The following is a 57,671-nucleotide window of genomic DNA, read 5'->3' as shown; positions in this document are numbered from 1 at the left end:
TTCGGGCGACTGATCCAGGCCGCGGTGGCGCGCTCGCGCGAATCGCTGGCAGATGCCTCGGCGGTGCAGTTCACCCGCCAGACCGACGGCATCGCCGGCGCGTTGAAGAAGATCGCGATCCTCGCCGAAGGCTCCACCCTGCAGGTGGCGAACAAGCAGGAAGTGGCGCACATGCTGTTCGGCGAGGCCGGTACGTTCAACGCGCTGTTCGCCACCCACCCGCCCTTGCTCGAGCGTATCCGGATGCTGGAGCCTGGCTTCAAGGAGGCTGACCTGGCGCGCATGGCGGCGGGGATGCAGCGCGAAGCGGCGTCGCCACCACCTGCGCCAGCGAACGGCCCCCTGGCCGCCGCCTCGAGCGTGCCGGGCATGTCGTTGCCACCGATACTGACGGGTGTGCTGGCCGGCGGCGTTGCCTCAGTCGCTCCGGCGTTCCAGCATGCCGCGGCCGTGCAGCAGGCGATACCGACGAGCCTGGGCGAAGCCGTGCAGCAGCCCGAGTCCGCGCTGACGGTGATGCTGGCGCTGGCGCTGTCATTGGAGGCGGAGTTGCAGCCGGCGCAGCGCCGGATCGTCGCCGATGCGTTTGGTGACGACGTGCAGCGCGCCGTGCAGATGCAGGTTTCCGTCTTGGCCACCTTGGCGCCGATCGCGCGCCTGCCGCTGGTCTCGCTGGCGTTTCCCGCGCTCAAGCAACTGCCTGACGGACGCCAGCAGACTTTGTTGCGCGCGCTCGACGACCTGGTCAAGGTGGATGGTCGGGTCGACATCAACGAGTACTGCCTGGCGCGGCTGCTGCGCATTCACCTGAGCGAGGCGCGCTCGCCGCGCCGCGCACCGGTCGATGGCGTGAAGAAACTCCCGGCGGCGCGCGACAGCGTGATCCTGGTCTGCACCATCGTTGCCGCGGCTGGCTGCTCGGACGAGGCCGCTGCAAGGCGCGCCTGGCTGTTGGCGATGCAGCAGGCGTTCCCCGGCGAGGCCATCGAGTGGACGCCGCCGGCGGCGGCCTGGCAGGCGCCGTTCGAGCACGCGCTGGACGATCTGGACGGGCTGAGCCCGATGGCCAAGGAGCTGGTGATCCAGGCCTTGCTGCGCGCGGTCCACGCCGACGGCCAGGTCAGCGTGGAAGAGGCCGAGTTGTTGCGGGTGATCTGCGCCAGCCTGCATTGCCCGGTGCCTTTGTAGGAGCGCACTCTGTCCACAAGGGACTTCCTTCGGTCGTGCGAGATGCTCCTCGTCACGTGACGGAAAGCATCGCGCACAAGTGCGCTCCTACAGGGTTCCTTCGCCGAGAATCAACGCGCTCGCCCGTTCGGCGATCATGATCGTGGGCGCGTTGGTGTTGCCTGTGGGCAGGCTGGGCATCACCGAAGCGTCCACCACGCGCAGCCTGTCCACGCCGCGCACGCGCAGCTCGCTGTCAACCACTGCGCGATCGTCCTTGCCCATGCGGCAGGTGCCGACTGGGTGGTAGATGGTTTCCGCCTTGCGCCGGATAAAGTCGGCGTATTCCGCGTCGGTGCCGATGCGCCGCTCGGGGAACACCGGCGCACCGCGGTGCGGTGTGAACGCCGCCTGGTCGAGGATCTCGCGCGACAGCCGCGCCGCCTCGATCATCATCTTCAGGTCGTGGCCCTCCGGGTCGCCGAGGTAATTGGCATGGATCGCGATCGGCTGCGCCGGGTCGGCCGAGTGCAGGCGCAAGCGGCCGCGGCTGCGCGGATGCAGGTAGCAGGCATGCAGCGTGTAACCGTAGCCGGGCAGGCGATGGCGACCGTGGTCGTCGAGCAGCGCCGGCACGAAGTGGAACTGCAGGTCGCAGCGTTCGTCGCCGGCGAAGCGGCTGCGCACGAAGCCACCGGCCTCGGCCACGTTGGAGCTGCCCGGCCCGTCGCGATGACGCAGCCAGCGCCAGCCGGCGGACAGTTCGTTGAGGTGATCGTAGCTGAGCTTGCCCGGGTTGCCGTCGAGCGTGCAGATGTCCAGGTGGTCCTGCAGGTTGGCGCCGACCTCGGGCAGGTCGGCGAGCACCGCGATGCCGTGCCCGCGCAGGTGGTCGGCCGGGCCGAGTCCGGACAACATCAGCAGTTGCGGCGTATTGATCGCGCCCCCGGCGAGGATCACCTCGCCCGCCTCGATCCGCTCGACGCCATGCCGGCCGCGGCGCAGCTGCACGCCGATGGCGCGGTGCTGCTCGATCAGTACGCGCTCGACCAGTGCATGCGTGCGCACATGCAGATTCTCGCGTCGGCGCGCAGGTTTCAGGAATGCGGTCGCGGTGGAGCATCGCGCGCCGTTGCGCTGGGTCACCTGGTACAGGCCGAAGCCGGCCTGTAGTTCGCCGTTGAAGTCGTCGTTGCGCGCGAAGCCGGCGCTCACGGCCGCGTCGATCAGCGCGGCGGACAGCACGTTGTGGTGACGCAGGTCGGCGACGCCGAGCGGACCGCCTGTGCCGTGCAGCGCGCTGGCGCCGCGGCTGTTGTCCTCGCTGCGCAGGAACCACGGCAGTACCTCGTGCCATGACCAGCGCGGGTCGCCGCTGGCTTCGGCCCAGCGGTCGTAGTCGGCTGCCACGCCGCGGATGTAGCACATCGCATTGATCGAACTGGAACCGCCGAGCGTCTTGCCGCGCGGCCACCACAGGCGGCGCTGGCCGAGCGCGGGCTCCGGCTCGGTGCGGTAGTTCCAGTTGAGCGCGCGGTTGTTGGCCAGGCGGGCGATGCCGGCGGGCATGTGGATCAGCGGGTTCCAGTCCGTGGGGCCGGCTTCCAGCAGCAGCACGCGCCTGCCCGGATCGGCGCTGAGCCGGTTGGCCAGCACGCAGCCGGCCGAGCCGGCGCCGACGATGACGTAGTCGTAGTGGTTCAAGGCTTCCCCACGCTTCGCTGGATGGATATGGCCGCATGCTAGGCTTGCCGCGCCCCACGCTGGATGCCCCCGTGAGTTTGCCCCGTCAAACCGTTGTGGAACAAGCCGCCGCGCCGATGCTGTCCGCGCTGGCGTTCTTTTTCGTGATGACCTCGTACTACATCATCCGGCCAGTCATGGGCCAGCTGAGCGGTGCGGTCGGTTCGCAGTCGCTGCCGCTGTTCTACGGCGCGGTGTTCGTGGTGATGCTGCTGCTGGCGCCGGTGTTCGGCATGCTGGTGGCGCGCTTCCCGCGCAGGCAATTGCTTGGCTGGAGCTACAGCTTCTTCATTTTGTGCCTGCTCGCGTTCGTGCCTGCGTTCATGGCGCAGGATCGCATCGGCGCGCGCGAGCTGGGCGTGCTGTTCTTCGTCTGGGCCAGCGTGTTCAACCTGTTCGTGGTGTCGCTGTTCTGGAGCTTCATGGCGGACATCTTCTCCAGCGGTCAGGCACGGCGGGTGTTTTCGCTGATCGCATTGGGCGGCATGGCTGGCGCGGTCTTTGGTCCGCTGGTGACCAGGCTGCTGGTGCAGCTGATCGGGGTGGCGCCGTTGCTGGTGGTTTCTGCATGCGCGCTGACGCTCTCGCTGGCGCTTTTGCTGCGGCTTTCCGCGCAACACGATCGGCAGTCGGGCAGCGCTGGCGAGGCTGCGATCGGTGGCTCGCTGTGGGCTGGCATCAGGCAGCTCTGGTCGCGCCCCTTCCTGCGTTACATGGCTTTGCTGATGCTGTTCGGCGATGGCATCGGCACGCTGGCCTATGCGCTGGTGGCGGACTATGCCAAGGCGCATTTCACCAGCACGGTCGCGCGCACGCTGTTCTACAGCAATCTCGACCTGGCCACCAATCTGCTCGGTGCGCTGCTGCAGTTGAGCGTGACGCCATGGCTGCTGGTGCGTCGCGGCGCGGGCTGGGGATTGGTGGTCCCGTCGCTGGTGAATCTGGCCTTGCTGGCCGGGGTGGCGCTGATCGGTGGCGGGAGTTTTGCGTTCTTCAGCTACAGCGTGCCGCTGCTGGCGGTGATGCAGGTGATCACGCGCGGCTTCGCCTACGGCATGACCAAGCCGGCGGTGGATGCGCTGTATACGAGGGTGCCGCGCGAGACGCGCTACAAGGGCAAGAACTTCGTGGAAACCGCAGTGTGGCGGTTCGGCGACGTGGTGGTGACCAGCGCAGTGAGCGGCCTGCGCCTGCTGGGCTGGGGCGTGGCTGGCCTGGCCTTGGCCGGTGCCGGCGTTGCCGCGCTGGCCGTCATGGTGTCCCGGCGTGCCGGCTGGTCGCCGGATCTGGCGCCGGACGAGCAGGCGCCCGAGGACAAGACGGCGAATGCATCGGCTTGAGTCGATGCTTTCCCGAATCCCGAATCCCGAATCCCGAATCTCAACTCGTGATGTAACGCTGCAGGTGCTCGATCTGCTCGGCCTGCGCGTCGATCACCGCCTTGACCAGATCGCCGATCGAGATCACCCCCACCACCTTGCCGTCCTGTACCACCGGCAGGTGGCGGATGCGGCTGTCGGTGCACAGGCGCATGCAGTCGAACACGTCGGTGTCCGGGCCGACGGTCAGCGGGGTGCTGCTCATGATGTCGGACACGGCGGTCTGCGACGAGGAGCGGCCCTGCAGGATCACCTTGCGCGCGTAGTCGCGTTCGGACATGACGCCGACCAGTTGCTCACCGCGCATCACCAGCAGTGCGCCGATCCGGTGTTCGGCCATGTGCTTGATCGCCTCGAGTACCGGCGCATCCGGTGCAATGCTGTAGATCGCGTTGCCCTTGCCCTGCAGCAGATGTTTGACCTGGCTCATGCTTGGGTCTCCCAGCGGCCCGGGCGGGCCGTCCGGGACGAGTCTAACGCCGCCATTGCGACGACGTGTAGTGAAGTTGTGAACCCGCCGCGCGGCGGTCAGCGAGTCGTGTGCGGTGGCGCGTGGCCTTCGATGTAGGCGGGTCCGCCGAGTCGGGACATCTGCCGCTGGATCCACTCGGTGCGACGCTGCACGTAGGCGCTGGGCCGGTCCGCATGCAGGCGCCGCGGGCTGGGCAGCACCGCGGCCAGGCGGGCGGCCTGGGCCGGACCGAGCTGCGCCGGCACGGTGTGGAAGTACGCCTCGCTGGCCGCGCCCACGCCATAGACGCCGTTGCCCAGCTCGGCGATGTTCATGTACACCTCGAGGATGCGCCGCTTCGGCCAGGTCAGCTCGATCAGCACGGTGAAGTACGCCTCCAGCCCCTTGCGCACGAAGCTGCGGCCGTTCCACAGGAACAGGTTCTTGGCGGTCTGCTGGCTGATCGTGCTGGCGCCGCGCAGGCGCTTGCCGTCGTCGGCCGCGTCGAGCGCGTCCTGGATGGAGTCGAGGTCGAAGCCGTGGTGGTAGGGGAACTTCTGGTCCTCGCCGGCCACCATCGCCAGCGGCACCCAGCTCGACACCTGCGTCCACGGCACCCAGTGCTGGCGCAGGTGGAAATCCTTCTCGCCATGGATCCATGCGCCGAGCTGGCGCTCCATCATCACCGCCGACGTCCACGGCGGCACGAAGCGCAGCACCAGCACCACCAGCCAGCTCAGCGCCAGCCATGCGAGCAGCAGGATCGCCAGCGAGCGCAGCAAACGGGCCAGCATGGGGCGGCGGGACAGAACGGGCATGGCGGTACGCGCAGGGAGATGCGGGCAGTATAAGGGGCGTTGTTCCGGCGCTGCGGCGTCCCCATCTGTTCCGCCTGACTTCAACGAGAACATCCGCCGTGGAAAACCTGCCTGTCGAAGACGTGCTGCACCGCTTCCTGCTGGAGCGCGCCGGGGTGCGCGGCACCCTGGTACGACTGGGGCCGGCCTGGCGCGAAGTGGCCGGCCGCGTCAGCTACCCGCCGGCGCTGCACGCCTTGCTGGGCGAGGCGCTGGCCGCCAGCGCGCTGCTGACCGGCAACATCAAGCTGGACGGCGCGCTGTCGATCGAGCTGAAAAGTGCCGGTGCGCTGCGCTTGCTGTTCGCCGAGTGCAGCGACCAGGGCCGTCTGCGCGGACTGGCGCGCTGGAACGAGCCGTTGCCCGAACCGCTGGCGCTGGATGCGCTGGCCGACGCGATCATGGCCATCACCATCGGCAACGTGGACCGCGGCCAGCGTTACCAGGGCCTGGTCGACCTGCAGCACGCTGACCTGGCTGGTTCGCTGGAAGACTATTTCGTGCAGTCCGAACAGTTGCCGGCGCGGATCCTGCTGGCCGCCGACGGCGAGCATGCGGTCGGCTTGATGCTGCAGAAGATGTCGGGCGAGGGCGGCCGCGATGCCGTGCAGGACGACGATGCGTGGAATCGCGTGGTGCACCTGACCGCCACCCTGGGCGCGCAGGAACTGCTGGCCAGCGCGCCGGAGCAACTGCTGTACCGGCTCTACCACGAGGAGTCGGTGCGCCTGTTCGAGCCGCGTCCGCTGGCCTTTGGCTGCAGCTGCAGCCGCGAGCGGGTAAGCGCGATGCTGCGTTCGCTCGGTCGCGACGAAGTCGAGGCGGCGCTGGCTGCGCGCAACGACGAGATCGAGGTGATCTGCGAGTTCTGCGCGCAGCGCTACCACTTCGACCGCATCGATGCCGAGCACCTGCTCAGCGAAAGTGCAGCGCCGGCCGCGCCGGATACGGCGCAGTGACGCAAGGCGGTTCGCTCAAGCCAACAGCAGCGGCTTGTCCGCGCCGAGCCAGGTGCTGGCCGGCTGCGCCTCGGCGAACAGGAAGCCCTGGCCGTAGCGGCAGCCGACGCGCAGCAGCGCCTGCCGCTGCGATTCTTCCTCGATGCCTTCGGCGATCACCTTCATCCGCAGTGAATCGGCCAGCACCTGGATCGCGCGCACCAGTGCCAGGCCTTGCGTCTCGGCGTCGTCCGGCGGCAGCTCGGTGATGAAGGAACGGTCGATCTTCAGCGTCTCGAACGGGTACTGGTGCAGGTAGCTGAGCGATGAATAGCCGGTGCCGAAGTCGTCCAGCGCGATGCCGACGCCGTGGCTGCGCAGGTTCTGCAGCATCTGCTTGACCTGGGTCGGGTTCTCCAGCAGCGCGTGCTCGGTGACCTCGATGCGGATGCAGCGCGTGGGCACGGCGTACTGGTCGAACAGCGCGAGCAGCCGCTGGTCCAGGTCGGCGGAGCGGAAGTGCCGGCCGGAGACGTTGATGCTGATGAAGCCCTCGGTGCCGATCAGCCGCACGGCCTGGGTGCAGACCTGCTCGAAGATCTGCCAGTCGATCGCCTCGGCACAGCCGCATTCCTCGGCGATCAGCAGGAAATCGTGCGGCGGCAGCAGGCCGCGCTCGGGGTGATGCCAGCGCAGCAGCGCCTCGTAGCCGGCGACGCGGCCGTCGGCCAGCTCCACGATCGGCTGGTAGAACGGTTCGAACTCGTTGCGACTGAGCGCGTGGCGCAGGTCGCTCTCCATGTCCAGCAGCGACAGCGCCTCGCGGCGCAGGCGGTCGTCGAACATCGCTGCACGGTGGCGGCCGCCGTCCTTCGCGTTGTACATCGCGGCATCGGCATCGCGCAGCAGTTCCTCGGGCTGGCGGTAATGCGGGCCGGACAGCGCGATGCCGATCGAGGCGGAAGTGAAGATCTCCTTGGTGCCGAGCCGGAACGGCGTCTGCAGTTCGCTGATGATGCGCTCGGCGATCAGCGTCGCCTTGTGGGTATCGACGATGCCTTCCAGCAGCACTGCGAACTCGTCGCCGCCCAGGCGCGCGACCACGTCGCGCGTCTTCAGGCAGGCGCGGATGCGGCCGCCGACCTGGAACAGCAGGTCGTCGCCGACCAGATGGCCGACCGAGTCGTTGATCACCTTGAAACGGTCCAGGTCGATGAACAGCACGGCGAACTGCTCGACCGGGTTCGCGCTGTAGCGCTGCATCGCCTGCTCCAGTCGCTGCAGCAGCAGGGTGCGGTTCGGCAGGCCGGTCAGCGAGTCGTGCAGGGTTTCGTACTTCAGCCGGCGCTCGACGCGCTCGCGCTCGGCGATCTGTTCGCGCAGGTCGCGGTTGGCCAGCGCCAGCGCGCGGGTGTGTTCGGTGACGCGGCGCTCCAGCCCGGCGTAGGCGTGTTTCAGCGACGTCGCCGCCTGCTTGCGCTGCAGCGCGTTGGCGATGTGATAGCTGACGAAGGTCAGCAGTTCCTGGTCGCGCTCGTTGTAGGTGTGCTCGGGCGAGTAGCTTTGCAGCGCCAGCACGCCCATCGCCTTGCCGCCCCAGATCAGCGGCACGCCGAGCCAGCACACCGAGGGTGCGCCGAAGCGGCTGATCTCGCCCTCTGCGCTGAGTCGGTCGATCTCCTCCGGCGTGGCCAGCAGCGGCTTGGCGTGGCGCAGCACGTATTCGGTGGCCCCGCGGCCGTGCGCGCGCGGCAGGCGCACGCTGTCCACGTCGTCCACCGAGTAGGGGAAGGTGAGGTAGCCGTTCTCGTCGTCGACCAACGCGATGTAGAAGTTGCGCGCGTACAGCAGGCCGCTGATCACCTGGTGCATCGCCGCGTAGAATTTTTCCAGGCTGTCCGAGGTGTTGGCCAGCTCGGCGATGCGGAACAGCGCCGCCTGCAGGCGTTCGCCGCGCTGGCGCTGCAGCACCTGCTGGCGCAGCACGCGATTTGCCTCGCGCAGCGCGGCGGTGCGGTCGGTCACCCGACGGCCCAGCTCGAGGTGTGCCTCGCGTCGCTCCAGCGCGGTCTGCACGTGCTGGGCCACGTAGTTCAGCAGTTCCAGGTCGTGATGCGAGTAATGGGTGTCGGCGCGATAGCTCTGCATCACGATGCCGCCGACGACGTGACCGCCGCGCAGCAGCGGTGCGCCCAGCCAGTACTCGCAAGTGGGGCCAATCGGGACGAAGTGGTCGCCGAACTGCTGCTTCAGCTCCTCGAATGAACCCATCAGCGGCCGGCCTTCCTGCAGCAGGTTCCAAGTGAGGCTGTGCAGCATGTCGTGCAACGGCAGGTTCTGCTCCGGCGGCGGCGGATCGGTATCGGCGATGTCGACGTAATAGGGAAAGCGGACCGTGTCGGTGGCCGCGTCGTACAGCACGATGTAGAAATTTTCCGCGTACATCAGGCTGCTGACGATGGCGTGCAGCGAGCGCATCATCTCTGGCATGTCATGCTCGGCGCCGGCCTGCTCGGCGATCGCGTAGAGCGCGCGCTGCAGCCGCTCGGCCTGTGCCAGCCGCGAGATCGCCTCGTACAGGCGGCTGGTCTCGGCCAGCTGGCGCAGGCGGATATCGGCCAGCCGGCCCAGCCAGTCCAGCCGGTCGCGCACAACCTCGGGCAGCGGCAGGTCGGCCCATTCGAGGATCAGGGTGCGTGGGCCTTGCGGATCTTCGGCCAGATCCATCTGCCCGGCCAGCGGAGCGGGCAGCTCGTCCATGCGCCGCCAGCGCAGGCGACCGTGGACTCCGAAATTGTCCAGCAGGAGCTCGCAGACTTCCATCACGCCGGCGGCGTCGGGTGCCTCGAACAGCCGCTCGACCGCCGTGTGCATGGCCGCAAGATCCCGAACCACCGTCGGTGGCTGGGATGAACGGATCGTCGGTGTGGCGCTCATTGGGGCTGCGACTGCTTCCGGGGCGACCAGGCTGGATCGACGTGGCGTGTCTTTATATCGTGGAAGTCTGCTCCCTCGCCAGTTTTCCGGGTGGGAACCCGCGCAGGATGGAGTGGTCCGAAGCAGGATCGGATGCTGCCATTCTGTGCGTTGAAACAGGTTCTCGGGGTGTTAGTAAAACGTAAAACGGTTTATACTGGAGGCCAAGTATCCTCCATCGAGCGAGTCATCGGTCCATCGCCATGCGCCGCCTGCCTGCCCTGCTGCTGATCCTCCTGCTGCCGCTTGCCGCGGCCGGGCAGTCTGTGGATGGCGACAACGGCATGGCGGAGCGCCTGCTGGCGCAGCCGCCGGATCAGACCGCCGAGGTCGAGCCGGGTGTGGTGGTGCCGTTGTGGCGCGGTGCCGATGGCCGCCTGCTGGCGCTCAAGGCCGATCGCAGCACCGGTGCGGAGGCCCTGCGCAAGAATGCGCCGCTGGCACTGCGCGTGGTGGATGCCTCCACGGTAATGACGACCGGCGTGGAATACGGGCTGGGGCCGCGGCTGCAGGCGCATGCGGAAGTCAGCGAGCGTGCGTGGACGAATCCGGGCCTGCGCGTGCAGGGCAGCGAAGTTGGCGCCACCTATGACACCGGTCGCTACAGCGTCGGCGTCAGCGTCGGCACCAACACCACACCGGATCGGCGCAACGTGCTGCCGCGCGTGCTGCCGGGCGCCGCGCCAGGCGTGGATGGATTGTCCAGTTTCGACAGCAGCGCCCAGCTCAATGCGCATGGCCGGCTGGCCCTGGGCAGCAAGAGCGGCATCGACCTGGGCGCCAGCGTGGGCCGCATCCACCTGCTGCCGGGCAACCTGCTTGGCGTGGACACGCTGGACCAAAAGGCGCTGAGCTTCGGCGTCGACCACGGCCCGCTGAGTGGCGTGCTGATCGGCCGCACGATGCAGCCACAGGCCGGCATACCGGGCGGTCTAAACGCCGACCGGCGCTGGAACAGCATCGACTTGGGCGTGACCTGGCGCCTGCCGTGGCGCGGCTCGCTGAGCGTCGGTGCGCAGAACCTGTGGTCGTCCGGCACCCCGGCGAATACGCCGGCAGGTCCGGAGCCGGATCAGTCGCGTACGCCGTACGTGCAGTATCACCAGGATCTCTGACCGGTTTTCCAAAAGCCGGATGCATGAAAACGCCGTCGCCTAGCGACGGCGTTTTTCGTTCCGCAGGAGAGCGTTCAATCCTGTTTGCGCACGCGCAGGTCGCCGCTGAAGGTCTCGATGCTGATCTTGCCGGCACCGTCGCCGAGGTGGACGTCCAGCGAGCTGCCGGGGCCGTGCTCGGGTTTCTTCGCGTTGCCGAAATCGCTGCGCAGGTCGCCGCTGAAGCTGCTGGCGTGCAGGCTGGCGGAGGTGTTCGCAGGCAGCTGAACCTGCACGTTGCCGCTCATGCTGTCGATGCCGATGCTGCCGGCGGGTGCCAGCGCGCCGCCGAGCTGCACGTCGCCGGATACCGTGCTGAGCGTGAGCTTCTGCCATGGCCCGCCGTGGGCCTGGATCCGGCCGGAGATGGTCTGCAGCGTGACGCTGCGGCCCAGTGCGGGAGCAAGGATGTCGCCGCTGACAGTCTGCAGCTCGGCCTGCCCGGCGTGCCCGGCCTGCTCGATGCCACCGCTGACGCTGTCCACCTTCAGCGAGGGCGTGCGGGCGTTGATGCGCGCCTTGCCGCTGACCGTATTGACCTGGATGCTGCCGCCCTCCATGCCGTCGATGACCAGCGGTGCGCTGACCACGTCGACGTCGAGCGAGGCGGCCTTGGGGACGCGCAGTTCCAGCGTGGTCGGCGCCATCCTGCTGTCGCCGCCCCAGTTGAACCAGCCGGAGCCGCCCTGTGGTTCCACCTTGATCGCCAGGTCGCCGTTGCTGCCGGTGATCACCAGCGGCTTGGCGCCGTCGCCGAGCCGGCCGCTGACCTGCACCTCGTTGCGATCCCAAGCGGTCACGGTCACCGTGCCGGCGACATTGCCGATGCTGATGCGGGCGGTCGGGGTGGCGTCGTGATGCAGCTGGATCGGCGTGTCGGCCAGGGCCTGGCCGATGCACAAGCACAGCAGCAGGGGAAGGTAGCGGGTGGTTTTCATGGTCGTTCCTGGTGGTATCAGCCGGCCCGGGTGGCCAGCTGGCGCAATTGCGCCTGTTGCTGTTCGGTGCGGTCGAGCAGGCGTTGCAGCGCGGGGGAGTCCGGTGCCTGCTGGAGCGCCAGCTGCAGCTCCATCCGGGCGGCATCCAGTTCGATCGCGGCGCCGGCAAGGCGCGGGTCGGACGGCTTCCAGCGGGTGGCGGAGGCCGTGTTGTCGGCGACCGGTATGGCCGTCGGTGCGTGCAGCAGGCGCCAGCCGATGCCGCCGGCGAGCAGCAGCGAGGCGGCGAGACCGGTGGCGACCAGCCCGCGCCGGCGGTGCACCGGTCGTGGCGCGCGCGCGGATGCCTGCGTGCGTTCGGCGGCGTCCAGTGCGGCGTCGATCGAGGCCCACAGATCGCGCTGCGGTGCGAGTGGCTGGCGCAGGTCGCGCAGCTGGCGGCGCCATTCGAATTCGTTCATGCGCTTTCTCCCAATACCTTGCGCAGCAGGCCGCGGGCGCGGTGCAGTTGCGCTTTCGAGGTGCCGACGGCCATGTCCAGTTCGGCCGCGATCTCTTCGTGCTTCCAGCCTTCGATGTCGTGCAGCACCAGCACGGCGCGCGCGCGTGGCGGCAGCTTCCCGACGGCCCGTTCCAGTTCCTCGCGCTCGGCGGCGCAGAACGGTGTTTCGCCGGAGTCCGGCAGGTGTTCGTCGTCGAGCATGCTGACCGGGTTGGCGCCGCGGGCGCGGATATCCATCAGCGCCACGTTCACCGCCAGCCGGTATAGCCAGGTGCCGAACGCGCTTTCGTGGCGGAAGTCGGGCAGTTTCTGCCAGGCGCGGACGAACGCATCCTGGGTGAGGTCCTCGGCGCGGGCGTGGTCGTAGCCGGCGAGCCGGTACACCGCGCCGTGCACGCGGCCCACGTGCAGCCGGTACAGCCGCTGGAACGCGTGGCGGTCGCCGGCAGCTGCGGCGCGCACGTCATCGCTGTCGTTGGCTCCCGCTGAGGCAGGCGACATGGAGCTTCCAGGGGCAGGACAGGCGGCGCTCATCTTGCCAGCTTGGATGCGGCGTGGCGCGAAAGGGTTTGAAGCCGTGCGGGCAGGCCGTGGCGGCCTGCCCGCAACAAGATCGCCTCAGGAGGCGGCGGCCTCGCGGCGCGGCTGGTCGCTGGCGGCATCCAGCGCGTCGGCCACGCGCTGCTGTTCCCGGCGGAGGCGTTCGGGCAGGCGTGGAGCGAAGCCGTCGAGGTATTCGCCGATGGCGGACAGCTCGGCCTGCCAGCCGGCGAGGTCCACGTCGAGCAGCTCGTCGAGCCGGGCGCGGTCGAGCCTGAGTCCGTCCAGCTTCAGCTCGCCCTCGCCGGGCAGGATGCCGATCGGGGTCTCGACGCCGCTGACGCGGCCTTCGGCGCGGTCGATCATCCATTCCAGCACGCGCAGGTTGTCGCCGAAGCCCGGCCACAGGAACTTGCCGTCGGCGCCCTTGCGGAACCAGTTGACGTGGAAGATTTTCGGCAGCTTGGCGCCGGGCCGGTCGAACGACAGCCAGTGCGCGAAGTAGTCGCCGTAGTGGTAGCCGCAGAACGGCTTCATCGCCATCGAATCGCGGCGCAGCACGCCGACCGCGCCGGTGGCGGCGGCGGTGGTTTCCGAACCCATCGCCGCGCCCATCAGCACGCCGTGGCTCCAGTCGCGCGCTTCCATCACCAGTGGCAGCAGCGACGGCCGGCGGCCGCCGAACACGATCGCGCTGATCGGCACACCTTGCGCGGCTTCGGCCATCTCCGACCAGGTCGGGCACTGCTTCGCACTGACCGTGAAGCGGGAATTGGGATGCGCGGCCGGGCCATTGGCCGGGTCGTACGGACGGCCCTGCCAGTCGATGACCGGCGTGCCGGGCAGGCCTTCCCACCACGGCTGGTTGTCGGCGGTGACGGCGACGTTGGTGAAGATGGTGTCGTGCGAGATGCTCTGCATCGCGTTGTGATTGGTGCTGTCGCTGGTGCCCGGCGCTACGCCGAAGAAGCCGGCTTCCGGATTGATCGCGTACAGCCGTCCATCCGCGCCGGGGCGCATCCAGCAGATGTCGTCGCCGACCGTCCATACCTTCCAGCCGTCGCGCAGGTAGCCTTCCGGCGGAATCAGCATCGACAGGTTGGTCTTGCCGCAGGCGGACGGGAACGCGGCGGCGACGTAGTGGGTCTCGCCGCGCGGGTTCTCGATGCCGACGATCAGCATGTGTTCGGCCAGCCAGCCTTCGCTGCGCGCCTGGTTCGATGCGATGCGCAAGGCATGGCATTTCTTGCCGAGCAAGGCGTTGCCGCCGTAGCCGGAGCCGTAGGACTTGATCGACAGCTCGGCCGGGAAGTGCATGATCCAGCGTCGCTCGGGGTCGAGCTCGCCCCTGGAATGCAGACCCTTGACGAAGTGGCCTTCACGTTCGATCCGCGCCTGCGCGGCGGCGCCCATGCGGGTCATGATCTTCATGTTGGCGACCACGTACGGGCTGTCGGTGATCTCCACGCCGCAGCGCGCCAGCGGCGAGTCGATCGGACCCATGCAGTACGGGATCACGTACAGGGTGCGGCCTTCCATGCAACCGTCGAACAGCGCGTCGATCTTCGCGTGCGCCTCGGCCGGGTCCATCCAGTGGTTGTTCGGGCCGGCGTCTTCCTTGTTCGGGTGGCAGACCAGGGTGAGGTGCTCGACGCGGGCCACGTCGGTGGGGTGGGAGCGGTGCAGGTAGCAACCCGGATGGGTCTGCTGGTTCAGTTCGAGCAGGGTGCCGTCGGCCAGCATCTGCTGCACCAAAGCCTGGTATTCGGCATCCGAGCCGTCGCACCAGTGGATCTGCGCGGGGCGGGTCAGCGCCGCCACCTGGTTGACCCACTGTTCGAGCGCTTCCAGCTTGCTGGCCATCGTGTCCCCTTGAGGCTTTCAGAAAAAGTGATCGGAAACGGTAGTTTGCGTGCACTGGTATTGCAAGGTTCGATGCAGCAAAAACGGCGCCAGATGGCGCCGTTCGAGGACTTGCCGCCGTTTTTCTCAGGCCGGGATCAGGGTCGCGATCATGTGCTCGACATAGGCGTCGAACTCTTCGAGATTCAGCCGCGGCAGTCCGAGGGTGAAGTTGAGCTGCAGGAAACCGACGTAGGCGGCATAGGTCAGGCGGGCCCGGTTCAAGGCCTGCGGCGGCGGCAGGCCGGACTCGCGGTAGGCCGTGGTCAGGAATTCCATACGCCGCTGCGACACGCGCGCCATCACCGGCACCACCTGCGGGTGATCCAGCGCCTTCAGCAGTGCAGCGTAAACCCGGTGCGGCTGCAGCTCGTGCGCGACGCGGCGGAACAGTTCGGGCAGGCGCTTGCGCGGGTCGCTGATCTGTTCGATCTGGCCCAGCACCTCGCGCTCGCCGTACTGCTCCCAGCGCTCCAGCGCGGCATGCAGCAGGGCTTCACGGGTACGGAAATGCCAGTAGAAACTGCCCTTGGTCACGCCCAGCTGGCGCGCCAAGGCCTCCACGGCCAGTGCGCCGACGCCGTGTTCGGCAATCATCTGCAGGGCGGCAAGTTCCCAATCCTCGGCTGACAGCCGGGTGCGTTCTGGCTTGCTACTGACATTCATGCACGTATGGTAACGATCCCCCGTGCATTTGTAATGTGGTGCGCCCGATCTGCTTGAAACAGCGGCGTATTTCCGGATTCGGCAGCGATCGGGGGCGGGACGGTTGACGACGCTCCATGGAGCAATCCATACTCATCCGTATGGTCAGTGATTCCCATGCTTCATCTTCGAGCAGTCGCTTCCCCGTCGCCGACCTGAGTCTGGCGGTGCAGACGCGTTGCCCCGGCGGCAGCCCGGCGCTGCTGTTCGCGCATGGTTTCGGCCAGACCCGCGGCGCTTGGGGCGGTGCAGCTGCGGCGCTGGCGCAGGCAGGTTGCCGCTGCGTCACCTTCGACGCGCGTGGCCACGGCGAGAGCGACTGGATGGCGGCTGGCGCGGATTCCGCAAGCGGTTACCACATGGACCAGTTTGCCGACGACCTGCTGCGCCTGGCCGCGGCACAGCCGCAGCCGCCGATCCTGGTCGGCGCCTCGATGGGTGGCCTGCTCGGCATCGTGCTGGCCGGTGAAACGCGGCCGGCACCGTTCCGTGCGCTGGTGCTGGTCGACATCACGCCGCGCTGGGAAACCGCCGGGGTGGAACGCATCCTCGCCTTCATGCAGGCGCACCCGGACGGCTTCGCGAACTACGCCGACGCAGCCGAGCAGATTGCCGCCTACCTGCCGCAGCGGCGCGAACGCAAGAGCGAGCAGCAGCTGCGTCCGCTGTTGCGCGAAGGTGCCGACGGTCGCTTGCGCTGGCACTGGGACCCGGCCCTGCTGGCGGGCGACCTGGTGCAGGAAAGCGAGCGCTACCAGCCGCGTCTGCAAGTGGCCGCGACGAAGATCGACGTGCCCGTGCTGTTGCTCTCGGGCGCGCGCAGCGACGTGGTGTCGCGCGCCACCGTCGACGAATTCCTGCAGCTGGTGCCGCACGCGCAGCATGTCGAGTTGCCGCATGCCACGCACATGGTGGCGGGCGATGCGAATGATGCCTTCACGCGCGAAGTCGTGCGCTTCGTGCAGAGTCTTGCCCCATTACCCGCCAGCCGGCGCGTCGCCGGCGCCGCTCCATCGCCATGAGGTGTTGAGATGTCCGTGATACTGACCCTGCTGGCGGCGCTGATTGCCTCCGGCGCCTGCGCCTACCACCGCAGCAGCCTGCGCACCTGGGCGATCGTCACCATCGTCGCCACACTGGTGGTCGGCCTGATCGTGCACGCGCCGTGGACAATGGTGATTTTGCTGATCGTCGAACTGGTGATCGCGCTGCCGCTGCTGCTGGTGGACTTCCGCCGCAAGCAGATCAGCCTGCCGCTGTTGAAGCTGTTCGCCAAGGTCACCCCGAAGCTGTCCGAGACCGAGCAGACCGCACTGGAGGCCGGCACGGTCGGTTTCGAGGGCGAGCTGTTCTCCGGCAAGCCGGACTGGCATGAGTTGCTGAAGCAGCCCAAGCCCGAGCTCTCCGTGGAGGAGCAGGCCTTCATGGACGGCCCGGTGGAAGAGCTGTGCGCGATGATCGACGACTGGCAGATCACCCATGAGCTGGCCGACCTGCCGCCGGAGGTGTGGGCGTTCATCAAGAAGAACCGCTTCTTCGGCATGATCATCCCGAAGCAGTACGGCGGCCTGCAGTTCTCCGCGCTGGCGCATTCGGCGGTGCTGCAGAAACTGTCCACCATGTCGGCGACGGTGTCCTCCACCGTGGCCGTGCCGAACTCGCTGGGTCCGGCCGAACTGCTCTTGCACTACGGCTCGGATGAACAGAAGAACCACTACCTGCCGCGCCTGGCGGTGGGTGAGGAGATTCCCTGCTTCGCGCTGACCGGTCCGTACGCCGGTTCCGACGCCACCTCGATCCCCGACGTCGGCATCGTCTGCAAGCAGATCGTCGACGGTGTCGAGACGCTCGGTATCAGGCTCAGCTTCGACAAGCGCTACATCACGCTGGCGCCGGTCGCCACGGTGGTCGGCCTGGCCTTCCGCATGTACGACCCCGATCACCTGCTGGGCGACAAGGAGGACCTCGGCATCACCCTGGCCCTGCTGCCGCGCTCGACGCCGGGGCTGGAGATCGGCCGCCGCCACTTCCCGCTGAACATCCCGTTCCAGAACGGGCCGGTGCGCGGCAAGGACGTGTTCGCGCCGCTGTCGGTACTGATCGGCGGCCCGCAGATGGCCGGCCACGGCTGGCGCATGCTGGTCGAATGCCTGTCGGTGGGCCGCGCGATCTCGCTGCCGTCCAACGCTACCGGTGGCATGCGCGCCTCGGCGCTGGCCACCGGCGCGTACGCGCGCATGCGCAAGCAGTTCGGCCTGGCGGTGGCCCGCTTCGAGGGTGTCGAGGAAGCGCTGGCGCGCATCGGCGGCCTGACCTATGCCACCGCGGCGCTGTCGCGCGCCACCGCCGCCGCGGTCGACCGCGGCGAGAAGCCGGCGGTGCCGTCGGCGATCGCCAAGTACCACGCCACCGAATGGGCGCGGCAGATCGCCAGCGACACCATGGACGTGCATGGCGGCAAGGCGGTGCAACTGGGCCCGAAGAACTATGCCGGCCGCGGCTGGTCGGCGGTGCCGATCGCGATCACGGTGGAGGGCGCCAACATCATGACGCGCAGCCTGATGATCTTCGGCCAGGGCGCGATCCGCTGCCATCCCTACGTGCTGAAGGAAATGCAGGCGTTGTCGATCGCCGACCGCGGCGAGCAGCTGAAGACGTTCGACCGGCTGCTGTTCGGCCACATCGGTTTCGGCATCTCCAATGCGGTGCGCAGCTTCGCGATGGGTCTCTCCGGCGCACGCCTCGGCGAAACCGCCGGCGACGCCTACACCCGCCGCTACTACCGCAAGCTCGACCGCTACTCCGCCGCGCTGGCGCTCACCGCCGACGTGTTTATGGGCGTGCTCGGCGGCAAGCTGAAGTTCAAGGAAAAACTTTCCGCGCGCCTGGGCGACGTGCTGAGCTACCTGTACATCGCCAGCGCCATGCTCAAGCGCTACGAGGACACCGGCCGGCCGGAGGCGGATCGCCCGTTCCTGGCCTGGGGTTTCCATGAGTGCATGTGGCTGATCCAGAACGCGCTGGATGGCGCGATCCGCAACTTCCCGGTGCGTCCGGTGGCCTGGCTGCTGCGCGCGCTGGTGTTCCCGCTGGGCCGGCGCGAGGTGCCGCCGTCCGATCGCCTGGGCCGCCGCGTGGCCGCGCTGCTCACCGCGCCGAACGAGGCGCTCGATCGCCTCACCGACTGGGTCTACACCACGCCCACGGCGAACAACACGATCGGCCGCATGAAGGCGCTGCTGCCCGACGTGATCGCCGCCGAACCGGTCGACCGCAAGTTCGGCAAGGCGCTGAAGGCCGGGCAGTTCACCTCGCACGATTACCTGGGCCAGCTTGCCGAGGCGCAGCAGGCCGGGGTGATTTCCGAAGCCGAGGCGGACCTGCTCAAGCGCGTGCGCGAGGGCGTGTTCGAGTTCATCTCGGTGGACGACTTCGATACCGACGAGCTGCGCGCGTTCAAGACGCGGGCGGATGCCGCGTAAATCGACCGACCGGCCCGCCTTGCGGGCCGGTTCTTTTCATGGGGGCCATCGATGAGTGCTTCGGTGTTGTCGCTGTACCGCCGCATCACGCGCTGGCCGGCAGGTCACTGGATTTTCTCGCGCCTGGTTTGCCTGAAGGCACCGTATTTCGCCACCATCGCGCCGCGCTTCGCGGCGCTGGAGCCGGGTCGCTGCGAAGTACGCATCCGCGACCGGCGTCGCGTACACAACCACCTCGGCACCGTGCATGCGATCGCGCTGTGCAACCTGGCCGAGCTGGCCGCCGGGGTGATGACGGACGCCACCATCCCGGTCGACCTGCGCTGGATTCCCAAGGGCATGTCGGTCGACTACCTGAGAAAAGCCGTCGGCACGATGCACGGCGTCGCCACGCCGGAGCTGGCCGCGCCGGTGTCCGGCGACGGCCACGAGTGGCCGGTGAAGGTGGAGGTGATGGACGATGCGGGCGAGGTGGTGTTCCGGGCGCGCGTGCTGATGTGGGTATCGCCGCGCAAGCGCGCCTGAACGCGTCGCGTGCGCCCGGTCAGTCCGCCAGCACGCAGCGGTTCTTGCCACTGCGCTTGGCCGCGTACATGGCGTGGTCGGCCGCCTGCATCAGCTGCTCGTCGGCGTCGGGCTGCCCGTTCGGGCGGTAGGGTGCGATGCCGATGCTGGCGCCCACGCGCACCTCGATCGGCTGGCCGCTGACGCTCAGCGCATAGGGCTCACCCAGCGCCGCGCACAACTTTCCGCACAGCTGCAGTGCCAGTTGTGGCTCCTCGATGTCCTCCAGCACCAGCGCGAACTCGTCGCCGCCGAGCCGGGCCACCGTGTCGTTGCTGCGCAGGTGGGCCGACAGCCGCGCGGCAATTTCCTGCAGCAAGGCATCGCCAGCGGCGTGGCCATGGCTGTCGTTGACGCCCTTGAAGCCGTCGATGTCGATGCAGGCCAGCGCGAAGCGGCTGTGATGGCGGTTGGCGCGCTGGATCGCGCCATGCAGGCGGTCGTGGAACAGGATGCGGTTCGGCAGGCCGGTCAGGGCGTCATGGTGGGCCTGGTGGCGAACCATCGCCTCCATCAGCTCGCGCTCGGCGATCTCCTGGGTCAGCTGCTGGTTGCGCTCGGCCAGCTGGTCCAGCGCGTTTTGCAGCTTGGCGCGCGCTGCGTACAGCTCCAGGAACACGCGCACTTTCGACTGCAGGATCACGTCGTTGATCGGCTTTGCGATGTAGTCCACCGCGCCGGAGCGGTAGCCCTTGAGCCGGTTTATGTCATCGGCGTAGGCGGCGGTGACGAAGATGATCGGCGTGTCGCGCAGGTGCTCGGCCTCGCCCAGCAGGGCGGCCACCTCGAAGCCGTCCATGTCGGGCATGTTGACGTCGAGCAGGATCAGCGCGAACTCGTGGTCCAGGCACAGCGCCAGCGCTTCGTTGCCGCTGCGCGCTTCCATCAGCTGCGCGCCGCTGTTGGCGAGCAGTCGGCGCATGGCGACCAGGTTGGCGGCGGTATCGTCGACGACCAGGATTTTCGGCAACATCGCATTCATGTCGGTGGCGGGGCGTTCTCCGTTGACCTACCTTAACCCGTGGCAGCCATGGCCGGCGTGAACGGCGGCATCATCCCGGCAGGCCCGGGCGAGGTGGGTCGGTGGCCGCACCGGAGCAGCGAGGCCTTGAAGTCGCGGCCGTGGCGCCGCTTCAACGCCGGCACGAACAGCTCCGGTCCGCTGGCTGAGGTCGGCGCCGGCATGCTGCTCAGCGCTGCAGCCACACGCGCATCAGCGCGGCCAGCTTGTCGGTGTCGATCGGTTTGGACAGGTAATCGCTGGCGCCCATCTCCAGGCACTTCTCGCGATCCCCGCGCATTGCCTTGGCGGTCAACGCGATGATCGGCAGGGTCGCAAAATGCGGTTGCGCACGAATCATGCGAATGGTTTCGTAGCCGTCCATGCCCGGCATCATGATGTCCATCAGCACCAGTTCCGGTGCTTCGTTGTCGGCCAGCATCTTCAGTGCCTTGGGCCCGTCCTGCGCCATGCTCACCTGCAGCCCCCAGTCGCGCAGCACCTTGGACAGCGCAAACAGGTTGCGCATGTCGTCGTCCACCAGCAGCACGCGACGGCCCGCCAGCTCGCTGCCCGCCACCGGTTCGGCGGTGCTGCGGGGTGGCGCATGCTGGACGCTGTGCAGGAACAGGCTGACCTCGTCGAGCAGTCGCTCGGTGGAGCGCGCGCCCTTGACCACGATGGCCTCGGTGTACTGGTGCAGTTTCGCGCTCTCCTCGCGGCTCAGTTCGCGGCCGGAGTACACCACCACCGGCGGTACGCCTTTGCTGGTCTGTGCCAGTTGCGTCAGCAGTTCAAGCCCGGACATGCCGGGCAGGCCCAGGTCGAGCACGATGCAGTCGTAATCCGTATGGGCGATCTTCGCCAGTGCGTCCTCGGCCGAGCCCGCTTCGTCGATCTGCACGCTGTCGCCGCGCAGCATGATGCGCACGGCGGTGCGTGAGTCGGCGTCGTCGTCGACGATCAGCAGGTGTCGTTGCTGGTCGGCGGCGAAATGCAGCAGGCGCTCGAGTGCCAGGCCGATCGATTCGCGGCTGACCGGCTTGGTCAGGAAGCCCACGGCGCCGCGCTCCAGCCCATGCGTACCTTCGTCGGCGACCGAGATGAAGTGCACCGGGATGGCCCGCGTGGCGTCGTCGGCCTTGAGCTGGTCGAGCACGCTCCAGCCGTCCATCACCGGCAGCGAGACATCCAGCAGGATGCCGGTGGGACGATGTTTGCGCGCCAGTTGCAGGCCCGTTGCGCCATCGCCGGCGGCCAGGGCGCGATAGCCCTTGCGGTGGATCATGTCGATCAGGATGCGCACGAAGGCAGGGTCGTCCTCGATCACCAGGATCGTGGTCTGATCCGGCAGCAGCGTATCGCGGTCGTCGTCGATCGGCTTCGACGGCGGATACGGCGAGAGGGTCCGGCTGAGCCTGGTCGTGCTGGCGCGGGGCACCTCTTCGGCGGGCCCGGATGCCGCGGGCGGCGTCTCCGGCAGCAGCACGGTGAAGTGGCTGCCGTGGCCGCTCTCGCTGCGCAGCACGATGTCGCCGCCCAGCAGTTGCGCCATTCGCCGCGAGATCGCCAGGCCCAGCCCGGTGCCGCCGAACTGGCGGCTGGTGCCGGCATCCACCTGCTCGAATGCGTTGAAGACGCGCTGGAACTTGTCCTGCGGAATGCCGATGCCGGTATCGCTTACCGTCAACGCGATCAGCGATTGGCCGCGGAGTGTTTCCGGTATGTCGACGTCGCTGCCGGGGCGGCCGATGCGCAGGCTCACCGCGCCATCGGCAGTGAACTTGAACGCGTTGCTGAGCAGGTTGTTGGCGATCTGCTCCAGCTTGCTGCCGTCGGTGCGCAGGACCGCGGGCAGGCCGGGGTCGATGTCCAGGGTGAAGCCGAGCCGTTTTTCCCCGGCCACGTGCGCAAACGTGCGCCGAAGCCGCTGCCCCAGCTCGGCCAGCGCCAGGTTGTCGATCACCAGTTCCATCTTGCCGGCCTCAACCTTGGACAGGTCGAGGATGTCGTTGATCAGGTGCAGCAGGCTGTTGCCGGCGTCGTGGATGATCCGCGCCGACTCGATCTGTTCCTCGTCGAGGTTGCCGGTGTCGTTCTCGGCCAGGCTGCGTGACAGGATCAGCAGGCTGTTCAGCGGCGTGCGCAGTTCATGCGACATGTTGGCCAGGAACTCGGACTTGTACTGGCTGGCCCGCGCCAGCTCGGCGGCTTTCTCGGCGGTTTCCTGCTGCAGGTCCTCCAGCACGTATTTCTGCCGGTTCAGGCTTTCGGTCTTTTCGCGCAGCTCCTCGTTGGACGCCTGCAGCTCCTCGGCCTGCGTGCGCAGTTCTTCCTCGGAGGCGATCAGCCGTTCGGACTGTTCCTGCAGCTCGATCGTCTTCGCCTGCAGTGCCTCGTTGCTGTCGCGCAGCACTTCCTTCTGCTGGCGCATCACCAGCTCGGACACGCGCAGGTCGTCGGCTTGCTCCTGTGTTTGTAGCAGCAGGTCGTGCGTGCTGATTGCGCGGTTGAGGTTCTCCAGGGTCAAGGCCACGATCGGCAGCAGTTCGTCCAGCAGCTGCTTCTGCTGTGCGGCGAGCGGCTCGAAGCTGGCCAGTTCCAGCACGCCGATCAGGGTGTCGCGGTAGAGCACGGGCAGGATCGCGAGGTGGCGTGGCAGCGCCTCGCCACTGCCCGAGTCGATGTGCAGGTAGTTTTCCGGCACCTCGTCGAGCACGATGGCCTTGCGTTCGATCGCGCACTGGCCCACCAGTCCCTCGCCGGGCAGGTAGTGGTCCGCCGTACGGTTGTTCAGGCGCAGGCCGTAGCTGCCCAGCAGATCGAGGCGGTGGCGCGTGTCGTCGAAGGAATAGAACAGGCCCACGCCGGCCTTGCACAGCGGCACCAATTCACTGGCCAGCCACTGCGCGAAATCCTTGTGCGTGGTGGCCTGCAGCAGCACATGCGAGATGTCCGACACGCGGGACCGGATCCAGGTCTGCGTGTTGGTATCCAGCGACATCTGCTTGAACACCTGCAGCGCGCGGGCAATTTCACCGACCTCGTCGCGGCGGTCGAGCCGGCGGATCTCGAAATCGTGATCGTGATTCGCCAGTCGCGTCATCAGGCCGGTAAGGCGACGCAGCGGTCGGATCACCAGCTGTGAAGTCAGCCGGATCACGGTGATGCCGAGCAGGCCCCCGAGCAGGATCGCGATGATATTGACCCACTTGGTGGTGACCAGGGCATTGTCGAGCTGCCGGTTGCGCACCTCCAGCAGCTGACTTTCCTCGGCAACCATCTGCTCGATGGCGGCGTGCAGGTCCTCGCTGCGAACCGTGCGGTTCGCCAGATAACCCGACTGGACATGCTGCAGTTCCAGCGCCGCCAGTGCCGTATCAGTGCCCTTCAGCCGGGCGACCACATCGATCGCGTCGGTGGTTATCTCGCGTTGCCACTGGGTGGCCATTTTTTCCAGCGAATCGACACGGGATTGTTGCAGCGGGTTGTCGGTCGTCATCTGGCGCAGATGGGCGAGGCGTTCGTGCAGGTCGTCGATGCCGCTGTCGAACATCGCCCGCTGGTCGGCGCGTTGCGTCAGCACGTAGCCGCGTGCACCGATCTGGCTGGTCTGCAGGGCGCGCTGTGCATGATCGAGTTCGAACCGCACCTGATAGGTGTGCATGGCCCAGTTACGGGTGCTTTCCTGCTGGCGCAGCGAGTGCAGGGTGACCAGGCTGGTGAGCAGGAGCAGGCCCAGCAGCAGGCCGATCGCCAGCATCATCTTGCGCTGTATCGGCTGATCGGCCAGCCAGGAGTTCTTTTTCAGGCGCACAGGTTGCTGCATGCGGGTCACCACGGCTCGGTAGGTGGTCTGTCCTGCGGGCGCCGGATCGGCGACCGCGCCATCAACAGGGTAGCCGGTGCCGTCGCCGCACCATAGCCGCCCGCACGCCCGTGGTTCAGCGTCGGCCGAATGGCACCATCGAGCCGCGCCGCAGCGCAACGACTAGCAAGGCCAGCGTGCACAGCGAACACAGGCCCAGCGCGACCACCGACGCTTCGGCGCCGAACACGCCGCCGCTGAGCCAGTCCGGACCGCTGCGGGTGGACACCAGCCAGCCGTCCGCGGGGGTGCCGGAGACCGGGATGCCGTAGATCGTGCCCTGGGCAAAGTTCCAGGCCGCGTGCAGGCCCATGCAGACCGGCAGCGAACGGGTCACCTGGTAGACCATGCCGAACAGCAGGCCGGCCTCGATCGCGATGGCGGCCGAGCTCCAGAGCGTGGCGCCGGGGTTGCCGATGTGCACGGCGCCGAAGAACAGTGCCGAGACCAGCAGCGCCCACCAGCTGCCCATGCCTTCCTCGACGATGCGGAACAGCACGCCGCGGCAGATGATCTCCTCGCCGATGCCGGCACCCAGTCCCACCATCAGCAGGGCCGGTAGCCAGTCCGCATTCGGGTTGGTGCCGGTGACGTGGTAGCTGCCGAGCAGGTACAGCACGCCGACCACCGCGCTGAACAGCAGCAGGCCCGCGGCGGTTCCGATAGCGCCATCCGGCAGCAGCCGGCTCGGCGCCAGCTCGCTGATCGGGCGGCGTTCCACGAAACGCACCAGCAGCAGGTAGGCAAACAGCGCCGGCAGCGCGCGCATCAGGAACTGTGCCAGGCCGTGGATGGTCGCCGGGGCACCCTTGCCGAGCCAGCCCAGCGCGTGCATCAGCGCTCCGGTCGCGAAGCTCAGCGCCATGAACAGCAGCACGAAGATCACGATCCGCGCCAGCGGCGAGAACAGCATCCAGCGCATCCAGCGTGGCGCATCGGGCGGCGTGGTGAAGGCGATGGTCTGGTCGTGCATGCGTGGCCGCCCGGCAAAGACCCGCACGTTAGCAGTGGTGTCGCGCTGCCGCTACAGCTCCACCGCCGCCGCATGCTCGCGCGTGGCGGCGAAGCGCACCTGCGGCCAGCGCTCCTGCGCCAGCTGCAGGTTGACCCGCGTGGGCGCGATGTAGACCAGCTCGCCCGCCGCGTCCAGCGCCAGGTTCATCGCGTTTTTCTCGCGGAATTCCTCCAGCTTCTTCGGGTCGTCGCAGTGCACCCAGCGCGCGGTGGTCACCGTCACCGGCTCGAAGCTGGCGTCGACGTTGTACTCGTCCTTCAGCCGGTAGGCGACCACCTCGAACTGCAGCACGCCGACCGCGCCCAGGATCAGGTCGTTCGACATCAGCGGGCGGAAGAACTGGGTGGCGCCTTCCTCGGAGAGCTGCGCCAGGCCCTTGTGCAGCGCCTTCATCTTCAGTGGGTCGCGCAGCCGTGCACGGCGGAACAGCTCGGGCGCGAAGTTCGGGATGCCGGTGAAGGTGACCAGTTCGCCCTCGGTGAAGGTGTCGCCGATGGTGATGGTGCCGTGGTTGTGCAGGCCGATCACGTCGCCCGGATACGCGGTCTCGACGATCTCGCGGTCGCTGGCCATGAAGGTCAGTGCGTTGGCGATGCGCACTTCCTTGTTGGTGCGGGTCTGGATCATCTTCATGCCGGCGTTGTAGGTGCCCGAACACACGCGCATGAAGGCCACGCGGTCGCGGTGCGCCGGGTCCATGTTGGCCTGAATCTTGAACACGAAGCCGGAAAGCTTTTCCTCCTCCGGCTGGATCTCGCGCGTGGTGGTGGCGCGCGCGCGCGGGCTGGGCGCGTGCTCGACGAAGAAGTCCAGCAGCAGCTGCACGCCGAAGTTGTTCACCGCCGAGCCGAAGAACACCGGCGTCTGCCGGCCGGCCAGGTATTCGTCGAGGTCGAACGAGGGCGCGGCGCCCTGCACCAGCTCCAGTTCCTCGCGCAGCTCGCGCATCGCCTCGGCGCCGATCTTCTCGGCCAGGCCGGGCGCATCGAGGCCCTGAAAGATGGTCGAATCCTGCCGGGTGAAATTCTTGCCCTGTTCGAAGATGTGCACCTCGTCCAGCGCCAGGTGGTACACGCCCTTCAGCCGCTTGCCCATGCCGATCGGCCAGGTCAGCGGCGCGCAGGCGATGCCCAGCACCGACTCCACCTCGTCCAGCAGCTCGATCGGCGAGCGGCCCTCGCGGTCGAGCTTGTTGATGAAGGTCATGATCGGCGTGTCGCGCAGGCGGCACACCTCCATCAGCTTGATCGTGCGCTCCTCCACGCCCTTGGCGCAGTCGATCACCATCAGCGCCGAGTCCACCGCGGTCAGCACACGGTAGGTGTCCTCGGAGAAGTCCGCATGTCCCGGCGTGTCGAGCAGGTTGACGATCTTGCCCTCGTACGGGAATTGCATCACCGACGAGGTCACCGAGATGCCGCGCTCCTTCTCCAGCGCCATCCAGTCCGAGGTGGCGCTGCGCGACGTCTTGCGGCTCTTCACCGAACCGGCCATCTGGATCGCACCGCCGAACAACAGCAGCTTCTCGGTCAGCGTGGTCTTGCCCGCGTCGGGGTGGCTGACGATGGCGAAGGTGCGGCGGCGGCGGGTTTCTTGCAGGTGGGTCGGCATGAGGTGCGGGTCGGCGGGAGCGCGAACCGGCAATTGTAGCGTGGATCGGGGTTTGGGCCTGGTTGGCGGGCGTCGGGCCGAGGGCCAGAGCTTTCGTGCGCCTTCGGCGCCCGAGTTACTTTCTCTTTGTGTGGCCAAAGAGAAAGTAACCAAAGAGAAAGGCCACCCCGCTTGGCGCTTGCCGGGCATCCTGCCCGGCAAGCGCCAAGCGGGGGCCGGGCTTTTTGAACGGACTCCTGCCCGTGCGAAAAGGAGTCGACCTCCTGTCGACTCCCGCTGCGCGGCCTGTCGTCCCCGTCTCACCGCCGCACAGGGGCCCCGGGTAGAGCAGCGCGCCATCGTGGCCCGCACTCGGTGTGCCACCGCTGCGCGGTGGCGGAAGAGCTGATCGCCAGAGCCGCCGCTTTGAATGCGAATTCCTAAATGCGGGAATGCCTCGGTTCGGCCAGAGGCGGTCACTCGAAAGTGCACTCTGACCAGAGGATTTCCTCCGCGCAGTCACCAGGACTTATCAGGCCGTTCAATTATCAAGAGACGAATCATGCGTTTTCATCAGCTGGATCTCCATGTTCGTCCTCTGCAGACCTACTCCGGAGGAAGTAATGAAGTGCGACGAAAGGTGGGCCCCACCCCAGGATTTGCTCTCGTAGGCTCCACAGGGCTTGAAGCGGGTGGGTGGTAAAGATCTGCAAATCCATCTGGTAAGGAGGTGGCCACAGAGCAGTTATGGCTAGCGGAAGGTATCCAACTCCCCCCGCAAACAAAATCACCGCCACCCAACGTTCGCGCTTCCGAATCGTCGGCGAAAGTGACACATAGCAGGAGGTGACTCCCGCCAAGAGGACTGAAGCCTCCATGAGTAACAAACATAGCGATAATGCCATGGTCCCAATGGATGCACTCGACCCGTTTGTACCGTCGCTGGCGCCTGACATGCCTGACAATATGACGATGACGGCCAAGCCATTGCCTAAGGCTGCAAATAGCCAGGGGATCGTTCCGAAAATCACATAACAAAATCTCTGCAATATGTGCATGCACATTCTCCATGTGTGCGACTTGGATCTTGAAACCGCCGCGCTATCCGCTTTACTTCGCCAACTGCACCAGCACCCGATGCCAGAACTCCAGCCCCGCCTCGACTTCCGACGCCGGCAGCTTCTCGTTGAGGCCGTGGGCGAAGCTGTCGTCGGGTTTGGTGAAGGAGGCATCGATGCCGTAGCTGGGGACGCCGGCGTTGCGGAAGTACATGCTGTCGGAGGCGCCGGCGGACATGCCGGGCACCACGTCCACGCCGGGGAAGCGCTGGTGCACGGCGTCGGTGACGGCGGCGATCACGTCCTGGCGCAGCGGCGAGGCGGGGCTGGCCACCGGCGGGGGCGACAGCACGGTGACGCTGGCGGATTTGTCGTCGATCACCTTGACCAGCGTGTCGCGCACGCTGGCGACCGGCGTGCCGGGGAAGATGCGGCAGTTGACGTTGACGCTGGCGCTCTGCGGTAGCGCGTTGAGCGCGTGGCCGCCGTTGAGCATGGTCGCCACGCAGGTGGTGCGGATCTGGCCGACGTAGGCGGGGTCGGCGGAGAGGGTGGCCGCGGCGGCGGCATCGTCGGGGTGGGCGGCGAACTGCGTCATCGCCGCGCCCAGCGGGCCGGGCGTGTGGGCGCCGAGCGCGCGCAGCGAGGCGCGCGTGATCTCGTTGCTCATGGGCGGAAACTGGTAGCCGGCGACGCGGTCGATGATGCGCGCCAGCCGGTAGATCGCGTTGTCCGCGGTGGGTTCGCTGGAGTGCCCGCCGGGCGAGGTGAGGGCGATCCGGAAGTCCGCATAGGTCTTCTCGGCGGCCTGGATCTGGTACAGCGCGGGCTTGCCGGTATCGGGATTCAGGGTGCCGCCGCCGGCGTCGGCGTTGAGCAGGAATTCGGCGTCGTGGTAGCGCCTGGCCAGTTCGCGGGTCGAGGCCATCGCGGTCTCTTCGTCGCCGGACAGCAGCAGGATCAGGTCGTGGCGCGGCTTGAAGCCCTCGTGCTTGAGCCGGATCAGCGTCTCGATCAGCACCACCACCGCGGTTTTCATGTCGGCGGTACCGCGGCCGTAGAGGTAGCCGTTCTGCTCGATCAGGGTGAACGGATCGCGGCTCCAGTCCTGGCGTTTCGCCGCCACTACATCCATGTGCCCGGACAGCAGGATCGGCTTGCCTTCACCGGTGCCGCGGTAGCGCGCCACCAGCGCGGCGGTTTCGCCCACCGGGATGATCTCGATGTCGCCGGCGGGGATGCCGGCGGCCTTGAGCTTGTCGGCCAGATAAGTGGCCAGCACCGGCACCTGGTGCTGTCCCTCGACGGTGGGGATGCTGATGGCGTGCTTCAGCATGACCATGGTTTCGGGCAGCGCCTCGGCGGTGGTGCCGGCGTGGGCCATGCCGATGCCGGCGCAGAAGGCCAGCGTGGCCGCGGCGGTGGAGCCGAGTGCTCGTGGTGCTCTCATGCGAGGTTCCCTGTGTCTGTCCTGGACGAAGTCCGAGTATGCGCGGCGGCCCCGCTGCCTGCACATGGCGGATTCGCCGCGTGGTCGTGCTAACCTTGCCGCCGCGCTGGCGGTGCTGCCGCCGGCGCGATACCCCTTGGGGAGTAGCCTGCCTCGTCCCGACGAGGCGTCTTCGTCAACATGCTCGGCTTGAATCTGCCGTGGCGAAGACACCGATCCTGGTTGGCGAGACCAACGGCTGACGGCGCCACGACGGTCGGGCGCGCCGTCGTGCCGTTGCGCCTGGCCCGACCGAATGGCAACCCATGAATCCCGTTTCCATCCTGCTGCTCGGTTTCGCCATGTCCACCGACGCGTTCGCCGCGGCGATCGGCAAGGGCGCGGCCATGACGCGTCCACGGCTGTCCCAGGCCATGCGCGCTGGCCTGATCTTCGGCGTGATCGAGGCGATCACGCCGGTGCTCGGCTGGCTGCTGGGCAAGGGCGCTTCGCGCTACATCGAGGCCTGGGACCACTGGATCGCGTTCGGCCTGCTGCTGGTGCTGGGCCTGCACATGATCTGGGCTGGCGTACAGCCAGACTCGGGCGAGCCGGTCGACGAGGCGAAGAAGCACGGCATCGTCGGCCTCGCCATCACCGGTCTGTCCACCAGCATCGACGCGCTGGCGGTGGGCGTGGGGCTGGCCTTCGTCGACACGCCGATCGCGGTGGTGGCGCTGGTGATCGGCCTGTGCACGTTCAGCATGGTCACGCTGGGCATCATGCTCGGCCACGTGCTGAGCGCGATGGTCGGCCGGCGCGCGGAGATCATCGGCGGCGTCATCCTGATCGGGGTGGGCGCGGTGATCCTGTACGAGCATCTTTCCGCCTGACGGGCGCCCATGAAAAACCCGGGGATTGCTCCCCGGGTTCCATGGTTTCCCGCGCTTGCCGGGTCGCCTACAGCTTGTAGTTCACCCCGAACATCACCGTGCGGCCCCAGGTGTCGTACTCCAGCGGGCGCGTCACCTGCACGTTGTTGGGCAGGCCGGAGATCTGCACGCTCTTGTCCGCCGTGTTGCTGAGGTTGCTGACCTGCAGCAGCAGCGACAGGCCGTTCAGGCTGCCCTCGGAGAACGCGTAGCCGAGCTGGAAGTCGGTCTGCCGGTTGGCCAGGATTTTGGTGTAGCCGAGCTGGTCGAACAGCGCCACCGCCTCGCCGGTGAAGGACGAGCGGTAGCGTTCGGCCACGCGCACCGACCAGCCGTACTTCTCGTAGTACAGCGCCAGGTTGGCGACCTTGCGCGACAGCCCGGGCAGGGTCGCCGGGCCGCCGGGGATCGACGAGATCGAGTTCTTCGGGATGTTGCTGTTGGTCAGCGAGAAGTTGGCCTGTACGCCGAAGCCGTCCAGCGCCTGCGCCAGCAGCCCGCCTTCCAGCGCACCGGACAGTTCCAGGCCCTGCATCTTGCCGCCGGTGCCGTTCGCCGGGCGGGTGAACGAGCCGATGTTGCTGGTCGGGGTGAGCGTGGGATCGTTGTTGGTGTAGTGCGAGAAGTCGTAGTCCAGCGTGGTCTGGTTGTAGATGTAGTTCAGCAGGTTCTTGTTGAACACCGCTGCGGCGAAGTAGCTGGACTTGCCGAAGTAGAACTCGTACGACAGGTCGGTGCCCACCGCCACGTACGGCTTCAGCTTCGGGTTGCCGCCGCTGCCGGACCACAGCACCTGGCCGGCGGCCGGGCCGTTCTGCACCTTGGACAGGCCGGCCGAAGTGGCGACCTTCTCGTCGTCGATGCGCCCGCGCGCCATGGTCTTGGCGAAGCCGAAGCGCAGGTACTGGCGGTCGGTGAGATGCGCCACCAGGTTCAGGCTGGGCAGCACGTTGTTGTACTTGGCGCCGTCGTTGATGCTGCCGACCAGGGTGTCGCCGTTGGTCTGCAGCGCGGTGGAAGACTGGTCGGTGCGCACGAACTGCACGCCCACGTTGCCGGTCAGCGGTACGTTGCCCAGCGTGGTCTCGATGTTGAACTTGGCGTAGGCCACCGGGACTTTTTCTTCCACCGTGTAGTTGCGGCTCCAGTCACCCTGGCCGTTGCGCTCGGTCAGGTAAAACTGGTTCGCCAGCGCGCCCAGCACGTCGTAGCTGAGTATGCCCGGGATGCCGCCGTAGCCGAGCGAGGTTGGCGCCCACAGGAAGCCCGGGTTCACCGGCGCGCTGAAGTGGTTGTCGTAGGTGTCCCGGGTGGAGCCGTTGCCGTTCAACCAGGCGAACTGCACGTCGGCCTGCTTGGTCTTGGTGCGGTCGGAGTAGTTCACGCCCAGGTTCATGCTGCTGAAGATCCAGCCCAGCGGGTGGCTCACCTCCAGCCGCACGGCCTTGATGGTGTCCTTCTGGGTGTCGAACTCCTGGCGCCCGTTGTAGCCGTAGCCGTCCGGGTCGGTGAATACCACCTGGGACGGGTCGGCCAGGTTCGCCGCCGGCGAGAAGTACGGATAGCCGTTGCCGGCCGGGGTGCGGAAGTCGACGCTGGTGAAGGCGCCGCCGGCCAGGCCGGTGAACAGGTAGGCGTCGTGCAGCTTCTTCTTCGCGCTGGAGTACGACAGGTCCGCGGTGGCGGTCCAGCCGTTGTCGAAATCGTACTGGTTGTTCCAGCCGGCGGAGAACAGCTTGTCGTGTTCCTTGGTGTACTGGTTCTGCAGGATCGGCGCGATGCCGCTGATGGTGCCGGAAGTGACGATCGGGTAGGGCTGCGCCGGGGTGACGCCGACGTTGGAGTAGCTGATGTTGTCCCACGGGCTGCTCGACCACTGCGCGCCGTTGGTGAACTTCTTCTCGCCGAAGATGGAGTGGTACAGGTCCAACGTGGAGTGGTAGTGGTCGCCCGGCGCCCATTCCAGCACGGTCATCAGGCCGCTGCGTTTCTGGTTCAGCGACTGCGCGCGCAACTGCATGCCTTCCTGCGAGATCACGCCGTCGGGTATGCCGGGCGTGTGCGGACCACTCCATCCCTCCGGCCATGGCGCCTCGATGCTGCCCGGGCCGTTGTTCATGCTCCACCACCAGGCCTGGTACTGCTTTTCCTGGATCGGCGAGTCGAGGTGGGCGAAGCCCACGGCCAGGCCCAGGGTGTGGTCGAAGAACTGGTTGATGTAGGAAATGCTGGCGCGGTGGCCCATGTCGCCCACGCCGCTGCCCGGGTTGAGCTTGCCGTTGGTGGTGTGCTCGCCGCGCAGGTTGACCGCGAACGCGGGGCCGGGCAGGTCCAGCGGCTTGATCGTGTGCAGGTCGACGGTGCCGGACAGGCCCTGGCCGATGAGGCTGGCGTCGGGCGTCTTGTAGATCGCCACGCCGCTGATCAGCTCGGACGGGTACTGGTCGTATTCCACACCGCGGTTCTCGCCGATCGTGGCCTGCTCACGCCCGTTCAGCGTGGTGCCGGCAAAACCGGGGTCCAGGCCGCGGATCGAGATCACGTTGGCGCGGCCGTTCAGGCGCTGGGTGGCCAGGCCCGGCACGCGCGACAGGCTTTCGGCGATGCTCGCGTCGGGCAGCTTGCCGATGTCCTCGGCCGAGATCGCCTCGATGATGTTGTCGGAGTTCTGCTTGGCCCTCAGCGAGTTCTCGATGCTGCCACGGATGCCGGTGACGACGATCGCGTCCAGGTTGCTGACCCTGTCCTCGGACTTCTTGCTGGTCTTCTTGGCGGGCTTCGCGTTCGGGCTGGCCGGTGCGGTCTGCTGGTCGGTCGACGGAGGCGCCTGTTGCGCATCCTGGGCCGAGGCCGTGCCGGCCAGCACCAGGCCAAACAGGGCAGCGGCGCAGGCGATGGCCAGCGGTCGCTGAAGGAAACGGACGGGCCGCGCAAGGCGCGCCTGCGGCATGCGGCAAGAATTCATGGAATCCCTCGATTGAGATGTGAGTGCCCCACCCGGCACTCGGGTGCCGGCGGAGCCAGCTCCGCAGGCCGGCTTATGCTACCGCTCGTCGGGGTTGGCGCGCCTGCCCCCGTTTTTCCTCCGTACATGTACGAAGGCGTATGTCGCTGGCGCTGCAATGCAGCATCGCAGCGCGCCGCGTCCGCTGCGCGGCATGCGCACCGGGCGGGCGGGAAGCCTACTTCGCTTCCTTCTCCATCAGCTTGTCCACCATGCCGGCCGGCACCTCCTGGTAGTGGTCGAACTCCATGCTGAAGGTGCCGCGGCCGCGGGTGGCCGAGCGCAGGAAGTTGATGTAACCGAACATCTCGGCCAGCGGCACGAAGCCCTGCACGAAGGCGGAGCTGCCTTTCTGGCCCTGGTCGCTGACGGTGCCGCGGCGGCGGTTGATGTCGCCGATGACGTCGCCGAGGTAGTCCGCCTCCATCACCACTTCGAGCCGCATGATCGGCTCCAGCAATTTCGGCTTGCTGAGCTTCTGCGCTTCGCGGAAGCACTGCCGGGCGGCGATCTCGAATGCCAGCGCGGAGGAGTCGACGTCGTGGTACTTGCCGTCGACCAGGCGCGCGGTGAAGTCGACCACCTCGTAGCCGGCCACCTGGCCTTCCTGCGATTCGGCCTTGATCGCGTGCTCGACCGCGGGAATGTACTCGCGCGGCACGCGGCCGCCGACCACCTCGTCGGAGAACACCACGCCCGAGCCCGCTGCGCCCGGCTCGAAGATCATCGTCACTTCGGCGAACTGGCCGGAGCCGCCGGTCTGCTTCTTGTGCGTGTAGGTGTGCTCGACGGTCTTGCCGAACGCCTCGCGGAAGCTGACCCGGGGCTTGCCCATGTTCGCCTCCACGCCCAGCTCGGTGCGCATGCGGTCGATGGTCACCTCCAGGTGCAGCTCGCCCATGCCCTTGAGCACGGTCTGGCCGGTTTCCTGGTCCACCTCGAGCTTCAGCGACGGATCGGCCTTGACCATCTTGTAGAGCGCGCTGGACAGCTTGTCGACGTCGTTGCGGTTCTTCGGTTCCACCGACACGCTGATTACCGGGTCGGGGAAGCGCATGCGCTCGAGCAACGCCGGATGCGCCGGGTCGGCCAGCGAATCGCCGGTCTCGGTGTCTTTCATCGAGACGAAGGCACAGATGTCGCCGGCGCGCACCTCGTCGATTTCCCGGGTGTCGTCGGCCTGCACCTCGACGATGCGGCCCACGCGTTCCTTCCTGCCGCGGGTGACGTTGAGCAGGGTGTCGCCCTTCCTGATCACGCCGGAATAGATGCGGCAGAAGGTGAGCGTGCCGAACTGGTCGTTGATCACCTTGAACGCCAGCGCGCGCGCCGGCGCATCGTCGGTGACGGCCTGCTCGCCGATGACGTGGCCGTCCTCGTCGACCAGCGCGATGCCGCCGTTCTCGCCCGGGTAGGGAAGATAATCGACCACCGCGTCCAGCAGCTGCTGCACGCCCTTGTTCTTGTACGACGAGCCGCACAGCACCGGCACCAGCGCGCCGGTGACGGTCGCCTTGCGGATGCACTGCTTGAGCACCGCCGGATCGAACTCGCCGGTGTTCAGCAGGCGCTCGAAGGCGTCGTCATCCAGCGCCAGTGCGGTTTCCAGCAGGTCCTGGCGCAGCTTCGGCAGGTCGGCGATCCATGCGTTGTCGGCACTGGCGCCGAACGCCAAGCGATCCTTCAGCTGCTCCAGCGGCACGGTTTCCCACACGCTGTCCTTGTCGTCGGAGGCCCACAGGTAGCCCACGCCGGCGACCAGGTCGGCCATGCCGACGAACTCGTCGCTGCTGCCCAGCGGCACCTGGCACAGCAGCGCATTGGCGCCGAGGCGCTCGCGGATGCCTCTCACGCAGTGCGCGAAATTCGCGCCGATGCGGTCCATCTTGTTGACGTAGCAGAGGCGCGGCACCTTGTACTGGTCGGCCAGGCGCCAGTTGGTCTCGGTCTGCGGTTCCACGCCGGCGACGCCGTCGAACACCACCACGGCGCCGTCCAGCACGCGCAGCGAGCGGTTCACCTCGATGGTGAAGTCGACGTGTCCTGGCGTGTCGATCACGTTGATCTGGTGTCCCTTCCACTCCGCGGTCACCGCCGCCGACTGGATGGTGATGCCGCGCTTGCGCTCCTGCTCCATGTAGTCGGTGGTGGTGGAGCCCTTGCCGTCCTTGGTGTCGTGCACGTCGACGATCTGGTGCTTGCGCCCGGTGTAGTAGAGGATGCGCTCGGTGGTCGTGGTCTTGCCCGCGTCGATGTGCGCGATGATGCCGATGTTGCGGTAGAGGGTCAGGGGTTTCTTGCGGGCCACGGGCGGGACTCCGGAATGGGGCTGCACGAACACAGCCAAGTGACAGCCAAAATGCTGCCTGTTGCAGACTTTTTCAATGCGGAAATGACTTCGCGACCGCGACGCCGACGCCATACCGGGTGCCGATCAGGGTAGTCCTTCTGGGTGCTGCCTTCATGCAAGGTCGCCAGGCACGAGGAGGACTCACATGGACAGCAGATCCTCATGGAACGCACCGAACGGTTCCGTCGGATGCGCGATCTGGATTTCCAGTATCCACAATCCGCTCGAAGGCGACGCTTCCAGATCACCGAGGTCGCCGCCCTTGTGGATCGTGTGCGGGAAGTCGCTGACCCGGTGCCCCCTGATCGCGTGATTGAACCGCCAGCCCATCGCCGCGGCGCGTTCGCCGGCAAACGCATACAGCGCCTGGCCGCTCAGCCCCTGTGCCCGCCACGCCTCGGCCACTTCGCCGAACAGCGCGCGCGCCGCCTCCGCGCAGGCCTGCCGCTGCGGTGCATGGCCGACCACGAAGGTGTCGCCCACGTCGCCCTCATGGCCGTCGAACACGAGCCCGAGGTCGATGAAGTAACTGTCGTTCTCGCCCAGCCGCACACCGGGGTCGGAGCGCTGCCGATAGGTTTTTACCGTGTTGGCGCCGATGCGGATCAGCGCCGGATGCCACAACCGCTCGAAACCCAGCTCGCGGAAGACTTCGGCGGCCTCTATTTTCGCTTCGTCCTCGCTGATCCCCGGCCGCATGCGCGCGCGGATGCCGTGCAGCGCCGCCCAGGTTTTCTCGCGGGCCTGCTGCATGAGCGTGGGATCGAAGCGTGGCCCGACCGCTTCGCGAGAAGGAGGCGCCATGGATGCCGGTCTCAAGCCAGGTGAACGAGTACCAGCCCGATCACGGCCGGCAACGCCTGTATCCACAGGATTTTCCGGCTCGCGGTCAATCCGCCGAAAATGCCGGCGATAAGCACGCAAGCGAGGAAGAACACCTTGACGCCCAAACCGTCGGCGCCGAGCCAGAGGCCCCACGCAAGGCCGGCCGCCAGAAAACCGTTGTAAAGCCCCTGATTGGCAGCGAGTGCCTTCGATTGTTCGGCGAACTCGGCGGTGGTGCCGAACGCGCGGCGGCCGGAGGGCCTCGTCCACAGGAACATTTCAAGGATCAGGAACCACAGATGCAGCAGGGCGACCAGGGCGATCACGACATTTCCGGCGATGGACATGGCACGGGTTCCGGTGGCGGCGGGAGGCGCCTGTTGCGCCGGCGTCGTGCCGTGAAGTGTCGCAGCCGTTCCGGTCCATCGCAAACGCCGGTATGTATCGTTCCATCAAGTAGTGCCGGGCGAGCGATCCGCGCCGGATGGTGCACGCCGTGGCCGCACGGAATGGCTGTCTCGACCATGCCGGTTTCAGGCAGTTTGTGACCACGGCCGCGCGCCGGACTTTCCCGCGTTGACCGGTGCGCTGAACGGTTCACGAACCCGGACGGCTGGATCACTCTCGCGGCAACGGCCCCTGCGCATCACCGGCCCTCGTTCTGCCCGGCGACGGGCTTTGTATGAACGCAAGCCGCCGATATATGTGATGGACATCACAGTAGCCGCCGCGGCCGTCGTCGTTCAGCTTGTCTGGAACAGGCATTGCATGCTGCGGGTATGTCCACAACAAACATCAACGTGCAATCGCGCATCCCCGGTCCGATGCCGCTCACGGTGGCGGAGGAGCGGGCATGGCTGCGTCGCTTGATCGTCGCGACGACGCCCGTCGAGGTCGCAGAGGTGATCGTTGAGCTGGCGTGCGCCTTCCCCGACTGCGAGAGAGCGAGCGTGTTGTGGGGTGGCGAGATCGACGCGCATCCCTGCGGAGCCAGCGTGACCCCTGATGAGGCTGCCTGGTCACAGGCGGCGCTTGTCGGCAATGGCTTTGCCCTCGATGCCGATGGCCGTCGTCTGGCATGGCGGCTGGTGCCGGACGACCGCGCGGTGTTGCTGCTTCATTTCGCTCGCGGACAGTTGGCGACCAGCCTGCCCATCGCGCTCGATCGGCATTTCGACATGGCCAGCCAGCGGTTGCAACAGACGTTGAAGCTGACCGGCGTGCAAGGTTCGCACAAGCAGCTGGAGCGTTCGGAAAAGCTGCAGCGGGCGCTGTTCGCGATTTCCGATCTGGCCGGTTCGGACCTGGACATGCCCGAACTCCTGCGCGGCATCCACGAAATCGTCAGCACGTTGATGTATGGCGAGAACTTCCTGATCGTCCGTTACGACGAGGAGCGCGGCACGATGCGCTTCCTCTACTACGCCGACGTCGAGGACAAGGAAGGGCTCGACACCACCCGCGACGTGCCGCTGGAAGGCCGGCGCCATACCCTGACCTGGCATCTGCTGACCGGCGGAAAGCCGTTGATGGGCAGTCAGGAGCAGCTTGACGAACAGGTGAACGGGCCGGTCATCAAGGCTGGCCCCGAAAGTGCCGACTGGCTCGGCGTGCCCATGCTGCGCAATGGCCAGGTGCATGGTGCACTGGTGGTGCAGAGCTATCGCGAGGGCACCATATACACGCTTGAAGACCGGGCGCTGCTGGAGTTCGTCGGCAGCCACATCCTTACCGCGCTCGAACGCAAGCAGAGCAAGAACGACCTGGAGCTGCGCGTACAGACCAGAACACTCGAGCTGGCCGAGGCCAATCATGGCCTGCAGCTGGAGGTGCTGGAGCGCCAGCGTGCCGAGCAACTGCAGGGTGCCCTGTTCCAGCTGGCGCAGCTGGCGACCGCGGACATCGACGAGAACGAGTTCTACGCACGAACCCATGCGGTGGTCGGTGCCCTGCTCAATGCGGAGAATTTCTTCATCGCGCTGATTTCCGACGATCACGAGATGCTCGAATTTCCCTACTACGTGGACGAGGGAGTGCGCCGCACGCTGGTTCGGCCGCTCGGGCACGGTCTGAGCGAATACGTTCTCCGGCGTGCCCGTCCGTTCCTGGGGCGACTGGCCGATGTCGAGATGCTGCTGCAGGAAGGCGAAGTCATGCGGCACAACATCGGTGCCCCCGCAGAATGCTGGCTGGGCGTGCCGCTGGTGGTCGCCGACGAGGTGATCGGACTCGTGGCCGTGCAGAACTACGCGGAGGAGAACGCCTACGACGCCGCGGATCAGGAATTGCTCAGCTTCGCCGCGCTGCAGATCGCCAACAGCATCTACCGCCGCCGTTCCACCGCTTCGCTGCACCAGGCCAATGCGCAGCTCGAACAGCGGGTGGAAGAGCGCACGCACGAGTTGCTGCAGCAGATTCGCCAGCGCGAGCAGATCCAGCTGCAGCTGAAGCATCAGGTGATGCACGATTCATTGACCGGGCTGCCGAACCGCGGCTACCTGCGTGATCGACTCGATCGGGTGCTGGCGCTGCTGCGACGCGAACCGGCACGGCGTTGTGCGCTGCTGTATCTGGACGTCGATCGCTTCAAGGTGATCAACGACAGCCTCGGCCATCTGGCCGGGGACGCGTTCCTCAAGGAAATCGCCGGGCGGCTGATGCATTGCGTGCGTGAGCCCGACGTGGTGGCGCGGCTCTCGGGCGACGAATTTGCGATCCTGCTGGAGGGCGTGGAAACCCCCGCCATGGCCGTGATGGTGGCGCAACGCATATTGAAATGCCTGAGCGAGCCGCTGCAGCTGGTAGGCAAGGAGCTGGAGCCCTCGGCCAGCATCGGCATCGCCGTTGCCGACAAGCACTGTCGCTACGACAGCGCCGATGACCTGCTGCGCGATGCCGACATCGCGCTGTATCGGGCAAAGCAGAGTGGCCGCAAGCGTTTCGAGATGTTCGACGAGGCGCTGGCAAAGAACATGGTCGACGTGCTGACGCTGGAGGCCGAACTGCGCCATGCGTTGCAGAACGACGAGTTCGAACCGTATTTCCAGCCGATCTGCAGACTCGGGGACGGTCGGGTGGTTGGCCATGAGGCACTGCTGCGCTGGAACCATCCGGCGCGCGGCCTGCTCGGGCCCGGGGATTTCATCAGGATCGCCGAGGACAGCGGGCTGATCGAAGCGATCGACTGGCGCATGTTCGAACTCAGCTGCCGCCAGCTCATGCTTCATGGCCGCGACGACACGTTCATGACGCTCAACGTCTCGGCGAGGCACCTGCGCTATGTCGATTTCGACACGCGCCTGCTCCAGTTGCTCCAGTCCACCGGCCTGCCGAATTCGCGCCTGATCATCGAAGTCACCGAAGGCGCGCTGCTGGACGATGCCGAACGCGTGCACGCCACGCTCGAACGATTGCGCGTGGCCGGCGTAGGCGCCGCGCTCGATGATTTCGGTACGGGTTATTCGTCGCTCAGCTACCTGCACTCGCTGCCGTTGCGCATGTTGAAGATCGATCAGGTCTTTGTGCAGAAACTGGACGAAGTCGGCCACACGAGCAACACCAGCGGTGTCATGGTGGAGGCGATCCTGGCGCTGGCGCGCGCGCTGAACATCCAGGTGGTCGCCGAAGGCATCGAGACCCAGGCCCAGCGCCGGATGCTGCTGGACATGGGCTGCGAGCTCGGCCAGGGCTATCTGCTGGGTCGGCCAGGCGCCCTTCCGGTGCCGCCGGATGCGTTTGGGACATGACATGACGGTGCGGGCGGATTTCCAGAATCTTGACGGCGGGCGTGGGCTGAATGTCTGCCGCTTTTGACCGATACCGGCTTGATCGGCCCGGTGGCGATGGAATGCCGTCCGGGTCTGGAGGTTGTCATGACTGATGAACAGACAGGTCCGCGCACGGGAGGCGATGCCGATCCGGTGCGCCATCCGGACGCACGCTGGCCGGCACGCACGCGCCGCCTGCTTGGCGAGCTGCGTACGCTCTGCGCCAACTGGCTGCATGAGCCGCTGGGGCGCAGCCTCGACCATTTCGACATGAACCTGCACCGGCAGTCCCAGCTCACGGCCAGCCATCTCGAACAGGAGCGGTATCTGGCTACCCGGCTGCGGTTGCGCGACGAGCGCAAGGTGTTCGATCAGCGCTTCATCGCCAGTGTCGATCGGGCATTCGACCGCCTCGGCATGCCCATCGCCAGGACCGCGGCGGCCGCCCCGCAAACGCTGAGCCTGCTCGACCCGCTTGAGCACGAACTGGCTGCCGCGCTCGATCAGCTGGTCGCACGCAGCGAGGCACGCGGCGGTCCGCAACTCATCGAGCTGGGTTATCGGTTTGCCGTGCTGATCGGGGCGTCGCCACTGGAGAGCGAAGCGCTGCCGATCGGGCCGCAGGCCATGGCCGGCGCCTTTCGCGAGGCCAGTCGCACGCTGGGTCTGCCCAGCGTGCATGAGTTGCTGCTGCTGCAGAGCCTGGAGGGCAGCCTGATCCAGGGGCTGGCGCCGCTGTACGAGCTGGTCAATGCCCACTTCTGCGCCGATGGCATCCTGCCGCAGCTGCGCCCGTTTGCGTTGCCGCGCACCGCGCCACGCCGCGATCCGGCCAGGCAGGAGGCGCCAGCCAGGCCGGCCGTGCCGGCGGTCGCCACGCAGGCCGTCGCGCCGCCGTCGCCGCGTGCAGCGCCCGTGCCGCCGCGCATGGGTGGTGCCTTCGGCGGGCGGGACAACAACGCGGTCACTGACGAGGAGCTGCAAGCCGCGCTCGCCGCCTTGCAGGCGCACCTGCGGGATGCGGACGAGGAGACTCGCATCGATCTGAACCGTCCTTCGCGCCTGCGCGAAGAGCTGCTCATCCAGCTCAGCGTCGGGCGCCCGGGCCACGCCACGCGCGCCAGCCTGTCCAGCGAGCAGGACGACACGGTGGAACTCATCGTGCGCCTGTTCGGCCAGATCGCCCGGCAGTTGCCGCCCGCCAGCGACGCGCAGACCCTGATCCGTGACCTGCAGCTGCCCATGTTGCGCATGGCGCTGATCGATCGCGGGTTCTCCGAGCAGCATGACCATCCCGCGCGCAAGGTGCTTGGCCGGATCGCCGAAATCGCCCGCGACTGGCTCGATGACGCCGGCGGCTTGTCCGATCGCGGCTTGCGCATGCAGCTGGGCCAGCTGATCGAACGTGCCGGTCATGAAGCGCCCAGCGTGGCGCTTTACGTCTCGCTGCTGGACGACATCGAGCAATACCTCGCCTACCTGCAGCACAAGACCCAACTGGCGGAGCGCCGCCAGGTGGATGCGATGCAGGGGCTCGAGCGCCTGGAGCAGGCGCGCCACCGGGTGGGCGAGTTGCTGTCCCCTCGCCTCGCCAGGGCATCGCGGGTGCGCGGTCAGCTCGATCAGGCGTGGTCGGATGTGCTGGCGCTGACCCTGCTGCGTCATGGCGAACAGAGCCAGGTCTTCGGAACGCGACTGGCGGTCACCGACCAGTTGCTCGGCGCCTTGCCGGTGGGCGATCGCCACAAATTGCAGCTCGAAGTGGAAGCCGGCCTGCGGCAGATCGGCATGCCGGACGAGGAGCTGGCGACGCTGGCCCGGCGGATGACGGAAGCGAGCCGGGAGGGGCCGTCCGACAAGCCCGCCGGCGCCGACCAGTTCGCCGCGCGACTCGGGAGCCGTGAGCGGCCGGACGATCACCCGCGAGACGCGGGCGTCGCGCCCGCCGTGCATGCGCCCGACCTGGCTGCGAGTGCGCCTGGCCCCGATGTGTTGCGCGTGCATCGACATCTTCGCGCACTGCCGCCCGGGGCATGGTTCGAGTTCGCCGATCCGGCCGGCGGACGCGCGACCCGGCGGCGGCTGGTCTGGTATTCGTCGTTGACCGGGCACAGCCTGTTTGTCACGCGTAGTGGCCAGCGGGCGGAGGAGCTGGGCGAGCTGCAACTGGCGCGCGAGATCGCCAGCGCCCGTGTGCGCGAGATCGCCTCGGAGCACGAGGACGTACTCGATCACGCCTGGCGCGCGGTTACCCGGGAGCTGGGCCGGCAATCCCATTCGCCCCGCCAGGGAGGTGACGCATGAACCAGGCTGGCCACCCTCCGCATCAACACGATCGCGACCAGCGTCGAACCCGGCGCAAACCGGTCGCCTTCGCGGCGACGGTGATGGACGTCATCACCGGCGAGCCGATGGGTCAGATCGGCAACCTGTCCGGTACCGGCATGCTGTTGATCTGCCCGGCGGCGCCGCAAAGCGAGGCGATCCACCAGGTGCGCCTGCCGCTGTCCGGCGACGGCGCCGTGCCGCAATACATCGAGGCAGGCATCCAGGAACAGTGGCACGAGTCGCCGGGTGCGGCGGACCTGGTCTGGGCGGGCTATCGCATCATCGCGATCAGCGAAGAGGACGACGCGCGGCTCGACGCGTGGCTGGCGCTGCCCGGCTGAGATTCGTGCCAGGCGGGAACTGCCTTGCGCCAGCGCGTCTCACGTCGCGCTGGTCACGGCCTTGAACGTCACCACCAGCACGTCGCGATGCGCGGGTCGGGCCGGATCGAGCGGCGTCACCGCGGTGACGCCGTGCAGCACGCGGGCGTCGTCGACCAGCGCCGCATCCAGCGCATGCGTGAGCGTGAAACTGCCCAGCACGGCGCCGTCACGGGCGTGGATGGTGGTGGTGCCGCTTTCGATGTTCTCGCGGTCGATCAACAGCACCAGCACATAGTCGACGCCATCGCGGTGCACGCCTTCGGGTGTAGGTTCACCGGCCTCGTCCGCGCGCGCCTCGATGCGGAACTGGTGCACCTCGACGTGCCAGCGGCTGACAGCCGGGGCCAGCGCGCCGAAGCAGTCACGGCAGAAGCCGAGGATGCGGCGCAGGCTGGCGCCGTCGGCGATCGCCGGCAGCACCGGCTCGAACCAGCGCTGGATGTCGCCTTGCAGCGGGTTGTACTTGAGGCTCTGGTAGTGCGGCTGGTGCGCCTCGCGGCGGATGCCACCATCGGCATCGGCGGCGAACGTGGCATGCCGGCGCCGCCGGTGGCGGCCGCTGGCCGCGAGGTAGGTGTCCGGCGCCAGGTCGTTCCAGCTGGCGACGAAGGCGGGCCAGTCGTCCAGCGTGGAGGCTTCCAGCAGCGTGCGCATGATGTCGGCGGTGACGAAGGCAAAGCCGTCGCGCTGCAGCCGGTCGTGCAGCGCGGACGTGTCGGGGAGGGGAGTCATGGGTTTACGTTAGCAGGGCCGGCATGAAGCGGCGATGGCTGCGCGGGATGCTCAGCCCGGAAACGCCCGTGCCAGCCAGTCCGGTACGGGGATGCCTTTTTCGCGCAGGAACGCCGGGTTGAACAGCTTGGCCTGGTAGCGCGTGCCGGCGTCGGCGAGCACGGTGACGATGGTGTGGCCCGGGCCGAGCTCGCGGGCGAGGCGGATCGCGCCGGCCAGGTTGACGCCGCTGGAGCCGCCGGTGCACCAGCCTTCCTCTGCCAGCAGGCGGTGCAGCAGCGGCACCGACTCATCGTCGGGGATCGACCAGGCCAGATCGATCGGCGCGCCGTCGAAGTTCGCGGTGACCCGGCTGGAGCCGATGCCCTCGCTGATCGAGTTGCCGCTGGCGACGAGCTCGCCGGTGTTGACGTAGCTGGCCAGCGCCGAGCCGGCCGGGTCGGCCAGCGCGATGCGCACGCCGGGGTGGCGTGCCTTCAGCGCACGGCCGACGCCTGCCAGGGTGCCGCCGGTGCCGGCGGCGCAGACGAAGCCGTCGACACGGCCGCCGGCATCGCCCCATATCTCCGGCCCGGTGCTGGCCTCGTGCCAGTCGCGGTTGGCGGTGTTGTCGAACTGGTTGGCGAACCACGCGCTGCCCGGCTCGGCCGCGTTCGCGGCCGCGGCATGGGCGCGCGCCTGGTGCGCGTAGTGATGCGGGTCCTTGTACGGCACCGCGGGCACCAGCCGCACCTCGGCGCCAGCGATGCGCAGCGCGTCGATCTTCTCGCGGCTCTGCGTGTCCGGCATGAAGATCGTGGTGCGGTAGCCGCGGCTGGCGCCAAGCAGGGCCAGGCCGATCCCGGTGTTGCCGGCGGTGCCCTCGACGATGCGGCCGCCGGGGCGGATCTGCCCGCGCCGCTCGGCGTCCAGCAGCAGGCCCAGCGCGGTGCGGTCCTTGATCGAGCCGCCGGGGTTGAGGAACTCGGCCTTGCCCAGGATCTCGCAGCCGGTCAGGGCGGAAGCGTGGCGCAGGCGCAGCAGCGGCGTGTGGCCGATGGCGGCGGAGAGGTCGGGCTGGATGCTCATGGATGAAGGTTTGGCAAGGGAGTGTCGATTCTGCGCCTTTCCTGCCGCATCCCAAAGGGATTTTACTGGGCATCATGGGCGACGCGACGGATGACACGATCGAATGAACATATATACGCCTAGACGTTTAGACGTCTATTGACACGGATACGTGAAGCCATCACTATCCGTTCCACTCATCGAGACCGGCTGAGGGACAGGCCCTTTGAAGCCGGGGCAACCTGCGGAGCGTTTCCGCCACGGTGCCAACTCCTGCGGAGGTGCCTTGGCACCCACCGGAAGATGGGCGCCATCCGGCTCGCGGCAGTCTGCCGCCGAAACCGGGGCTGGCGACCTTTCCGGTACTTCGCAGGGCGATGCCGACCGGAGAGAGTTCCATGACGTTCCAGAGCGAAGCCCGCCGTACCGAAGCCAGCCAGGCCGCCTGCGCCGTTCTTGCCGAACCGCGCGCACGGCTGGCCGCCCAGCGCAGCACGCGCCGGCTGCGGTTCAGCCCGAAGTACGGCAGCGGTCCGCGCGAGGTGGAGGTGGACTACCTGTGGTGCGGTGCGCCGGGTGCGCCCACCGTGATCGTGCAGGGCGGTATCTCGGCCGACCGTGACGTCACCGCGCTGGACGGCGATGCGGCGCCGGGCTGGTGGCAGGCGCTGGTCGGCCGCGGCGCGGCGATCGACCTGGAGCGCTGGCGCGTCCTCTCCATCGACTGGCTCAGCCCGGACCGGCTCGGCGCCGGTTCGGTCTCCAGCGAGGATCAGGCCGACGCGCTGGCCGCGCTGCTCGGCGAGCTGGGCATCGCGCAGGCGCATGCCTTCATCGGTTCCTCCTATGGCGCGATGGTGGCACTGGCGTTTGCCGCGCGGCACCCGCGCAGCGTGGACCGCCTGCTGCTGCTGGCTGGCGCACACCGGCCGCATCCGCTCAGCACCGCGCAGCGCAGCGTGCAGCGCGGCATCGTGCGGCTGGGCCAGGCCAGCGGCCAGGCCGACGAGGCGCTGGCGCTGGCGCGCCAGCTGGCGATCACCACCTACCGCGGCAGCGCCGAGTTCGGCCGACGTTTCGCCGGTGGGCCGGAGTGGCGCGAGGAGCGCTTCCACTTCCCGGTCGAGGATTACCTGGCGCACCAGGGTCGCCGCTTCGTCGAGCGCTTCGATGCGGACCGCTTCCTCGCGCTGTCCGAGTCGATCGACCTGCACGACGTGCAGCCCGAGCAGATTCCCGTGCCGGCCACGCTGATCGGCTTCCCCTCCGACCGGCTGGTGCCGCTGGCCGACCTGTGCGAACTGCAGCGCCGCCTGCATGGGCCGGCCACGCTGGAAGTGGTCGAGTCGCCGTACGGCCACGATGCCTTCCTGAAAGAACCCGAACAGCTCGCGCCGCTGCTGCGCGAAGCGCTGGCCTGATCCCCCATCCCCGTACAACCAGAACCGGAGATTGCCCCGATGACCGAGCCCGCCCCCTGTACCCGCGCCGTGCGCGCCGGCATCGAAAGCGACACCCAGCACGGCGCCGTGGTGCCCGCGCTGCACCTGTCGACCAACTACAGCTTCGCCGGCTTCGGCCGCAAGCGCGCGTACGACTACTCGCGCAGTGGCAATCCCACCCGCGACCTGCTCGGCGAGGCGTTGGCGGACCTGGAGCAGGGCGCCGGCGCGGTGGTGACCTCCAGCGGCATGTCGGCGGTGGCGTTGGCACTGGAACTGGTACCGGCCGGCGCACGGGTGCTGGCGGCGCATGACTGCTACGGCGGCACCTGGCGGCTGCTCGATGCATGGGCGAAGAAGGGCCGCTTCCAGGTTGAGTTCGCCGACCTCACCGACCCGGCAGCGCTGGTCGCGGGGTTGGCGAAGAAGCCCGCGCTGGTGTGGGTGGAGACACCGTCGAACCCGCTGCTGCGCATCACCGACATCCGTCACGTGGCGCAGGCCGCGCACGCGGTGGGCGCCCTGCTGGTGGTCGACAACACCTTCCTGTCGCCGGCGCTGCAGCAGCCGCTGCTGCTCGGCGCCGACGTGGTGGTGCACTCCACCACCAAGTACATCAACGGCCACAGCGACGTGGTCGGCGGCGCGGCGGTGGCGCGTGACGCGGCGCTGGCCGAGCAGCTGAAGTGGTGGGCCAACTGCAACGGCCTCACTGGCGCGCCGTTCGACAGCTACCTGACCCTGCGTGGCCTGCGCACGCTCGGCGTGCGGCTGCGCCAGCACCAGGAAAGCGCTGCGCGCATCGCCGAGCGGCTGGACGCGCACGCCGCCGTGCGCAAGGTCTGGTACCCCGGCCTGACCAGCCACCCCGGCCATGCGCTGGCGGCGCGCCAGCAGCAGGGTTTCGGCGCGATGCTGAGCTTCGAGCTGGACGGCGACGTGGCTCAGATCGAGGCCTTCGTCGACGGCTTGCAGTATTTCTCGCTGGCCGAGTCGCTGGGCGGCGTGGAAAGCCTGATCGCGCACCCGGCCAGCATGACCCATGCATCGATGGCGCCGGAGGCGCGCCGCACCGCCGGCATCGCCGACAGCCTGCTGCGGCTGTCGGTGGGTATCGAGGACGGCGACGACCTGCTGCGCGATCTCGACGCGGCGCTGCTCCGTGCCGCGGCGGCAGGGACGTCCAAACGCCGGGTGCTTGCATGAGCGCGGTGCTGGCCGAGCGCGCGGCAGGCGTCGCGAACGAGGCATCCTCCACCATCGCGGTCGTGCTGCTCGGCACCGGCGTGGTCGGCGGCGCCTTGCTGAAGCTGCTCAACACCACCGCCGCGGGTTCGCTACGGCTGGTCGGTGCGGCGAATTCGCGACGGCAGCAGACCGATCCGGTCAGCCTGGCCCGGCGCAACCTGCGCGAGCAGCTGAACCAGCACGGCACCCCGCGCGACAATGCCGGCCTGCTCGCCGCGCTGGATGCCAGCGACGCGGCGGTGAAGGTGATCATCGACGCCACCGCCAGCACGGCGCTGGCCGCGCGCCACGCCGAGTGGCTGGCGCACGGCTACCACGTGGTCACCGCGAACAAGGCGCTGGCCGGCGGCGAACTGTCCGGCTGGCGCGCGCTGCAGGCAGCGCTGGCGAAAGGCGGGCGCTACGGCGACTCGGCCACGGTGGGCGCCGGTCTGCCGGTGCTGTCCACGCTGCGCCGGCTGCGCACTTGCGGCGACGGCCTGCTCACCCTGGAAGGCGTGTTCTCCGGTTCGCTGTCGTGGCTGTTCAACCAGTACGACGGCAGCCGTCCGTTCTCCGAGCTGCTGCGCGAGGCGCGCCAGCTCGGCTACACCGAACCCGATCCGCGCTCGGACCTGTCCGGCGAGGACGTGGCGCGCAAGCTGCTGATCATCGCCCGCAACGCCGGCTTCGCGCTGGGCACCGACGAGGTGCAGGTGGAAGGCCTGGTGCCGGAGTCGCTGCGCGAACTGGATACCGAGGCGTTCCTGGCGCGGCTGGACGAACTCGACGTACCGCTGGCGGCGCGCCATGCCGAGGCGAAATCGCGCGACTGCGTGCTGCGCTTCCTGGCCCGGCTCAACCAGCGCGGGCATGCCCGCGTCGGCCTGGCCGAGGTGCCGCTCACCCACCCCGCCGCGCGGCTGTACGGCACCGACAACCAGTTCGCGCTCACCACCACCCGCTACCACGCCCAGCCGCTGGTGATCCAGGGGCCGGGTGCGGGGCCGGAGGTGACCGCGCAGGCGTTGCTGGGGGATGTGCTGGCGCTGGGCTGAACCTGCCCGGGCCGACGGCTCATTCGCTGTCGCTGAACCCGATCGACGCATGCGAGCCGTCGCAGAATGGCTTGTTCCGCGACGCGCCGCAGCGGCACAAGGTCATCCGGTTGCGTATTTCGTAGGTGAAGCCGTCAGCGCCGATCAGTTGCACGCCGCCACGCAACCAGATCGGGCCGGAGCAGTGCTGGGCAGGATCCTCGATCTGGGCGATGGATGGCTCGAACGCGGGTTCGATTGGCTTGCCGGTTTCATTGTCCCAGGCCACCAGTCGCCCGGACGGACAGGCGCAGGTCTGGCTGACGAAGTGCTTGCCGGCCGCGGGCTCATCGGATTCGCCGACGAGGTTCCATACCTTGCCATGCGGGTCGCAGAAGCGCGCGAACGCGCACAGACCCTCGACGTCGGTGAGCGACATGGTCGGGCCGCGGATGACTTCGGCCTGATCGAGATAGGGCTCGCGGCTCGCTGTTTCGCTGCCGTCGAATCCGATCCTGGCGTGCGTACCATCGCAGAATGGTTTGCTCGCGCTGTGGCCGCAGCGGCACAACGCATATTGCTCCTGCGCGGGGTACTGCCGGCCCTTGTCCCAGCTGGTCGACTCGCCCTCTTCGTTGGTGCCGATGGTCTCCTTGTGCAGAGGCAGTGCCCCGGAGACGAGATAGGGACCGTTCTTCGAAATCTTGACTCGCGTACCCACCGGCTTCTGCGGATTCATTTGACGCCCCTCGGTTGAACAACGTGAAGGCCACGATCCAGGAATCCACTGTACAACTTGCACCGTGGGGGCAGTCATCCGAAATGAAAAAGCGCTCGGTACGTGGCGCCGGCCCGAGGCGACTCAGGTGGTGGGCACGGCGATCGCCTCGACCTGGATGCGCAGCGTTACCGCCATGTTGAAGCCGTAGGCCTTGCCGGCGTCCATGCCGAAGGCGTCGCGCTGGAAGGTGGCCAGCGCGTCGGCGCCGCACAGTTCGCGCTTCAGCAGCGGGTGCGGCATGCACTTGAAGCTGTCGATCTTCAGCGTCAGCGGGCGGGTCGTGCCGTGCAGGGTGAGCGTGCCGTCCACGCGGGTCGGCTTGCCGTCGACGAAGCCGGCGAGGCGGCCCGCATAGATGGCCTGCGGATACTTCGCCGTGTCGAACAGCTCCTCGCCCTGCGCCTTCTGGTTGAGCTGGTCCTGGCCGAAGTCGGCGCTCTTCATGTCCACCACGACGTTTACCGTGCCGCTGCCGGTCGCCTTGTCCAGTGTTACCGTGCCGCTGCTGTGGTTGAACTTGCCGCGCCATACCGACAGGCCGCCGAGGTGGTCGGCCTCGAAGCTGGGGTAGGTGTGGTCGGGGTCCAGCTGGTACTTCACCTCGGTGGCGTTGGTGGTGGCCAGCGACAGCAGGGCGAGCAGGCCGAGGGCGTGAAGGGCGGTGCGGATCATGGACGGTTTCCTTGCGTGGCAGGAGAGGTGTCTGCGGGAACGACGAATCGGGCGCCGCGATTTCGACAATGCCATGCGCGGGTATTCGCCACCATCCCGTATTGCGTCGCCGCGCGGTTGCCGCCAATGTCCGGATATCCCCATGCTGGAGAGATGACTCGATGAATTCCCGTTCGCCGGCGCCGCCGGCATGCCCGCACGGCGGCTGCGCGATCGGCACTGGCGGGTCCTGCGCATGAGCACTCCCGCCAACCGCTGGTTCGCCCCCGGCGACCTCAACGGCTTTCTCGGCCTGCTGGTGGACAACCTGTCCATCATGGGCTTCCTCGCCGCGGCGCTGATCGGCCTGTTCGGTTTCCCGGCCGACATCGTGTTCCTGCGCATGTTTCCCGGCACCGCGCTCGGCGTGCTGCTGGGCAACCTCGCCTATACCGCGATGGCGCGCCGGCTGGCGCGGCGCAGCGGCCGCGACGACGTCACCGCGATGCCGCTGGGGCTGGATGCGCCAACCAGCATCGGCATGGCGCTGCTGGTGCTCGGCCCGGCCTTCCTCGGCTTCAGGCAGGGCGGCATGGACGAACATGCCGCAGCGATCGCCACCTGGCAGCTGGGCATGGCCTCGCTGGTGGTGATGGGCGTGCTGAAGTTCGTGCTTTCGTTCTTTGGCGCGATGGTGCAGCGGCACGTGCCGCGCGCCGGCCTGCTCGGTTCGATCGCCGGCATCGCGTTGGTGCTGATGGGCTTCCTGCCGCTGGTGGAAATCTTGAAGCTGCCGGTGGTGGGGTTCGCCGGGCTCGGCGTGGTGCTGTACGCGCTGGTCGCGCACGCGCGGATGCCGTTCGGTCTGCCCGGTGTGCTGGTGGCGTTCGTGGTCGGTGCGCTGCTGTACTACGGGCTTGGTCCGTCGGGCTGGCTGGGCGCGGGCTACCACCCGCCGGCGGCGTGGCAGTGGCGTTTCGCGCTGCCGTGGCCGACGCTGCAGTGGGTGGACGGGCTGGCGTACGTCGTGCCGTACCTGCCGCTGATCCTGCCGTTCGGCCTGTTGATGGTGGTCGGCGGCATCAACGTCACCGAGAGCGCACGCGCCGCCGGCGACGACTATGCCACCCGCGACATCCTGCTGGTGGAGGCACTGGCCACGCTGGCGGCCGGCTTCTGCGGCGGCGTGGCGCAGACCACGCCGTACATCGGCCAGCCGTCGTACAAGGCGATGGGCGCGCGCAGCGGCTACACCCTGCTCACCGGCATCGTGGTCGGGCTGGGTGGCGTGTTCGGCTATCTGTCGAACCTGGTCGAGCTGCTGCCGCTGCCGGTGCTGGCGCCGATCCTGGTGTTCGTGGCGATCGGCATCACCGTGCAGGCGTTCGAGGCGACGCCGGTGCGCTACGCGGCCGCGGTGGTGTTCAGTTTCTTTCCGGCGATCGCGCGGATGCTGACGATCAAGCTCAGCGACCCGGCCTACGTCTCGCCCGAGCATTTCGCACGGCTGTTCAGCGACGGCGCGCACGGCATCTCCGAGCTGGCGGTGATCACCGTGCTGGGCAACGGCTTCATCATCACCGCGATGGTCTGGGCCAGCTTCGTGGTGGCCCTGATCGACCACCGCCCGCGGCGCGCTGCGCTGATCCTGCTGCTGGGCGGGGCGCTCAGCCTGTTCTGGGTGATCCATTCGGTCGAGCTGTCCGGCGGCATCTACCTGCCGTGGCTGCTCGATGCCGCATCGCGTGGCCTGGTGTGGCAGTTCGCCGGTGCCTATCTGGTGCTGGCGATCGTGCTGGTGCTGCTGTCGCTGGGCGATGCGCGGCGCACGGCTGCCGTTCGCTGAAAACAAAAACGCGCGGCTCGTCGCCGCGCGTTCCGTGGCATCGGCACAGGCTGCTCAATGCCCGGTGATGCGCTCGGCGGCCCATTCGTCCGGCGGTACCAGCGGCGCGTCCGGATGGGCGTGCGCCTCCAGCTCGGCCGCCTCCACCGACGGCGTGCGCCAGCCCGAGCGCACACCCCACAGGTAGAACACCAGGCCGATCGCCGCTACCACGACCAGATCCCAGCCGTAGGGCAGGTAGCCCTTGCCGCCGAAGGTGGTGCTGCCGGCCCAGGAGACGAAGGCGATCGTCGGCAGGTAGGCGACCAGCCACCAGGCGCCCTTCATCTGGCGACCGAAGTCGTGCCAGCCGCTCTTCGCCTGATAGTAGAAGTAGATCGGCAAGGCCACGACCATCAGCAGGATGATCTCGCCGGTCAGTGGCCAGCGGGCCCAATACAGCAATTCGGTGGACATGACGAAGGCGATGCCAGCCAGCAGCGGCAGGCCAGCCAGGCGCAGCGGGCGGTGCAGCCCCGGCGCGGTGCGGCGCAGGGTCATCACGCTGACCGGGCCGGTCAGGTAGGAGATGATCGTGGCCACCGAGATCACCGCCGCCAGCGTGCCCCAGCCGCGGAAGAAGAACAGGAACAGGAACGATACCACCAGGTTCACCCACATCGCCGGGCGCGGCACGCCCCACTTCGGGTGGATGCGGCCGAGGATCTTCGGCAGCGTGCCGTTGCGCTCCATGCCGTACAGCATGCGCGCGGTGGTGGCGGTATAAGTCATGCCGGTGCCGCTGGGGCTGATCACCGCGTCGATGAACAGCAGCGTGGCCAGCCACTGCAGGCCGAGGATGATCGCCAGGTCGGCGAACGGCGAGCTGAAGTTGATGCCGTGCCAGCCCACATTGGCCAGCATCTCCCGCGGCACCGCGCCGATGAACGACACCTGCAGCAGCACGTAGATCACCGTGGCCAGCGCGATCGAGCAGACGATCGCGAACGGGATGCTGCGGCCGGGGTTGCGTGCTTCGCCGGCCAGATTCACCGGGCTCTGGAAACCGTTGAAGCTGAACACGATGCCGGCGATCGCCACCGCGGTGAGCACCGAGGCGAAGTCGGTCTTGTGCAGTTCGCCGTGGATGCCGACGCTGAAATTCTCCGGGTGGAAGCCGCTCATCATCAGCAGCACCGCGGTGAGCGCGGGGATCACCAGCTTGAACAGGGTGATCGCGGTGTTCGAGCGCGCGAACAGCTTCACGCTCCAGAAATTGAACAAGAAGTACACGATGACCAGCGCGGCGGCGATCATCAGCCCCGCGGTGCTCAGCTCGCCGTGGCCGCCGGGCGCCTGGTGGTACAGGTCCTTCGCCCACTGCCACTTCCACGACGACATGTACTGTGCCGACGCTTCCGCCTCGACCGAGATCACCGAGACGATCGCGATCCAGTTCGCCCACGCCGCGATGAAACCCACCAGCGAACCGTGCGAGTAGTGGCCGTAGCGCACCATGCCGCCGGATTCGGGGAACATCGAGCCGAGTTCGGCGTAGGTCAGCGCGATCGCCATGATCACCGCCGCGCCGATCACCCACGCCCAGATTGCCCCGGGCCCGGCGATCTGCGCCGCGCGCCACGCGCCGAACAGCCAGCCGGAGCCGATGATCGAGCCCAGGCCGGTGAGCATCAGGGCGAACGGGCCGACATCGCGGCGGATCGCGCGTTCTTGGGTCATGTGAGGGTTCCCGTGTCGACGCGCAGCGCGCCGGAAAGGGGCCGATGGTTGCAGAATTGACCGCCCCCTGTCACCCCGCCAAAGTCACGACCCGGCACGACCCCACTGGCAGGAGCCCGCTCGCGGGCGATGTTGCTGGCCGGAATGAGCAGACGTTCGTCTGTTGAAAGCCGGGATTCGGGATTCGGAAAGCATCGCCCGCGGGCGGGCTCCTGCGTGACGGGGCGCGCTGTGTACAAGGGGGTGAACTCAGTCGTCCAGTGCCAGGCCGCCCTGCGACTGCGCCGTCGGTGCCGCGCGAGCCCGCGAGAACGCCAGCAATTCGCCCAGTCGGGCGCCTTTCTCCCGCCAGTCGTGGAACAGCGACTCGCCGACCAGCGCGTAGTGCCACACGCGCCCGCCGCGCTGCTCCGGCTCCAGCGCGTTGATCCGCTCGCACCAAGTGGTCGCCGCCTTCAGCTTGCGCTGCACGTTCGGATGGCTGACCTGCTCCTGCCCCTTGGTCTCGACCAGATAGATCGCGTCGGCGGTACGCACCAGGAAATCCGGGATGTACAGCGCCGCCATGCCGTCTTCCTTGACGTAACGCAGGCGCACGAAGTCGTGCCGGTTCTCGCTGATCTTGCAGAACGCCTCCACGCCGGCATCGGCCTGCGCCCACTCGATGAACGCCCGTTCCAGACCGCCGCTGCGGGTGGGGTAGGGCAGGCGCTCGTAGATGCACTTGGACACTTCCAGCGAGGCGCTTTCGCGCACCATCAGCTTCGTCACTTCCGACAGTCGGCGGTGGCGAACTTCAGTGCTGCCGATGGTGGTGTGCTCCTCGGCGCGTACCAGCGCCAGCCCGAAGATGCGCACGATGTGTTCGATCACCGGCTGCAGCAGCAACAGTCGCCAGCCTTCGTCCTCGAACGGCTCGAACGCTTCGCCGAACAGCCGCTCGCGGATGTAGTCGTCCAGCGCTGTGGCGAGCGCGGCAGTATTCATCTGCAGGTAGGGGCGATCCAGGTGCGGTGAAATCCTGTTGCCCTTCGGCAGTGGATGGTTCAATGCCTGGCTGACGCGACGGGTCAGCCGCGACAACAGTTCGTTGTAGCCGCTGACGTTCATCGCTGCACCGTCGACGCGGTAGTCGCCGAACAAGGTGCTGCTCTGCAGGTCCTGCGAGGTGAAAGTGTCGCCTTTGCCAAGAAGCTCGGCCAGCTTCGCGCGGGTCATCGCACTGAAGCTCGGCAAGCTGGCGACCTCGATCGGCAGGTGTTCGACGCTCTCATCTATCTCGCGCAGGATGAACGGGATGGCGAAGTCGTACTGCTCGTAGCCTTCGCGCAGCTCGGAAGGAATCAGGTCGCCGGTGCTGCTGCCCTCGTCGTCACTGGTCTCGCCGACCAGGCCTTCGCGCATCAGCTCGTCGTAGAAACTCTGGAACGCCGGGTGCTCGACGATCGACAGGATGTCGATCAGCGAACCCGGTTCCTCGCCGTGGTTGATCCGCTCGCGGTTCTCGCGCTTGATGTCGGCATATTCCGGATCGCGCCACATCAGCCGCAGGCCGCGGCCGATGGTCTGCTCCAGCAGGATCTGCGCCTGGCTGGAACGCAGCGGCACGATCACGCAGATGTTGTTGACGTCGAAACCCTCGCGCAGCATCAGCACGCTGACAATCACCCGCGGCTGCGCGTGCCTGTCCACGTTGAACAGACGCTGGCGCAGCGGTGCCCAGTCCTTCTCGCCCAGTTCGGCCTTCCTGCCCGAGTCGACGGTGAGCACGTCGTCGTCATGCAGGCCTTCGTCGAGCAGGAACTGCGCCACCAGCGGCGATACTTTGGTGTCTTCGCACACCACCAGCATCTTCGGGTGACGCGTGGCGTCGAGTCGGGCGAAATCCGCCTCCAGCTTGCGCAGCTTCTGCAGCCCGGCGCGCAGCATCACGCGCTGGCCTTCGGAAAGCGCCACGTTGCCATCGGCATCGCGCTCGGCGGTGAACTCCAGCGGCAGAGCGCCGAGTTCCTTGCGCTTGTCCAGCACCAGCGACTTCACCAGGCCCAGCCGCATCGCGTCCTTCAGGTCGAAGTCCACCACGATGTGCGGGAAGTACTTCTTGCTCTTCTTCTTGCCGCTGCCGACGTCGTTGTACGGCGTGGCCGAGAAATCCATCTGCACGAAGCGGCGGCCCTTGCCCGCGGCGATGATCGACAGGCTCTTCTGCCACTCGACCTCGGTGGTTTCGCCCTCCTTCTTCAACTCGTGGATGTGGTGCGCCTCGTCGTTGAACACCATCAGCTCGGGCAGGTCGGCGAGGTAACTCAGCACATTGCCGCGCGCCCAGCGCCGGTCCAGCACGTCGAGACTGTTGCCGGCAGCGCGGCCGGGCACCAGTGGCAATACGTCGTAGGCGACGCGGGAAGCGTCGGCGACCATGCCGGGCGCGTCGACCCGCTCGGCCTCGTCCTGTTCGATCTCCTCTTCGGCCTCGCTGAGCAGGTGCCAGTTGGTGATCGCGATCATGCCGTTGCCGGTAGCCTTCAATCCGATCTCGGTCTTGGTGCAGACGTTGCCACGCACGAACTGCGCGATGCGCTCGCGCCGTGCCGGCGGCGCGAACAGCTCGGCGTAGCTGGCGATGTCGGAGCTGGCGAAGTCGCGGCTCTTGTCCTCGTTCTCCTTGCCGAGGAACGCATCCAGCAGCCGCTCGTACACGATCAGCCCCGGCGCCACGATCAGGAAGCGGCGGGTGAAACGCGGGTCGTCGCGCCCCTCGTCCAGCGCTGCGGTCTTGTTCAAGAGCTGCCACACCAGCAGCGCCTGCAGCACCCAGGTCTTGCCGGTGCCGGTGGCCATCTTCAGGCAATACTTCGGGTGGCCGTGCTTGTCCTGCGCCACGTCGGCCAGCCGCGTGCCTTCCAGCAGTGCTTCGGCGCAGACCTGCTCGTACAGGTTCTTCAGGTTCGGACTGTCCAGCACCTCGTGCGCCACGATCACGTTGAGGATCGCCTGCTTCTGGCCGGGGTGGAAATTGAACGTGCGCGACTGGCAGGCATCCTCGCCGAACCACCAGCGCAACAGCTCGGCGGTCACCGGCGTCACCAGCTCGTAGATGTCGGCGATGCCCTGTTCCAGGCCGATGCAGAGTTGTTCGGTGCGGCGGGTGAGCGCGGAAGCCAGCGCCAGCGGGTTGTCGGCGACGCTCATGCCTTCGGCTCCGCCACCACCTGCACCACTTCGGCCTCGAAGCCGAACACGTCGACCACACGCACGCAGATCCGGCACTCGCCGGCCTTGCGCGGCACGCTGAACTCGGCGTTGGTCACCACGCGCAGCGGGTCGTCGTCGTTGGCGGTGTTGCCGCGGTAGTCCTGCCACACCGAGCGGAACACCGACCCGTCGTAGTCCGGGTCCACCGCCCAGTATTCGATCAGCGCCAGCGGCTCGGCGTTCGCTACCTTGAGCAGCTTCTTGCGGTTGTCGTCGTCGAGGTTGATCGCCTCGGGTGACAGCAGCACGTAATTGTCCAGCGTGACCTGCAGCGTTTCTTCTTCGCCGCTGCGCGTGCGCCGCACCGGCTTGATCGTGAGGTATTGCAGGCTGGAGAAGCGCACCTGGCCGCGCAGCTTCTCGATGCCGCCCTTCTTGCGCAGGCGGTCGAGCAGGTCGGGCGGGATCACCAGCACTTCCAGCCGCGCATCGTTCAGCGCGGTGATGCTCTGGCCGATCGACGGTTCGAAGTTCCAGCCCAGCACCACCACCCGGTCCCAGCCGCCGAGCAGGTGGTCGCGCTGGGCGATCGCCTTGCGCAGGGTGACGTCGCCGGTGAGCTTGTTCGGCGAGTCCACCAACACCAGGGTCTTCCTGCCGCCGTAGACCACCGCACCAAGATTGCGCAGCGGGTTGTCTTCCGGCTGCAGCGGCAGCGCGCCGTACAGCGACAGCACGATGCCGGACAGGTCGCCGACGCGGAAGCTGCGTCCCATCGCGCTCTTCGCCGCCTCGACCTGGTAGTCGCCGATCGCCTGATACAGAAATGGCTTGGCGCCCTGGTCGATCAGCCGCTTGCGCATGATCATGCAGGCCGGCTTGCCGAGGTCGGTGGTGATCCAGCGACGGCCAAGTTTTTCGGCGACGGCGGCGGTGGTGCCGGAGCCACCGTTGAAATCGGCGACGAGGCCGTTGTCTGGGCAAGACGCTTGGATGATCCGTTCGAGAAGTTTTTCGGGCTTTTGCGTTGCGTAATCGATGCGTTCAGCAGATGTGTTGCCGATCCGTCCGAGATCGTTCCAGATGGTTGTAAGCGGCTTGCCTTTGGTTTCGTCCAAGTAGACCTTCAGTCCATCAAGGCGAGGTG

At 67.5% G+C, this 57,671-nt stretch carries 41 protein-coding genes and 1 riboswitch (2 of these 42 only partly in view); of the genes, 16 read left to right on the top strand and 25 right to left on the bottom strand.

Translation table 11 applies throughout. From position 1 onward, the window contains the following. Positions 1-1,188: the 3' portion of a M48 family metallopeptidase gene (locus tag IMW82_RS08430; RefSeq protein WP_211004239.1), read on the top strand. 699 nt of this gene lie to the left of the window's left edge; the window shows 1,188 of its 1,887 coding nt (coding positions 700-1,887); its start codon lies off the left edge, out of view; the stop codon is at positions 1,186-1,188. Between the two features lie 87 nt (positions 1,189-1,275). Here IMW82_RS08430 and IMW82_RS08425 read toward each other — a convergent pair whose 3' ends face one another. Next, on the bottom strand, positions 1,276-2,871 hold the full coding sequence (locus IMW82_RS08425) for a choline dehydrogenase (protein ID WP_211004238.1): 1,596 nt from the start codon (positions 2,869-2,871) through the stop codon (positions 1,276-1,278). Positions 2,872-2,987: 116 nt separating this feature from the next. On the opposite strand from IMW82_RS08425, the gene IMW82_RS08420 reads away from it, so the two are divergent. After that, positions 2,988-4,250 (top strand): MFS transporter, encoded by a 1,263-nt coding sequence (locus IMW82_RS08420; RefSeq protein WP_211004330.1) that lies wholly within the window; start codon positions 2,988-2,990, stop codon positions 4,248-4,250. Positions 4,251-4,290: 40 nt separating this feature from the next. Here the strand turns inward: IMW82_RS08420 and IMW82_RS08415 are convergent, their stop codons facing one another. Then, on the bottom strand, positions 4,291-4,719 hold the full coding sequence (locus tag IMW82_RS08415) for a CBS domain-containing protein (protein WP_211004237.1): 429 nt from the start codon (positions 4,717-4,719) through the stop codon (positions 4,291-4,293). A gap of 98 nt (positions 4,720-4,817) precedes the next feature. After that, positions 4,818-5,558 (bottom strand): monofunctional biosynthetic peptidoglycan transglycosylase, encoded by a 741-nt coding sequence (mtgA, locus tag IMW82_RS08410; RefSeq protein WP_108470460.1) that lies wholly within the window; start codon positions 5,556-5,558, stop codon positions 4,818-4,820. A gap of 98 nt (positions 5,559-5,656) precedes the next feature. Between mtgA and IMW82_RS08405 the strand changes: the two genes are divergently transcribed. After that, positions 5,657-6,556 carry an Hsp33 family molecular chaperone HslO gene (locus IMW82_RS08405; protein ID WP_211004236.1) on the top strand — a complete coding sequence of 300 codons (900 nt, stop codon included), beginning with the start codon at positions 5,657-5,659 and terminating at the stop codon, positions 6,554-6,556. A 15-nt stretch (positions 6,557-6,571) separates the two neighbouring features. Here IMW82_RS08405 and IMW82_RS08400 read toward each other — a convergent pair whose 3' ends face one another. Continuing rightward, entirely contained in the window at positions 6,572-9,472 is a 2,901-nt protein-coding gene (locus IMW82_RS08400; RefSeq protein WP_211004235.1) for an EAL domain-containing protein, read from the bottom strand. A 242-nt stretch (positions 9,473-9,714) separates the two neighbouring features. On the opposite strand from IMW82_RS08400, the gene IMW82_RS08395 reads away from it, so the two are divergent. Beyond that, a complete protein-coding gene (locus IMW82_RS08395; protein ID WP_211004234.1) occupies positions 9,715-10,626 on the top strand; it encodes a hypothetical protein in 912 nt (303 codons plus the stop codon). Between the two features lie 74 nt (positions 10,627-10,700). Here IMW82_RS08395 and IMW82_RS08390 read toward each other — a convergent pair whose 3' ends face one another. The 5 genes from IMW82_RS08390 to IMW82_RS08370 form a co-directional block, all read right to left on the bottom strand. Next, positions 10,701-11,603 (bottom strand): DUF4097 family beta strand repeat-containing protein, encoded by a 903-nt coding sequence (locus IMW82_RS08390; protein ID WP_211004233.1) that lies wholly within the window; start codon positions 11,601-11,603, stop codon positions 10,701-10,703. Positions 11,604-11,620: 17 nt separating this feature from the next. Next, positions 11,621-12,064: a hypothetical protein gene (locus tag IMW82_RS08385; protein WP_211004232.1), complete on the bottom strand. Its 444-nt coding sequence runs from the start codon at positions 12,062-12,064 to the stop codon at positions 11,621-11,623. Next, positions 12,061-12,606, bottom strand: coding sequence for a sigma-70 family RNA polymerase sigma factor (locus IMW82_RS08380; protein WP_211004231.1), 546 nt, complete (start codon positions 12,604-12,606; stop codon positions 12,061-12,063). The genes IMW82_RS08385 and IMW82_RS08380 overlap by 4 nt, the downstream gene beginning before the upstream one ends. 117 nt (positions 12,607-12,723) lie before the next feature. Beyond that, positions 12,724-14,508, bottom strand: coding sequence for a phosphoenolpyruvate carboxykinase (GTP) (locus IMW82_RS08375; RefSeq protein ID WP_211004230.1), 1,785 nt, complete (start codon positions 14,506-14,508; stop codon positions 12,724-12,726). Between the two features lie 126 nt (positions 14,509-14,634). Continuing rightward, positions 14,635-15,213 carry a TetR/AcrR family transcriptional regulator gene (locus tag IMW82_RS08370; RefSeq protein ID WP_108470468.1) on the bottom strand — a complete coding sequence of 193 codons (579 nt, stop codon included), beginning with the start codon at positions 15,211-15,213 and terminating at the stop codon, positions 14,635-14,637. Between the two features lie 140 nt (positions 15,214-15,353). On the opposite strand from IMW82_RS08370, the gene IMW82_RS08365 reads away from it, so the two are divergent. The 3 genes from IMW82_RS08365 to IMW82_RS08355 are packed head-to-tail and all read left to right on the top strand — an operon-like array spanning position 15,354 to position 19,259. Continuing rightward, a complete protein-coding gene (locus IMW82_RS08365; RefSeq protein ID WP_211004329.1) occupies positions 15,354-16,274 on the top strand; it encodes an alpha/beta hydrolase in 921 nt (306 codons plus the stop codon). Positions 16,275-16,283: 9 nt separating this feature from the next. Continuing rightward, positions 16,284-18,734 carry an acyl-CoA dehydrogenase gene (locus tag IMW82_RS08360; RefSeq protein WP_211004229.1) on the top strand — a complete coding sequence of 817 codons (2,451 nt, stop codon included), beginning with the start codon at positions 16,284-16,286 and terminating at the stop codon, positions 18,732-18,734. Between the two features lie 51 nt (positions 18,735-18,785). Next, on the top strand, positions 18,786-19,259 hold the full coding sequence (locus IMW82_RS08355; protein WP_211004228.1) for a hotdog fold domain-containing protein: 474 nt from the start codon (positions 18,786-18,788) through the stop codon (positions 19,257-19,259). Positions 19,260-19,278: 19 nt separating this feature from the next. On the opposite strand, the gene IMW82_RS08350 is transcribed toward IMW82_RS08355, so the two are convergent. The 4 genes from IMW82_RS08350 to IMW82_RS08335 form a co-directional block, all read right to left on the bottom strand. Continuing rightward, on the bottom strand, positions 19,279-20,271 hold the full coding sequence (locus tag IMW82_RS08350) for a diguanylate cyclase (protein WP_211004227.1): 993 nt from the start codon (positions 20,269-20,271) through the stop codon (positions 19,279-19,281). A 217-nt stretch (positions 20,272-20,488) separates the two neighbouring features. After that, entirely contained in the window at positions 20,489-24,127 is a 3,639-nt protein-coding gene (locus IMW82_RS08345; protein WP_211004226.1) for a response regulator, read from the bottom strand. Between the two features lie 115 nt (positions 24,128-24,242). Beyond that, a complete protein-coding gene (locus tag IMW82_RS08340; RefSeq protein ID WP_211004225.1) occupies positions 24,243-25,139 on the bottom strand; it encodes a type II CAAX endopeptidase family protein in 897 nt (298 codons plus the stop codon). A gap of 51 nt (positions 25,140-25,190) precedes the next feature. After that, positions 25,191-26,792 carry a peptide chain release factor 3 gene (locus IMW82_RS08335; protein ID WP_211004224.1) on the bottom strand — a complete coding sequence of 534 codons (1,602 nt, stop codon included), beginning with the start codon at positions 26,790-26,792 and terminating at the stop codon, positions 25,191-25,193. A gap of 855 nt (positions 26,793-27,647) precedes the next feature. Between IMW82_RS08335 and IMW82_RS08330 the strand changes: the two genes are divergently transcribed. Then, positions 27,648-27,806 carry a hypothetical protein gene (locus tag IMW82_RS08330; protein ID WP_159082149.1) on the top strand — a complete coding sequence of 53 codons (159 nt, stop codon included), beginning with the start codon at positions 27,648-27,650 and terminating at the stop codon, positions 27,804-27,806. A gap of 75 nt (positions 27,807-27,881) precedes the next feature. Here the strand turns inward: IMW82_RS08330 and IMW82_RS08325 are convergent, their stop codons facing one another. After that, a complete protein-coding gene (locus tag IMW82_RS08325; protein ID WP_211004223.1) occupies positions 27,882-29,279 on the bottom strand; it encodes a M20/M25/M40 family metallo-hydrolase in 1,398 nt (465 codons plus the stop codon). Positions 29,280-29,584: 305 nt separating this feature from the next. Between IMW82_RS08325 and IMW82_RS08320 the strand changes: the two genes are divergently transcribed. After that, the gene (locus IMW82_RS08320) at positions 29,585-30,151 is read left to right on the top strand and encodes a manganese efflux pump MntP family protein (RefSeq protein ID WP_108470475.1); all 567 of its coding nucleotides are present in this window, start codon (positions 29,585-29,587) and stop codon (positions 30,149-30,151) included. A gap of 67 nt (positions 30,152-30,218) precedes the next feature. Here IMW82_RS08320 and IMW82_RS08315 read toward each other — a convergent pair whose 3' ends face one another. From IMW82_RS08315 to IMW82_RS08300, 4 genes are all read right to left on the bottom strand, one after another. Further along, positions 30,219-33,155 carry a TonB-dependent receptor gene (locus IMW82_RS08315; RefSeq protein ID WP_244754191.1) on the bottom strand — a complete coding sequence of 979 codons (2,937 nt, stop codon included), beginning with the start codon at positions 33,153-33,155 and terminating at the stop codon, positions 30,219-30,221. Between the two features lie 217 nt (positions 33,156-33,372). Beyond that, entirely contained in the window at positions 33,373-35,502 is a 2,130-nt protein-coding gene (gene fusA, locus IMW82_RS08310; protein ID WP_211004222.1) for an elongation factor G, read from the bottom strand. Positions 35,503-35,685: 183 nt separating this feature from the next. Continuing rightward, positions 35,686-36,348 (bottom strand): M24 family metallopeptidase, encoded by a 663-nt coding sequence (locus tag IMW82_RS08305; protein WP_244754189.1) that lies wholly within the window; start codon positions 36,346-36,348, stop codon positions 35,686-35,688. An 11-nt stretch (positions 36,349-36,359) separates the two neighbouring features. Then, positions 36,360-36,716, bottom strand: a complete 357-nt coding sequence (locus IMW82_RS08300; protein ID WP_108470480.1) for a DUF1304 domain-containing protein — start codon at positions 36,714-36,716, stop codon at positions 36,360-36,362. A 432-nt stretch (positions 36,717-37,148) separates the two neighbouring features. On the opposite strand from IMW82_RS08300, the gene IMW82_RS08295 reads away from it, so the two are divergent. The 3 genes from IMW82_RS08295 to IMW82_RS08285 all read left to right on the top strand — a co-directional run bounded on the left by IMW82_RS08295 (position 37,149) and on the right by IMW82_RS08285 (position 42,805). Then, entirely contained in the window at positions 37,149-40,115 is a 2,967-nt protein-coding gene (locus IMW82_RS08295) for an EAL domain-containing protein (RefSeq protein WP_244754187.1), read from the top strand. Positions 40,116-40,241: 126 nt separating this feature from the next. Continuing rightward, on the top strand, positions 40,242-42,440 hold the full coding sequence (locus tag IMW82_RS08290) for a DUF1631 family protein (protein ID WP_211004221.1): 2,199 nt from the start codon (positions 40,242-40,244) through the stop codon (positions 42,438-42,440). After that, positions 42,437-42,805 (top strand): PilZ domain-containing protein, encoded by a 369-nt coding sequence (locus IMW82_RS08285; RefSeq protein ID WP_211004220.1) that lies wholly within the window; start codon positions 42,437-42,439, stop codon positions 42,803-42,805. Before IMW82_RS08290 ends, IMW82_RS08285 begins: the two co-directional genes overlap by 4 nt. 39 nt (positions 42,806-42,844) lie before the next feature. On the opposite strand, the gene IMW82_RS08280 is transcribed toward IMW82_RS08285, so the two are convergent. Then, complete coding sequence (locus tag IMW82_RS08280; protein ID WP_211004219.1) at positions 42,845-43,579, bottom strand: 2OG-Fe dioxygenase family protein; 735 nt, start codon at positions 43,577-43,579, stop codon at positions 42,845-42,847. A 51-nt stretch (positions 43,580-43,630) separates the two neighbouring features. After that, positions 43,631-44,647 (bottom strand): cysteine synthase A, encoded by a 1,017-nt coding sequence (locus IMW82_RS08275; protein ID WP_211004218.1) that lies wholly within the window; start codon positions 44,645-44,647, stop codon positions 43,631-43,633. Between the two features lie 173 nt (positions 44,648-44,820). After that, a riboswitch (SAM riboswitch) is annotated at positions 44,821-44,936 on the top strand. An 88-nt stretch (positions 44,937-45,024) separates the two neighbouring features. Here IMW82_RS08275 and IMW82_RS08270 point away from each other — a divergent pair. Genes IMW82_RS08270 through IMW82_RS08260 form a run of 3 tightly spaced genes read left to right on the top strand, consistent with a single transcriptional unit; the run spans position 45,025 to position 48,353 of the window. After that, the gene (locus tag IMW82_RS08270; protein WP_211004217.1) at positions 45,025-46,047 is read left to right on the top strand and encodes a homoserine O-succinyltransferase; all 1,023 of its coding nucleotides are present in this window, start codon (positions 45,025-45,027) and stop codon (positions 46,045-46,047) included. A 39-nt stretch (positions 46,048-46,086) separates the two neighbouring features. Continuing rightward, positions 46,087-47,274, top strand: coding sequence for a cystathionine gamma-synthase (gene metB, locus IMW82_RS08265; RefSeq protein WP_211004216.1), 1,188 nt, complete (start codon positions 46,087-46,089; stop codon positions 47,272-47,274). Then, positions 47,271-48,353, top strand: a complete 1,083-nt coding sequence (locus IMW82_RS08260) for a homoserine dehydrogenase (protein WP_211004215.1) — start codon at positions 47,271-47,273, stop codon at positions 48,351-48,353. Before metB ends, IMW82_RS08260 begins: the two co-directional genes overlap by 4 nt. 19 nt (positions 48,354-48,372) lie before the next feature. On the opposite strand, the gene IMW82_RS08255 is transcribed toward IMW82_RS08260, so the two are convergent. Together IMW82_RS08255 and IMW82_RS08250 are read right to left on the bottom strand one after the other, a co-directional pair. Further along, positions 48,373-49,071 carry a CDGSH iron-sulfur domain-containing protein gene (locus IMW82_RS08255; protein WP_211004214.1) on the bottom strand — a complete coding sequence of 233 codons (699 nt, stop codon included), beginning with the start codon at positions 49,069-49,071 and terminating at the stop codon, positions 48,373-48,375. A 123-nt stretch (positions 49,072-49,194) separates the two neighbouring features. Then, the gene (locus tag IMW82_RS08250; RefSeq protein WP_211004213.1) at positions 49,195-49,785 is read right to left on the bottom strand and encodes a YceI family protein; all 591 of its coding nucleotides are present in this window, start codon (positions 49,783-49,785) and stop codon (positions 49,195-49,197) included. Between the two features lie 235 nt (positions 49,786-50,020). On the opposite strand from IMW82_RS08250, the gene IMW82_RS08245 reads away from it, so the two are divergent. Then, complete coding sequence (locus IMW82_RS08245; protein WP_211004212.1) at positions 50,021-51,610, top strand: hypothetical protein; 1,590 nt, start codon at positions 50,021-50,023, stop codon at positions 51,608-51,610. 54 nt (positions 51,611-51,664) lie between these two features. Here IMW82_RS08245 and IMW82_RS08240 read toward each other — a convergent pair whose 3' ends face one another. The 3 genes from IMW82_RS08240 to IMW82_RS08230 all read right to left on the bottom strand — a co-directional run. After that, positions 51,665-53,329 carry an APC family permease gene (locus IMW82_RS08240; RefSeq protein ID WP_211004211.1) on the bottom strand — a complete coding sequence of 555 codons (1,665 nt, stop codon included), beginning with the start codon at positions 53,327-53,329 and terminating at the stop codon, positions 51,665-51,667. A 249-nt stretch (positions 53,330-53,578) separates the two neighbouring features. Beyond that, positions 53,579-56,521, bottom strand: a complete 2,943-nt coding sequence (locus IMW82_RS08235; protein ID WP_211004210.1) for a DEAD/DEAH box helicase family protein — start codon at positions 56,519-56,521, stop codon at positions 53,579-53,581. Continuing rightward, positions 56,518-57,671, bottom strand: partial view of a site-specific DNA-methyltransferase gene (locus IMW82_RS08230; protein WP_345777122.1) — the 3' portion only. 922 nt of this gene lie beyond the right edge of the window; the window shows 1,154 of its 2,076 coding nt (coding positions 923-2,076); the start codon falls outside the window, past its right edge; it ends in the stop codon at positions 56,518-56,520. Before IMW82_RS08230 ends, IMW82_RS08235 begins: the two co-directional genes overlap by 4 nt.

Origin of the sequence: Rhodanobacter sp. B2A1Ga4, from assembly GCF_018101315.1 — a bacterium.
Taxonomy (GTDB): domain Bacteria; phylum Pseudomonadota; class Gammaproteobacteria; order Xanthomonadales; family Rhodanobacteraceae; genus Rhodanobacter; species Rhodanobacter thiooxydans_A.
Note: the sequence above shows the minus strand (reverse complement) of the source record. Positions and strands in the feature narration are given on the sequence as shown.

Excerpts from the sequence above, each read along its gene's own strand:
- IMW82_RS08420 (WP_211004330.1), top strand. The coding sequence starts at position 2,988 with ATGCTGTCCGCGCTGGCGTTCTTTTTCGTGATGACCTCGTACTACATC.
- IMW82_RS08415 (WP_211004237.1), bottom strand. The coding sequence starts at position 4,719 with ATGAGCCAGGTCAAACATCTGCTGCAGGGCAAGGGCAACGCGATCTAC.
- mtgA (WP_108470460.1), bottom strand. The coding sequence starts at position 5,558 with ATGCCCGTTCTGTCCCGCCGCCCCATGCTGGCCCGTTTGCTGCGCTCG.
- IMW82_RS08400 (WP_211004235.1), bottom strand. The coding sequence starts at position 9,472 with ATGAGCGCCACACCGACGATCCGTTCATCCCAGCCACCGACGGTGGTT.
- IMW82_RS08395 (WP_211004234.1), top strand. The coding sequence starts at position 9,715 with ATGCGCCGCCTGCCTGCCCTGCTGCTGATCCTCCTGCTGCCGCTTGCC.
- IMW82_RS08390 (WP_211004233.1), bottom strand. The coding sequence starts at position 11,603 with ATGAAAACCACCCGCTACCTTCCCCTGCTGCTGTGCTTGTGCATCGGC.
- IMW82_RS08385 (WP_211004232.1), bottom strand. The coding sequence starts at position 12,064 with ATGAACGAATTCGAATGGCGCCGCCAGCTGCGCGACCTGCGCCAGCCA.
- IMW82_RS08380 (WP_211004231.1), bottom strand. The coding sequence starts at position 12,606 with ATGTCGCCTGCCTCAGCGGGAGCCAACGACAGCGATGACGTGCGCGCC.
- IMW82_RS08375 (WP_211004230.1), bottom strand. The coding sequence starts at position 14,508 with ATGGCCAGCAAGCTGGAAGCGCTCGAACAGTGGGTCAACCAGGTGGCG.
- IMW82_RS08370 (WP_108470468.1), bottom strand. The coding sequence starts at position 15,213 with ATGAATGTCAGTAGCAAGCCAGAACGCACCCGGCTGTCAGCCGAGGAT.
- IMW82_RS08365 (WP_211004329.1), top strand. The coding sequence starts at position 15,354 with ATGGTCAGTGATTCCCATGCTTCATCTTCGAGCAGTCGCTTCCCCGTC.
- IMW82_RS08360 (WP_211004229.1), top strand. The coding sequence starts at position 16,284 with ATGTCCGTGATACTGACCCTGCTGGCGGCGCTGATTGCCTCCGGCGCC.
- IMW82_RS08355 (WP_211004228.1), top strand. The coding sequence starts at position 18,786 with ATGAGTGCTTCGGTGTTGTCGCTGTACCGCCGCATCACGCGCTGGCCG.
- IMW82_RS08350 (WP_211004227.1), bottom strand. The coding sequence starts at position 20,271 with ATGTTGCCGAAAATCCTGGTCGTCGACGATACCGCCGCCAACCTGGTC.
- IMW82_RS08345 (WP_211004226.1), bottom strand. The coding sequence starts at position 24,127 with ATGCAGCAACCTGTGCGCCTGAAAAAGAACTCCTGGCTGGCCGATCAG.
- IMW82_RS08340 (WP_211004225.1), bottom strand. The coding sequence starts at position 25,139 with ATGCACGACCAGACCATCGCCTTCACCACGCCGCCCGATGCGCCACGC.
- IMW82_RS08335 (WP_211004224.1), bottom strand. The coding sequence starts at position 26,792 with ATGCCGACCCACCTGCAAGAAACCCGCCGCCGCCGCACCTTCGCCATC.
- IMW82_RS08330 (WP_159082149.1), top strand. The coding sequence starts at position 27,648 with ATGAGTAACAAACATAGCGATAATGCCATGGTCCCAATGGATGCACTC.
- IMW82_RS08325 (WP_211004223.1), bottom strand. The coding sequence starts at position 29,279 with ATGAGAGCACCACGAGCACTCGGCTCCACCGCCGCGGCCACGCTGGCC.
- IMW82_RS08320 (WP_108470475.1), top strand. The coding sequence starts at position 29,585 with ATGAATCCCGTTTCCATCCTGCTGCTCGGTTTCGCCATGTCCACCGAC.
- IMW82_RS08315 (WP_244754191.1), bottom strand. The coding sequence starts at position 33,155 with ATGAATTCTTGCCGCATGCCGCAGGCGCGCCTTGCGCGGCCCGTCCGT.
- IMW82_RS08305 (WP_244754189.1), bottom strand. The coding sequence starts at position 36,348 with ATGGCGCCTCCTTCTCGCGAAGCGGTCGGGCCACGCTTCGATCCCACG.
- IMW82_RS08300 (WP_108470480.1), bottom strand. The coding sequence starts at position 36,716 with ATGTCCATCGCCGGAAATGTCGTGATCGCCCTGGTCGCCCTGCTGCAT.
- IMW82_RS08295 (WP_244754187.1), top strand. The coding sequence starts at position 37,149 with ATGTCCACAACAAACATCAACGTGCAATCGCGCATCCCCGGTCCGATG.
- IMW82_RS08290 (WP_211004221.1), top strand. The coding sequence starts at position 40,242 with ATGACTGATGAACAGACAGGTCCGCGCACGGGAGGCGATGCCGATCCG.
- IMW82_RS08285 (WP_211004220.1), top strand. The coding sequence starts at position 42,437 with ATGAACCAGGCTGGCCACCCTCCGCATCAACACGATCGCGACCAGCGT.
- IMW82_RS08280 (WP_211004219.1), bottom strand. The coding sequence starts at position 43,579 with ATGACTCCCCTCCCCGACACGTCCGCGCTGCACGACCGGCTGCAGCGC.
- IMW82_RS08275 (WP_211004218.1), bottom strand. The coding sequence starts at position 44,647 with ATGAGCATCCAGCCCGACCTCTCCGCCGCCATCGGCCACACGCCGCTG.
- IMW82_RS08270 (WP_211004217.1), top strand. The coding sequence starts at position 45,025 with ATGACGTTCCAGAGCGAAGCCCGCCGTACCGAAGCCAGCCAGGCCGCC.
- metB (WP_211004216.1), top strand. The coding sequence starts at position 46,087 with ATGACCGAGCCCGCCCCCTGTACCCGCGCCGTGCGCGCCGGCATCGAA.
- IMW82_RS08260 (WP_211004215.1), top strand. The coding sequence starts at position 47,271 with ATGAGCGCGGTGCTGGCCGAGCGCGCGGCAGGCGTCGCGAACGAGGCA.
- IMW82_RS08255 (WP_211004214.1), bottom strand. The coding sequence starts at position 49,071 with ATGAATCCGCAGAAGCCGGTGGGTACGCGAGTCAAGATTTCGAAGAAC.
- IMW82_RS08250 (WP_211004213.1), bottom strand. The coding sequence starts at position 49,785 with ATGATCCGCACCGCCCTTCACGCCCTCGGCCTGCTCGCCCTGCTGTCG.
- IMW82_RS08245 (WP_211004212.1), top strand. The coding sequence starts at position 50,021 with ATGAGCACTCCCGCCAACCGCTGGTTCGCCCCCGGCGACCTCAACGGC.
- IMW82_RS08240 (WP_211004211.1), bottom strand. The coding sequence starts at position 53,329 with ATGACCCAAGAACGCGCGATCCGCCGCGATGTCGGCCCGTTCGCCCTG.
- IMW82_RS08235 (WP_211004210.1), bottom strand. The coding sequence starts at position 56,521 with ATGAGCGTCGCCGACAACCCGCTGGCGCTGGCTTCCGCGCTCACCCGC.